The organism is Streptomyces sp. NPDC030143, assembly GCF_055573695.1.
In genome coordinates this window covers 172,571-227,954 of record NZ_JBVIAY010000003.1, presented here as the reverse complement: position 1 = coordinate 227,954, position 55,384 = coordinate 172,571, and the positions used below count along the sequence as shown (strand labels likewise).

The window sequence follows — 55,384 nt, the reverse complement described above, 5'->3', positions numbered from 1 at the left end:
GCCAAGTGGCGGGCCACCGCCCGCGAGGCCGGCAAGCAGTCCCGCCGGGTCCGTTTCCCCGAGGTGACCGAAGCGGCGACCAGCCGGCAGGTCGCGGACCTCCTCGCGGGGGCCGACTTCGCCGCCGTGCTCCACGAGGACCGCGCCTACGGCAGCGAGCCCCTGGCGACCGCCCAACTGCCCGCCGCCGGGGAGATCGTGCTCGTCGTCGGGCCCGAAGGGGGCGTGTCCCCCGAGGAGTTGGCGCTGTTCGAGGAGGCGGGTGCGCGCGCGTACCGGCTGGGGCGGAGCGTGCTGCGCACCTCGACCGCCGGGACGGCCGCCGCGGCCCTGCTCCTGGGCAGGACCGGCCGCTGGTCCTGAACCGTCCGCCGACCCTTGGTCCGGTCACCGACTTCGCCGCCCGCCACCCCTTCGCCGACGGGTTCTCAGGCCGCAGTCGGGCGCGGCACGGGCCGTACCGGAGGTGTTCGCCCGCGACCGGGTCGGCGGGGATCGCCGTCCAGGACCGGACGACGGTGGCGGGGGCGCCCGGCGAGCCGGGCGACGGATCGAGCGGGCACCGTTCGCTGGTGGCGTTGCGCGTCGACGACCCGGACGCCTCCTGCGTGCAGGTCACCGCCCGGGGCGCCACCCCGCCGCACGGGCCGGCGCCCCTGACGGAGCGGATGCGCGTCGCGCACCTCAAGAACCCGCAGGGCCATCCGGCGGGGCGTCGGGAGTGGTTGCTGCTGCGCGGCTGAGGGCGGCGGCCGGGAGCAGCTCCCAGCCGTCGATCTCCCCGTCGGGCAGCGGTCCGCGCCGCAGCGCCTCCTCGAGGAGGGCGCGCACGGTGCCCGGCTCGTGCAAATTCAGGTAGTGGCCGCCGGCGACCACGCCGCCCGTGTGCAGGGTGGCGCCGGCGAGCGCCCGGCCCGGACCCTCGGGGAACACGATCCGGGTGCGCACGCCGTCCCGGTGCAGGGTGAGGATCTCCCGGCAGTCCCTTCCGTCGCGGTGACGGTGACGGACCGTCCACAGATAGGTGGTGCTCTCGTCGACGGTGAGCTTCCTGGCACGGCGGGCGTTGCGCATGGGGTTCACGGTAGCGGCGCGCGACGCGTGGCGGTATGTGCTCTACCGCGCCGCCCGGGGCGGTGGCAGGCTGCCCCGCATGAAGGCGTTGAGACGCGTGCGGGGCGGGACGCTCGCGGCGGGGCTCGTCGTCCTGACCGTCGGCGGGGCCGTCGCCTGCGAGCCGGGCGGTCTGAGTGCGACATCCGTCGCGTACACCACCGACGAGGCGGCGACGGCCGAGCTCGCGCGCCGGGACGTGGACGTGCGGTGGCTGACCTGCACCGCCGACTACGGCGAGAACGGCTCCCCCGGTGACCGGGGGACCGTCGCCTCCGTCGACTGCGAGGGGCAGACCGGCGACGGCCGGGACATCACCGTCACCGGGCAGGTCACGCGCGCCGTCGACGGCTCGTGCGTGCGCGGCGACCTCAGGGCCGACGTGGGCGACAGACAGGCGTTCCGGGTCGCCGGACTCGGCGACTGCGCGTCGAGGACGCCCTCGCCCCTGGACCCGCCCCGCTCCGCCCGGCCGGCCGACCCCGCGCGGCCCACGGTCACGGTCACCGTCACCGTCACCCGGACCGTCCGGTGCCCGGCCGACGACACCCGCTGCGGGGCCGGCGAGGGCAAGTGAGCCGGGCGCGCAGCCCGAGGGGGGAACCGGTGAAACCCCTGCCCAGGAACCCCGTCCTTGCCTAGAGTGATCGGGTGACACAGTCCGCGACGCCTGCCGCATACCTCCGATTCCCCCATCTGCACGGCGAGTTGGTGACCTTCACCGCCGAGGACGACGTCTGGCTCGCACCCCTCGACGGGGGGCGCGCCTGGCGGGTCAGCGCCGACAACGTGCCGGTCACCCTGCCCCGTATCTCTCCCGACGGCACCACCGTCGCCTGGACCTCCACCCGCGACGGCGCCCCCGAGGTGCACATCGCGCCCGTCGAGGGGGGACCCGCCACCCGGCTGACCCACTGGGGCAGTCGGCAGACCCGGGTGCGCGGCTGGACCCCGGACGGCCACGTCCTCGCCCTGAGCACCCACGACCAGGCGTCCCTGCGCCGCACCTGGGCCCGCGCCGTGCCGGTCGACGGCGGACCGGCGACGACCCTGCCCTACGGGCCCGTCGGGGACGTCGCCCACGGCCCGCACACCGTGCTGCTGTCCGCGACCATGGGCCGGGAGGCCGCCCACTGGAAGCGCTACCGGGGCGGGACGGCGGGCAAGCTGTGGATCGACCGGGAGGGCACCGGGGAGTTCGTCCGGCTGCACGAGGACCTCGACGGCAACATCGAGCACCCGGTGTGGGCGGGGGACCGGATCGCCTTCCTCTCCGACCACGAGGGCACCGGCGCGCTCTACTCCTCCCTCGCCGACGGCTCCGACCTGCGCCGCCACACGCCGCACGGGGGAGGCTTCTACGCCCGGCACGCAGCCGGGGACGGCACCCGGGTCGTCTACGCGTGCGCCGGTGAACTGTGGCTGCTGGACGACCTGGACGGCGCCGAACCGCGCCGGATCGACGTCCGGCTCGGCGGGCAGCGCGTCGACCGCCGCCCCCGCCCCGTGGCCGCCGCCCGCTGGATGGGCTCCGCCACCCCCGACCACACCGCGCGCGGCAGTGCCGTCGAGGTGCGCGGCGCCGTCCACTGGCTCACCCACCGCTCCGGCCCCGCCCGCGCGCTGGCCGCCGCCCCCGGCGTCCGCGCCCGGCTGCCGCGCACCTTCCGCAGCGAGGGCGAGGAGTGGGTGGTGTGGGTGACCGACGCCGAGGGCGAGGACGCCCTGGAGTTCGCCCCCGCCACCGGCCCGGCCCCCGGCGCCACGCCGCGCCGCCTCGCCGCCGGACGCCTCGGCCGCGTCCTGGAGCTCGCCATGGCCCCCGACGGCAGCCGCGCCGCCGTCGCCGCGCACGACGGACGGCTCCTTCTCGTCGAGCGGGAGACCGGGGAGGTCCGCGAGGTCGACCGCAGCGAGGACGGCGACGTCGGCGACCTCGTCTTCTCGCCGGACTCCGGCTGGCTCGCCTGGTCCCACCCCGGGCCCCGCCCGCTCAGCCAGCTCAAGCTGGCCAACGTCACCGACCTGTCCGTCACCGAGGCGACCCCGCTGCGCTTCCGCGACTACGCGCCCGCCTTCACCCTCGACGGAAGGCACCTGGCGTTCCTGTCCACGCGCGCCTTCGACCCGGTCTACGACCAGCACGCCTTCGACCTGTCCTTCGTCGAGGGCGCCCGCCCGCACCTGATCCCGCTGGCCGCCACGACACCGTCCCCGTTCGGACCGCAGCGCCACGGCCGGCCCTTCGAGGCCCCCGACAAGGACGAGACGCCCGACAGCGAGGGCGCCCCCACCACCCGGATCGACCTCGAGGGTCTCGCCGACCGGATAGTGCCCTTCCCGGTCGAGGCCGGCCGCTACTCCGGGCTCGCCGCCGCGAAGGACGGCGTGCTGTGGCTGCGCCACCCGGTGCGCGGCGTCCTCGGCGCCTCCCGCGCCCACCCCGACGACCCCGACCCGCACACCGAGCTGGAGCGCTACGACCTCGCCCAGCAGCGCCTGGAGCACCTCGCCGTCGACGTCGACGACTTCGACGTCAGCGGTGACGGCAAGCGGCTGCTGCTGTGGACCGACGGCAAGCTCAAGGTCGTCCCCAGCGACCGGCGCGCCTCCGGCGACGAGGACAGCGACACCAACATCACCGTCGACCTCGGCCGGATCCGCCAGACGGTCGACCCGGCCGCCGAGTGGCGGCAGATGTATGACGAGACCGGCCGCATCATGCGGGACAACTTCTGGCGCGCCGACCTCGGCGGCGTCGACTGGGACGACGTCCTCGACCGCTACCGGCCCGTCCTGGACCGGATCGCCACCCATGACGACCTGGTCGACCTGTTGTGGGAGGTGCACGGCGAACTCGGCACCTCGCACGCCTACGTCGTCCCCGGCGGCGGCCACGGCCGCGGCCCCCGCCAGGGGCTGCTCGGCGCCGACATCACCCGGCACGAGGACGGCACCTGGCGCATCGACCGCGTGCTGCCCCCGGAGACCTCCGACCCCGACGCCCGCTCGCCACTGGCCGCCCCGGGTGTGGCGGTGCGCGCGGGGGACGCCGTCGTCGCCGTCGCCGGCCACCCCGTGGACCCGGTCACCGGACCCGGCCCGCTGCTCGTGGGTACGGCGGGCAGGGCCGTCGAGCTGACGATCTCGCCGTCCGGCGGAGGTGAGCCGCGGCACGCCGTCGTCGTGCCCGTCGCCGACGAGGAGGCGCTGCGCTACCACGCCTGGGTCGCGGACCGGCGGGCCTACGTCCACGAGGTGTCCGGCGGGCGCCTCGGCTATCTGCACGTGCCCGACATGCAGGCGCCCGGCTGGGCGCAGATCCACCGCGACCTGCGGGTGGAGGTGACCCGCGAGGGGCTCGTCGTCGATGTCCGGGAGAACCGGGGCGGGCACACCTCCCAGCTGGTCGTGGAGAAGCTCGCACGGCGGATCGTCGGCTGGGACGTGCCGCGCGGGTCACGGCCGTTCAGCTATCCGATGGACGCGCCGCGGGGGCCCGTCGTCGCCGTCGCCAACGAGTTCTCCGGGTCCGACGGGGACATCGTCAACGCGGCGATCAAGGCGCTCGGGATCGGGCCGGTGGTCGGTACGCGCACCTGGGGCGGGACGGTCGGTATCGACAGCCGGTACCGGCTGGTCGACGGGACGCTGGTCACCCAGCCGAAGTACGCGATCTGGCTGGAGGGGTACGAGTGGGGGGTGGAGAACCACGGGGTGGACCCGGACGTGGAGGTGGTGATCCGGCCGCAGGACGCCGCCGCCGGGCGGGACGTGCAGTTGGACGAGGCGGTGCGGCTGGCGTTGGCGGCGCTCGAGGAGACGCCGGCGAAGGTGCCGCCGGCCGTGCCGTAGACGCCGGCCGACGCCGACGGGGTGGGGCGCGCGGCCCGGCGCCGACGGGGGGGGCGTCCGCGCCGCCCGCGCCCGCCCGTGCCGCCCCGGGCGCCGCGCGTGCCCGTGGCGGAACCGGCGGCGGCGATAGCATGCCCCCGTAGGTGATCACCATCGAGAGGAGGCCGTATGGCAGGGGAGCCGCAGGACGACTGTCTGTTCTGCAGGATCGTCGCGGGGCACGTACCGGCGACCATCGTGCGCGAGACCGAGACGACCGTCGCCTTCCGCGACATCAACCCCCAGGCGCCCACCCACGTCCTGGTGATCCCCAAGGCGCACCACGTGGACGCCGCAGCTCTCGCCGCCGAGGCGCCGCAGCTCGCCGCGGACGTGCTGCGCGAGACGCAGGCGGTCGCCGACCAGGAGAAACTGGAGAGCTACCGCATCGTGTTCAACACGGGCAGCGGTGCGGGACAGACCGTCTGGCACGCCCACGCGCACGTCCTCGGCGGGCGCGGCCTGACCTGGCCCCCCGGGTGAGTGACCGTGTCCGTCCGTGAACTGGTGGTGCTCGGCACCGCCAGCCAGGTTCCCACCCGGCACCGCAACCACAACGGCTACCTCCTGCGCTGGGACGGCGAGGGTCTCCTCTTCGACCCCGGCGAGGGCACACAGCGTCAGATGCTGCGCGCCGGGGTCGCGGCGCACGACCTGAACCGGATCTGCGTCACCCACTTCCACGGGGACCACTCCCTCGGCCTCGCCGGGGTCATCCAGCGCGTCAACCTCGACAAGGTCCCGCACCCGGTCACCGCCCACTACCCGCGTTCCGGCCAGCGCTTCTTCGACCGGTTGCGGTACGCCACCGCCTACCGGGAGACCGTCGGCATCACCGAGGCGCCGGTCGACACGGACGGCCCGCTGGCCGCCACCGCCTCGTACACGCTGGAGGCGCGCAGGCTGTCCCACCCGGTCGAGTCCTACGGCTACCGGCTGGTGGAACCCGACGGCCGCCGCATGCTGCCCGAGCGGCTCGCCGCGCACGGCGTCCGGGGGCCGGACGTCGGCCGCATCCAGCGGGAGGGCGCGATCGGCGGGGTGTCCCTGGAGGACGTCAGCGAGGTGCGGCGCGGGCAGCGGTTCGCGTTCGTCATGGACACCCGGCTGTGCGAGGGCGTGCACGCGCTGGCCGCGGGCTGCGACATGCTCGTCATCGAGTCCACCTTCCTCGACGCGGACATCGAACTCGCCATCCAGCACGGCCATCTGACCGCTGGTCAGGCGGCGGGTGTCGCCCGGGACGCCGGTGTGCGGCACCTGGTGCTCACCCACTTCAGCCAGCGCTACTCGGACCCGGACGAGTTCGAGCGTCAGGCGCGGGCCGCGGGCTTCGAGGGGGAGCTGACGGTGGCGCACGACCTGCTGCGGGTCCCGGTTCCGAAACGGCGGTGAAACGGCCGTACGATGCCTTGATGCCCCTCCCCAAAGCTGAACTGCACCTGCACATCGAAGGCACCCTGGAGCCGGACCTGGCGTTCGAGCTGGCCGCCCGCAACAAGGTCGCGCTGCCGTACGCGGACGCCGACGCGCTGCGCACGGCGTACCGGTTCGAGGACCTCCAGTCCTTCCTGGACCTGTACTACGAGCTGATGGCGGTCCTGCGCACCGAGCGGGACTTCGAGGACCTCGCGAACGCCTATCTCGCCCGCGCCGCGGCGCAGGGCGTGCGGCACGCGGAGATCTTCTTCGACCCGCAGGCCCACCTCTCCCGGGGGGTCGCGATGGGGACGGTCGTCGAGGGGCTGTGGCGGGCTCTGGGCGCGAGCGAGACGAACCACGGTGTCTCCACCCGGCTCATCCTGTGCTTCCTGCGCGACGAGTCCGCCGGGTCGGCGCTGGAGACCCTGGAGGCGGCCCGGCCGTACCTCGACCGGATCACCGGCGTCGGGCTGGACTCGGCCGAGGTCGGCCATCCGCCGGTGAAGTTCCGCGAGGTGTACGAGGCCGCCGCCGCGCTCGGGCTGCGCCGGGTGGCGCACGCCGGGGAGGAGGGGCCGCCGGAGTACATCACGCAGGCCCTGGACGTGCTCGGTGTCGAGCGGGTCGACCACGGGCTGCGGTGTGTGGAGGACCCGGCGCTCGTCGAGCGGCTGGTGCGGGAGCGGATCCCGCTGACGCTGTGCCCGCTGTCCAACGTGCGGCTGCGGGCCGTCGACGTGCTCACCGAGCACCCGCTGCCCGCCATGCTCGACGCGGGGCTGTTGTGCACGGTCAACTCCGACGACCCGGCCTACTTCGGCGGGTACGTGGGCGACAACTTCGACGCCGTACGCCGTGAACTGGGCCTCGGCGAGGACCGGTTGCGGGAGCTCGCCCGCAACTCGTTCCTCGCCTCCTTCCTGGAGGACGACGAGGAGCGGCGGGCGCGGTGCCTCGCCGAGGTGGAGGCGTACGTCTTCTAGCCCGCCGCTGGTCCCGCGTCCCGTCCCCTCCGGTGGCTCCGGCCACCGCCGCGGTTCCCCCAGAAGGCTCGCTGCCGGCCTGCCCGCTGTCGGGACCGTGACCGGGGCGTCGCGGCCGGTCGGGCGGGAAACACCCCCTAGCCCGGGTGGGCGCCCGCCCGGCGCGGTCCTGCCGTCTCGTACGCGGTCCGCGGCGGGGCGGCGGGGGTGCCCAGCGGGATCTCGACGACCGGCTGCTCGGGGGCGCCGACCTGCGGGACGGGGCCGGTCGGGGTGCCGGTGGTCGCGGCGAGCACCGCGGCCGGGGTGCCGCCCCGGCGCCGGATGGTGCCGGGGAGCAAAGGGCGGCCGGAGGTGTGCACGGCGACGGCGGTCATCGGGACGGCGACGAGCAGCAGCGCGGCCCCCAGGATCCAGCCCATCGCCGGAAAGCCGGCCTCGGCGGACAGGACGCTGCCGGTCAGCGGGCCCGCCGCCGTCCCCAGCGAGGACGCCGAGCCGACCAGCACCGCCCACCGTCCGCGCGGGTCCAGGGACGCGGCCAGACCGATCAGGTAGGACAGGACGATCGGGTAGAGGGTGTTCCAGGCGATCTCCCCCGCGGCGAAGTGCGTGAGCCCGGTGGCGGAGGCGCTCACCACGACGCACCCGGCGATCAGCACGGTCCCGGCGCCGATCGGCACCGCCCGCCCGAGCCGTGAGCCCAGCGCCCCCGCGCCCAGGACGCCCAGCAGTCCCGCGCCCAGCGCCACCGCGAAGACCACGCCGACCGTGGCCTCGGTGAGGTGAGCCTGTGTCAGACCGATGCGCCCGCTCACCCCCCACAGGGAGTTCTGCACCATCGACCAGCACGGCATGGCGGCGGCCAGGTGGAGTCCGGAGCGCAGATGGGGGAGCGGGGCACGCTCCTCGCGCCGGGCCGCGACGGGCGCCGTGCGGGCCGGAAGCCGTCCGGTCAGCGGCCACACCACGAGCGCGGTCAGCGCGATCGCCGCCAGCGGCTGTCCGTGCCCGGCACCCAGGTGCGGCACCGTCAGATAGACGGCCCCCGCCAGCGCCGAGACCCCGAGCAGACCGAGCGTCGAGGCGCGGTGGGGGTCGGGCTCGGCGGCGATGCGGGTCGCGGCGACCGTCGTGGCCGTACCGGAGCCGAACCCGCCCAGGACGGCACCGGCGACCACGGCCGGGACGTCACCGGCGAGGGCGGCCCCGCCGTATCCGAGCACCGCGAGCGCCAGACCGGCCCGGGCGAGTGTCCGGGCGCCGATCCGCTCCACGCGGGAGGCGAGCAGGAAGCCCGCCGACGCCGAACTCAGCAGCAGCGCACTGCCGACGGCGCCCGCCTCGGTGGCGGTCAGGGGCAGTCCGGCGTCCAGGCGGCCGACGACCGTCGGCAGCAGGTACGGGGCGAGGTACCCGGCCGTGAACAGGGCGACGAGGGGCCAGGGCAGGGTGGTGCGTGGGGGGAGCACGGGCGTTCCAGGGCATGCGAAAGGAGCGGCACGGAAAAGGGGGTGGGGCGCAGGCCGTCGACGGACAGGAACGCGCGGGCAATTTGTATCAAGCACGCGGGGCGAGAAGAAGCGCGGGTCCGGTGATGTGGATCACTTTACGTTTGCGGTGGGGATGAGCGGGTAACCTCAAGCGCCCTGACGCCAGTTCGCGCCTCCGCCGGCACCCGGTGCGCTCGCCTCGATCTTCACCCGGACCTCGCGCATCACCGCGACGATCCGCTCCTCGTGCTCCGCCGTCAGCCGGGCCACCGGCACCGAACAACTGATGGCGTCCTGGGCGGGCTTGTCGTAGCGCAGCGCGAAACCGAAGCCCACGATGCCGGTGACGCCCTCCTCCCGGTCCACGGAGTACCCCCGCGCCCGCACTCCGGCGAGATCGGCGAGCAGGGGCGCGCGGTCGGTGTGGGAGTTCGGCGTCAGCGCCTCGTACGGCCCGGCGGGCAGGTCCTCGTCGGGCCGCTCGGCCAGCAGCGCCTTGCCGAGCGCGCCCACGTGCGCGGGCAGCCGGCGGCCGACCCGGCTGATCGTGCGCAGGTACTCGTGCGACTCGCGGGTGGCCAGGTAGGCGACGTCCCGCCCGTCCAGCCGGCCGAGGTGGATCGTCTCGCCCAGCGCCTCTGAGGCCTCGTCCAGATACGGCCGCACCAGCCGCACGCGCGGGTCGGAGTCGAGGTAGCTCGTGCCGGTGAGCAGGGCGTGGATGCCGATGCCGTAGAGCGAGCCGGTGACGTCCGTGCGCACCCAGCCCCGGCCGATCAGTGTTTGGAGCAGCGCGTACATCGAGCTGCGCGGCACGCCCAGCTCCTCCGCCAGCTCCTGCAGCCGCGCCGGGCGGTCCCCGCGCGCCGCGAGCAGCTCCAGCAGGTCGACCGTGCGCGCGGCCGACTTCACCTCGCGGACGCCGCTCCCGTCCCCTGTCTCCGCCATGCGCCGATCGTAAGCGGACCCGTCCGGCCCATTGACGGCTGTCGTTCGCCTACCTAACCTCCATCTCCATACGTAGATGACGTCTACAAGGGGAGATGGTGGAGCGTGAGCCCCGACACGGACACGACCGGGCGACTGGGGGAGGGCATGGCGCGGGGGGTGCTGTCGTTCCCGCTCACGAGCTTCTGCGAGGACGGCTCACTCGACCCCGACGGCTTCCGCGCCCACCTCGCCGCCCAGCTCGCCACCGCGCCCGGGGCGGTCTTCCCCGCCTGCGGCACGGGCGAGTTCTTCTCCCTCGACGAGGACGAGTACCGGCAGGTGGTGCGGATCGCCGTCGAGGAGGCGGCCGGCCGGATCCCCGTCGTCGCCGGCGTCGGCTACGGCTGGGCGCAGGCCGTCCGGTTCGCGCGGATCGCCGAGGAGGCGGGCGCCGACGCCCTCCTCGTCCTGCCGCACTACCTGGTCGCCGCCCCCCAGGACGGCCTCGTCGCCCAGCTGGAGCGGATCGCCGCCCGCACCCGGCTGCCGCTCATCGCCTACCAGCGCGGCCAGGTCGCCTTCACCGCAGCCTCGTTGCGGCGCGTCGCCGCGATCCCCAACGTCATCGGCCTCAAGGACGGCCACAGCGACCTCGACCGCCTCCAGCGGCTCACCCTCGCAGCCCCCGAGGGCTTCCTCTTCTTCAACGGCGCCGCCACCGCCGAGATCCAGGCCCGCGCCTACGCCGCCGTCGGCGTCCCCGCCTACTCCTCCGCCGTCCACGCCTTCGCCCCCGAGATCGCGAACGCCTTCTTCGTCGCGCTGAAGGCCGGCGACACCGGCACGGTCGACAAGCTGCTGCGCGACTTCTACGTACCGCTCGTCGAACTCCGCGACCGGGTGCCGGGATACGCCGTGTCGCTGGTGAAGGCCGCGGCGCGGCTGCGCGGCCGGCCGGTGGGCCCCGTGCGCGCCCCGCTCACCGACCCCTCGGCCGGCGACCTCGCCACCCTGAAGGCCCTGCTCACCGCCGGACTCGACCTCGTAGGAGCCGCCCTGTGAACCTCGCCGTCGCCGACGTCCGCCTGACGCCGATCCTCGTCGCCGACCCGCCCCTGCTCAACACGCAGGGCGTACACCAGCCGTACACCCCGCGCCTGATCGTGGAGGTCGTGACGGCCGACGGGATCACGGGCGTCGGCGAGACGTACGGCGACACCAAGTACCTGGAGCTGGCCCGGCCGTTCGCGCGCAAGCTGGTCGGCCGCCAGGTAGGCGACCTGAACGGCCTGTTCACCCTCGCCGACGAACTGGCCGTCGACCGGTCGAGGATCTCCGGCCAGGTCGACGTCGGGGGGCTGCGGGGCGTGCAGACCGCCGACAAGCTGCGGCTGTCCGTCGTCTCCGGCTTCGAGGTCGCCTGCCTCGACGCCCTCGGCAAGGCGCTCGGCCTGCCCGTGCACGCGCTGCTCGGCGGCAGGGTGCGCGACGCCGTCGAGTACAGCGGCTACCTCTTCTACAAGTGGGCCGACCACCCCGAGGGCGTGGCCTGCGAGAAGGACGACTGGGGCGCCGCCCTCGACCCGGCCGGCGTCGTCGAACAGGCGCGCCGCTTCAAGGAGCGGTACGGCTTCACCTCCTTCAAGCTCAAGGGCGGGGTCTTCCCTCCGGAGGAGGAGATCGCCGCGGTGCGGGCCCTCGCCGAGGCCTTCCCGGGGCACCCCCTGCGGCTGGACCCCAACGGGGCCTGGAGCGTGCCGACGTCGCTGGAGGTCGCCGCGGAGCTCGGGGACGTCCTCGAGTACCTGGAGGACCCGGCGCTCGGCACGCCCGCCATGGCGGAGGTGGCCGCCGCCGTCGACGTCCCGCTCGCCACCAACATGTGCGTCACGACGTTCGCCGAGATCCGGGAGGCCTTCACACAGGGCGCCGTGCAGGTCGTGCTCTCCGACCACCACTACTGGGGAGGGCTGCGCAACACCCAGCAGCTCGCGGCGGTCTGCCGGACGTTCGGCGTGGCGGTGTCCATGCACTCCAACACCCACCTGGGCATCTCGCTCGCGGCCATGACCCACGTGGCGTCCACCGTCCCCGACCTCCACCACGCCTGCGACTCCCACTACCCCTGGCAGTCGGAGGACGTCCTGACCGAACGGCTGACGTTCCAGGACGGCAGGGTCGCCGTCTCCGACGCGCCCGGCCTCGGCGTCGAACTCGACCGCGACCGGCTGGCGTTCCTGCACCGGCGCTGGCTCGACGACGACGGCGCCCTGCGCGAGCGCGACGACGCGGCCGCGATGCGCGTCGCCCACCCGGACTGGGTCACGCCCTCCGTCCCCCGTTGGTGAACCCCCTCCGACGCGCCCCCTGCCCGCGACCGGAGCCGCTCGCGGCAGCAGTACCCCCGGCACCCCCGTCCCCGCAGAGCACTCGCCCGCCGCCCGCCCGGCGATCCGCACACCCTTCCGCCTTCCGCCTTCCGCCTTCCGCCTTCCGCGGAACGTGACGGACGCGGCGCCCGGCCGCGGACCGCCCGGCCCGGGTGCCGCTCCGAGGGCTTGCGCCCGGTCGACCCGCTCCCCCGCACCGGGCGCGCCCGGCCGGGCCGTGCCCGCCTCCGGTCCGGCGGCGCCCGGCCGAACCGGGGCGCCCGCCCCCACCCCCGGACCCCGGCCGGCCGCGCCCGGGCTGAACCGGGGCCGACGCCGGCCCGGCCGAGGACCGGAACCCCGAGCCGGACGCCGCTCGTGCCGGATGTCCAGCCGTGCCGGACGCACCGGGCAGGGCCTGCGGCGTGTGGTCGGGGGGTGCGCCGGGGGCGGGTGACGCGCTCCCGCCGGCGCTCCCCGGCGCCCGCCCCGGGGCTCGTGTGACGGACGGCGTGTCGTCGGTGGTGTGGTGCACACTGGCCGCATCGGCACCACGTCAGGGAGCGCACCGTGATCGCGTCCACCGCGTCCACCGGAGAGGGACACCACCACCGACAGCCACGCCAGGCCCAGGTCGACCCGCTGGCCCGCCTGCGCGCGCCGGGCGACCCGCCCTGGGACGTGTACCTCACGGGCACCGTCTTCCTCGACATCATCTTCACCGGGCTCGACTCCGCCCCGGTGCGCGGGACCGAGTCCTGGGCCCGGGGGATGGGGTCGAGCCCCGGCGGCGTGGCGAACATGGCCACCGCCCTGGCCCGGCTGGGCCTGCGCACCTCGCTCGCCGCGGCCTTCGGCGACGACCACTACGGCGAGTACTGCTGGGACACGCTGGAGCAGGGCGAGGGCATCGACCTCACCCCGTCCCGCACGGTCCCCGGCTGGCACTCCTCGGTCACCGTCTCCATGGCCTACGAGGGCGAGCGCACGATGGTCTCCCACGGCCACGAGCCGCCCCCTGAGGAGCCCGCCCCCGACTCCCCGCCGCACGCCCGCGCCGCCGTGGCCTCCCTCACCCCCGGCCGGCGCGCCCCCTGGATCGCCCAGGCCGCGAGCCGGGGCACCCGCGTCTTCGCCGACGTCGGCTGGGACGACACCGGCGCGTGGGACCTGGCGGGACTGGCCGACCTGGAGCACTGCGAGGCCTTCCTGCCGAACGCGGAGGAGGCCATGCGCTACACCGGCGCCCCCTGCCCGCGCGCCGCCGCCCACGCCCTCACCGAGCACGTCCCGCTCGCCGTCGTCACCCTCGGCGCGGAGGGCGCCTACGCCGTCGACGGGTGCACCGGCGAGACCGCCGAGGTGCCCGCGATCGCCGTCGAGGCCCTCGACCCCACCGGCGCCGGCGACGTCTTCGTGGCCGGGTTCGTCACCGGCACCCTCGCCGACTGGCCCCTGGCCGACCGTCTCGCCTTCGCCGGCCTGACCGCCGCCCTGTCCGTGCAGGAGTTCGGCGGCTCCCTGTCCGCGCCCGGCTGGGCCGAGATCGCGGCCTGGTGGCGCCGCGTCCGGTCCGTCGAGGGACAGTCCCCCGAGGCCCTGCGCCGCTACGCCTTCCTCCGCGACCTCCTCCCGGCCCAGGTCACCCCCTGGCCCCGCCGCCGGGCGGTGCCGACGATCGGGTTCCGGCAGTCGGCCTGAGAGCTCCGAACAAGAGGGGAGGGCGAGCCGGGCGCCCCTTTCGTTCGCAGAGCTCCGCCCGCCCCGCGGCCCGCCGCGGGCGAAGCCCTCCTCGAAAAGTCCTACGGCGTTGTCAGTCCCCTGGCGTACTCTGGAACTCGCCAGGCCGCCCTTGTGGCAGGCGAGACGCATCCGGGAGGATCCAGAGGCCTTCGGGCCGGCCTATGACTGAGACACCCACCGCTCAGAACCCCGCGCAGGGGAAGGCGAGAGCACAGTTCACTGTCCCCGCCCAGCACCCCATGGTGACCGTACTGGGGTCCGGCGACTCGCTGCTGCGCGTGATCGAGACGGCATTCCCGGCGGCCGACATCCACGTCCGGGGCAACGAGATCAGCGCGACCGGCGACGCGCGGGAAGTCGCCCTCATCCAGCGCCTGTTCGACGAGATGATGCTGGTGCTCCGCACCGGACAGCCGATGACGGAGGACGCAGTGGAACGCTCGATCGCCATGCTCCGGGCGAGCGAGAACGGGACGAGCGACGGCCAGGAGACCCCGGCCGAGGTACTGACGCAGAACATCCTGTCCTCGCGCGGCCGCACCATCCGGCCCAAGACCCTCAACCAGAAGCGGTACGTCGACGCCATCGACAAGCACACGATCGTCTTCGGTATCGGCCCCGCCGGTACCGGAAAGACGTACCTCGCCATGGCCAAGGCGGTGCAGGCCCTGCAGTCCAAGCAGGTCAACCGCATCATCCTGACCCGGCCCGCGGTCGAGGCGGGCGAGCGGCTCGGCTTCCTGCCAGGCACGCTCTACGAGAAGATCGACCCCTACCTGCGCCCGCTGTACGACGCGCTGCACGACATGCTCGACCCCGACTCGATCCCGCGGCTGATGGCGGCGGGCACGATCGAGGTCGCGCCGCTGGCGTACATGCGCGGCCGCACGCTCAACGACGCGTTCATCATCCTCGACGAGGCCCAGAACACCTCGCCCGAGCAGATGAAGATGTTCCTCACCCGCCTCGGCTTCGACTCGAAGATCGTGATCACCGGTGACGTGACCCAGGTCGACCTGCCCAACGGCACGAAGTCCGGTCTGCGTCAGGTGCAGGACATCCTGGAGGGCCTCGAGGACGTCCACTTCTCCCGTCTGTCGTCCCAGGACGTCGTACGGCACAAGCTCGTCGGCCGTATCGTCGACGCGTACGAGAAGTACGACAGCACGCACGGCACGGAGAACGGCGCGCACAGGGGCGGCCGGGGGAAGTCCGGGCACAAGGGGAAGTAGACAGACACAGCACCATGTCGATCGACGTCAACAACGAGTCCGGAACCGAGGTCGACGAGCAGGCGATCCTCGACATCGCCCGCTACGCGCTCGCACGGATGCGCATCCACCCGCTCTCCGAGCTCTCGGTGATCGTCGTGGACGCCGATGCCATGGAGCAGCTGCACATCCAGTGGATGGACCTGCCCGGCCCGACCGATGTCATGTCCTTCCCCATGGACGAGCTGCGGCCGCCGTCCAAGGACGACGACGAACCGCCGCAGGGGCTGCTCGGCGACATCGTGCTGTGCCCCGAGGTCGCCGAGAGGCAGGGCAAGGAAGCGCCCACGCAGCACACCATGGACGAGGAGCTCCAGCTCCTCACCGTCCACGGCGTGCTGCACCTGCTCGGCTACGACCACGAGGAGCCCGACGAGAAGGCCGAGATGTTCGGCCTCCAGGCGGCCATCGTGGACGGCTGGAGGGAGGAGAAGGGGCTCACCGGCCCGTCTCCCGCTCCGACCGTGTCATGAGCCCCACTCTCGTCTCCGGCGCGATCGCCCTGGTCGTCGTCGCGTGGCTCGCCGCCTGCGCGGAGGCGGGCCTCGCGCGCGTCTCCAGCTTCCGCGCCGAGGAGGCCGTCCGCAGCGGCCGGCGCGGCAGTGCCAAGCTCGCCCAGATCGCCGCCGACCCCACCCGCTACCTCAACGTGGCGCTGCTGGTCCGCGTCGCCTGCGAGATGGCCGCCGCCGCGCTGGTCACCTACGCCTGCCTGCGGGAGATCGACGGCACCGCGCCGGCCTTGCTGGCCGCGATCGGCGTGATGGTGCTCGTGTCGTACGTCGCCGTCGGCGTCTCCCCGCGCACCATCGGCCGCCAGCACCCGCTGAACACGGCCACGGCGGCGGCGTACGTGCTGCTGCCGCTGGCGCGGATCATGGGCCCGATCCCGTCGCTGCTGATCCTCATCGGCAACGCCCTCACCCCCGGAAAGGGCTTCCGCCGCGGTCCCTTCGCCTCCGAGGCGGAGCTGCGCGCGCTGGTCGACCTCGCGGAGAAGGAGTCGCTGATCGAGGACGATGAGCGCCGCATGGTGCACTCCGTCTTCGAGCTGGGCGACACCCTCGTGCGGGAGGTGATGGTGCCGCGCACCGACCTCGTCGTCATCGAGCGCTACAAGACGATCCGCCAGGCCCTCACCCTTGCCCTGCGCTCCGGTTTCTCGCGCATCCCGGTCACCGGGGAGAGCGAGGACGACATAGTCGGGATCGTGTACCTGAAGGACCTGGTCCGCAGGACGCACATCAGCCGGGACGCGGAGAGCGACCTGGTGTCGACGGCGATGCGGCCCGCCGCCTTCGTCCCCGACACCAAGAACGCCGGCGACCTGCTGCGCGAGATGCAGCAGCAGCGCAACCACGTCGCCGTCGTCATCGACGAGTACGGCGGCACCGCCGGCATCGTCACCATCGAGGACATCCTCGAGGAGATCGTCGGCGAGATCACCGACGAGTACGACCGCGAGCTGCCCCCGGTGGAGGAACTCGGCGAGGACCGCCACCGCGTCACCGCCCGCCTGGACATCACCGACCTCGGCGAGCTGTACGGGCTGGAGGAGTTCGACGACGAGGACGTGGAGACCGTCGGCGGTCTGCTCGCCAAGGCGCTGGGCCGGGTGCCGATCGCCGGCGCGTCCAGCGTCGTCGACCTGCCCGACGGGCGCGGGCTGCGGCTGACCGCCGAGGCCGCCGCGGGCCGCCGGAACAAGATCGTGACGGTGCTGGTGGAGCCGGTGGAGCACGCAAAGGAGGAACAGCCCGAGTGACGCCCCAGGAGCTGCGCGCCCTGTGCCTGTCCTTCAACGCGGCGACGGAGGACTTCCCCTTCCGGCCGGAGATTTCCGTCTTCAAGGTCGGGGGCAGGCTCTTCGCGCTGACGACGCTCGACGCGCGGCCCCTGACCGTCAATCTCAAGTGCGACCCGGAGGACGCGGTCCGGCTGCGCGCCGAGCACCCCGGGCTGATCGTCCCCGGCTGGCACATGAACAAGCGGCACTGGAACACGGTGACCGTCGACGGCGACCTCCCGGACCGCCTGGTCCGGGAACTCGTCGAGGACTCGTACGACCTGGTCGTCGCCGGCCTACCGCGCGCCGAACGCCTCCGTCTCGACCGCCCCTGAGGCTGCCGTCCCGGCCGCAGCCGAGGCCGTCGTCGCAGCCGTCTACGAGGCCGCCCCCGCGGTCCTCCCCGTGGCCGGGTTCGCCCCGAGGCCCCGCAGACCGAGCCCGACCAGCACCGCCGCCGCCAGCACGATCGCCGTGTCCAGCGCGATGACCGTGCGGACGCCGGACAGCAGGCCGCCCGAGGTCGTGGCCGGCACGCCGAGCAGTCCTGGAGTCGACGGCGATGAAGGTGCCGGCCCGGCCGGACCCGACGATCGTGCTGCACACGCCGCTCGAGGAGGCGAACAGCGCGCCGAAGCTGGAGTGGCTGGCCTCGCCGGCGGGGCGCGCTGTACCCCGTGGCGGGGTGACGCCGGCACGGCTTTCGTATGCTCGGCTCATGACCGACAGCAACGCGCTTGACCCCGAGGACCGCAAGATCGTCACCCTGGCCCGTTCCGCGCGGGCCCGCAACGGTGTGCCCGAGGGGGCGGCCGTACGGGACGAGACGGGACGTACGTATGTCGCCGGGTCGGTGGACCTGTCGTCGCTGAAGCTGAGCGCCCTGCGGACGGCGGTGGCGATGGCGGTGGCGTCCGGGGCGACGTCGCTGGAGGCGGCGGCCGTGGTCTCCGAGGCGGAGGGCGTCGCGGACGAGGACCGGGCCGCTGTCGCGGACCTGGGGGGGTCGGCCACCCCCGTCCTGCTGGCCGGTCCCGACGGCACCGTCCGGCTGACCGTCTCCGCGGGCTGACGCACCTGAGTACCTGACGCGCCAGGGGGCTCCGCGCCGCCCCCCCGGCTCCGCCCCCGGACCCCGGCGCAGAGTTAGGCCGGATTTCAACCTTGCCGTCCTCCCCTGCCGACGGGTCAATGGAGCCATCCGACGGACCGTCAGTTCCACTCCCCACCGGGGCCGGTGCCCGCACCCGCCGTCCCGTCCGGCCGTCCGTCTTCGAAGATCCGTAAAGGAGCCGGAAATCCCCATGCGCAAGCGAATCGGATCAGGTGCGGCACTGCTGGCCGGGACCCTCGCGGTCACCGGTCTGGCCCTCGCGCCCTCTGCCGCCGCCGTCACCCCGACGACGGCGACCGTCACCGCGAACTGCGGTCTGTTCGGCGGCGGAGCCGCCACCCTCACCGCCACCCAGAACGGCACCTCGGCCACCCTCACCCTCTCGTCCACCGCGATCACCGCGCCGATCCCGATCGGCGCGAACAGCATCAACTCCACGCTCACGATGGCGAACTCGACCGGTGCCGCACGGGTCTTCAGCGGCACCGTGAACCCCGCCATGGCCACCGGCGCCCCGATCACGGTCGGTCCGCTCAACGGGACCGTGGCCTCCGGAGACCGCCTGGACCTCTACCGGGGCTCCCTGAGGATGGTCGTCTTCGGGATCACCGTCACGTGCACGGCGTCCGGGCCGCAGGCGCCGGGTCCTTTCGTGTTCGACTGAGAACCGCGCGACGGGCCGTCGGATTCCCCGGACAGGGGAATCTGACGGCTCATCAGTTCAGCGTGGCGTCTCCATTGACTTCTCACGCCGTCCCCCGCTCAATGCCCCCTGTCGGCGCAGAAGAGCCGCTGCGCCCGCATCCCTCAGGAGGGGGCACCCATGGGTCCGACACCCCAGAGTTCCCGACGACCCCGAAGACGACGCGGCAGCGCACTGCTCGGGGCCGCCGTCCTCGCGCTCGCCGCGGGCGGGGCACTGGCGGCGCCCGCCGCCGCCGCGTCCGTGGACGTGGACTTCCCCACGCACTGCGTCCCGCCGCCCATCGCGGGCATCCCGCCGATCGACGGCACCACCACCGGGAAGATCACGGTGGACAACGCCCGGCCCGAGGTCGGCGACACCGTCACCGTGACCTACACGGTGGTCAAGCCCGCCGCGAGCAACCCCACCGACCTGGCCCTGCCGGCCGACATCATGACGCCCACCGGCACGGTCGCCCTCGGCGGCGCGCAGACCGGCAGCGTCACCGTCGCGGGGCCGAAGAAGAACGCCCCGGTGCCCGGCAAGGGCCCCTTCCCGTCGTTCTCCATGACCGGCACCTTCACGGTCACCGCGCCCGGCGCGATCACCCTCTCGCCCGGCGACTACAACATCCACACCAGCTACATCCTGGAGCTGGACACCCCCTGCACGGTGACGAACCCGCCCGCCCCCGTGTCGGAGACGGTCACGGCGGGCGACAACCCGCCGGCCAACACCCGGGCCATCAGCCTGGGTTCGGCCTCCGGCGGGCCGGGTGACGCGGTCACCGTCACCGGCAGCGACTTCACGCCGGGCGCGACCGTCACCCTCGCCGGACGCGCCGGCACCGCCCAGACCGCCGACGCGGCGACCGTCACCGCGAACGCGCAGGGCGGCTTCAGCGGCTCCCTCGTCGTCACCGACCGCACCACGACCGGCGTCGTGGCGTACGAGGGCGCCGCGTGGAGCGCGGAGAAGGGGGCCGGGCCCGTCGCCTACGTCGTCGTCGACGACACGCCCGTACCGGAGGGCGGTCAGAAGCTGACGACGGCCGTGAGGGCGGGCACGCTGTCGATGTCCCAGGCCGGGGACACCGTCCAGCTCTCCGCGGTCGACTTCGGCACCGGCGGGGCCTCGACCGGGGCGCTGCGGACGGTGACCGTCAAGGACTTCCGCGGCGGACCCGCGGGCTGGTCCCTGACCGGCAAGGTCACCGACTTCACCGGTCCCGGCGCCAAGATCGCGGCCGGCAAGCTGAGCTGGACGCCCGCGTGCGCCACCGAGGCGGGCAGCCCGAGCACCTGCCGGGCCGGTTCCGCGGGCGTGGTGGGCAGCGCGGGGGCGACCCTGGCCTCCGCCCCCGACGCCGCGCTCACCGGCGGCGAGTTCACCGCCGACGCCCGACTCTCCCTCGACGTACCGGCGTTCACGCCCCCGGGCGGCTACTCCGGCGTCCTGACCCTCACCCTCACCTGACCCACCCGTCCACCGGTGGCCGGGCGGCCTCCCGCACGGGTCCGCACCCGCCCGACCACCCCGACGCCCGTGGGGGCCGCACCCATGCGCAAGCCGTACGCCCTCCTCCTGCCGTTCCTCCTGACCCTGCTGTCGCCGCTGCTGTCGGCCACCCCCGCCCGCGCCGCCGACAACGGCAGCTGGTCCGTGCACCCCGACTCCTCGGCCGTCGCCGCACGGCCGTACTTCTATGTCACCGCCGACCCCGGGCAGACGATCACCGACAAGGTCGTCGTCGCCAACAGGACGGACGCGCCGCTCACCTTCCGGCTGTACGCGGCCGACGCCTACAACACCCCCCGCGACGGCGGGTTCGCCGTACGGACGGCGGGGGAGCGGATGCGGGGCGTGGGCGCGTGGGCGAAGCCCGCGCGGGACCGGGTGACCGTGCCGGGCCGCGCCTCCGTCACCGTGCCGTTCACGGTCCGGGTGCCCGAGGGCGCCGAGCCCGGCGACCACCCGGGGGCGATCGTGGCGCTCGACGAGCGGGTCGACAAGGGCGACGGCGCCGTCGCGCTCGGCATCCGGCGGGCCGTCGGCGCCCGCGTCTACCTCCAGGTCAGCGGGCCCGCCCTGCCCGCGCTCGCCGTCGAGGACGTCCGCCTCCACCACGACCGGCCGCTCGTCCCCGGCCTCGGCGACAGCACCGCCACGGTCTCCTACACCCTGCACAACACCGGCAACGTCACCCTGAACCCGACGGTGGAACTGCGCGCGACGGGCCTCTTCGGCCGTACGCTCCTCGCCCGAGACCTGTCGAAGGTCCCCGCCGAACTGCTGCCCGGCCAGCGGGTGCGCCTGAGCGAGCCCTGGCGCGGAGCACCCCAACTCGACTGGGGCAGGGTGACGTTGACGGCGAGCGCGAAGGACACCCGTGAGTCGGCGAGCGCGTCCTTCCTCGCGCTGCCGTGGCTGGTGGCGGGCGTGCTGGGGACGGCGACGGCCCTGGGCGCGGCGCTGTGGACCAGGGCGCGGAGGGCGGCCGGCCGGCCCGCCCGCCGTGCCGTCACCGCCGTGCCGGGGGAGCGGCGGGAGGCGGCTCGCAGGCCGTGACGGTCGGAGCTTCCAGAGGTCCCGCCCGCTCACCGACCACCGGGGATCGGTGTGGCCGCCGTGTTCCTCGAGGAGCGCGTACCACTCACCCGAGGCTCCCCCGTTCTCACCGTCGTCTCAGAGCGCGTCGGGGCCGCGTTCGCCCGTCCGGACGCGGACGACCGTCTCGACCGGCAGGGCCCACACCTTGCCGTCGCCGATCTTCCCCGTCTGCGCGGCCCCGACGATCGCGTCGATCACGGCGTCCGACTCCGCGTCCTCGACCACGACCTCGATCCGTACCTTCGGCACGAGGTCGACCTGGTACTCGGCGCCCCGGTACACCTCGGTGTGCCCGCGCTGGCGGCCGTAGCCGCTGGCCTCGGTGACGGTCAGCCCGTGCACGCCGAGCTCCTGGAGGGCGGTCTTCACCTCGTCGAGGCGGTACGGCTTGACGATCGCGGTGATGAGCTTCATGCCTGGGTCTTTGCCTTCTGGCCGGAGGGGACGGAGGAGGAACTGACCGGGGCGCCGTGGCCCAGGACGCCGTGATCGTATGCGGTCTCGGCGTGCACCGTAAGGTCCAGGCCGGTGTGCTCGTGCTCCTCGTCCGCCCGGAAGCCGATGGTCCGGTCCAGCAGCCCGGCGATGCCGTACGTCACCAGGAACGCGTACGCGGCGACGGCGACGACGGCCACGAGCTGCTTGCCGAGCTGGGCGAGACCGCCGCCGTACAGCAGGCCCTCGGTGCCGCCGGTCATGGACTCGACAGCGAACACGCCGATGAGCAGGGTGCCGATGACACCGCCCACCAGGTGGACACCGACGACGTCGAGCGAGTCGTCGTAGTTCAGCCTGAACTTCCAGCTCACCGCGTAGGAGCAGACGACACCGGCGGCGAGGCCGACGACCAGCGCGCCGAGCAGGGAGACCGAACCGCAGGAGGGGGTGATGGCGACCAGGCCCGCGACCGCGCCGGACGCCGCGCCGAGGGTCGTGGGGTGGCCGTCGCGCCTTTGCTCGACGAGCAGCCAGCCGAGCAGCCCGGTGCAGCCGGCGGCGAGGGTGTTGAGGAAGGCGGCGGCCGCGAGGCCGTTCGCGCCGAGGGCCGAGCCCGCGTTGAAGCCGAACCAGCCGAACCAGAGCAGACCCGCGCCCAGCATCACCATGGGCAGGTTGTGCGGACGCATCGCGTCCTTCTTGAAGCCCAGGCGCGGGCCCAGGACCAGGCAGAGCGCCAGGCCGGAGGCCCCGGAGGTGATCTCGACCGGCAGGCCGCCGGCGAAGTCGAGCGCGCCGAGGCGGGTCAGGATCCAGCCGCCCGGCCCCCACACCCAGTGCGCGACGGGAACGTATACGAGCAGCGCCCAGACGGGGACGAACACCAGCCAGGCCGTGAACTTCGCACGGTCCGCGATCGCACCGCTGACCAGGGCCGCCGTGATGATCGCGAAGGTGAGCTGGAAGGTCGCGAAGAGGAGGGTGGGAACGGTGCCCTGGACGCTGTCCGGGCCCAGTCCGGCCATCCCTGCGTGCTTCAGCCCGCCGATCAGTCCGCCACCGACGTCGTCACCGAACGCGAGGGAATAGCCGGCCGCCAGCCACACCACCGTGACCAGGGCGATCGACACGAAACTCATCATCAGCATGTTGAGGACGCTCTTCGTGCGGACCATGCCGCCGTAGAAGAGGGCCAGGCCCGGGGTCATCAGCAGGACGAGGGCGGTGGCGGCGAGCAGCCAGGCGGTGTCGCCGGTGTCCACCTGCGCGGCGGCAAGGATCACGGTCGTCTCCAACGGGTGGGGGCTCGTCAGAGGGTCACCGCACCGCGTTACCGGTCGCGTACGGGTGTGTTTCCGTCACGTTTCGTTGCGTGCGGGTTTCCGGAAGCTCACCGAAGGGGGCGGCTTCGGGCGGTTGTACGGCGGGGCCCCGGGGATCAGGGACAATGGGCGCCATGAGCGTTCGTACCCAGTCATCCGAACAGTCGGCCGAGGCCGCGCACCGGGCAGGTTTCGCCTGCTTCGTGGGCCGCCCCAACGCCGGCAAGTCCACCCTCACGAACGCTCTGGTCGGGAAGAAGGTGGCGATCACCTCCAACCGTCCGCAGACGACGCGGCACACGGTACGGGGCATCGTCCACCGGCCCGAGGCGCAGCTGATCCTGGTGGACACCCCGGGTCTGCACAAGCCGCGCACACTCCTCGGCGAGCGGCTCAACGACGTCGTCCGCGCGACCTGGGCCGAGGTCGACGTCATCGGCTTCTGCCTGCCCGCCGACCAGAAGATCGGCCCCGGCGACCGCTTCATCGCCAAGGAGCTGGCCGGGATCAAGCGGACGCCGAAGGTCGCGGTCGTGACGAAGACCGACCTCGTCGAGCCCAAGGCGCTCGCCGAGCAGCTCATCGCCATCGACCAGCTCGGCAGGGAGCTGGGCATCGAGTGGGCGGAGATCGTCCCGGTCTCCGCGGTCGGCGACAAGCAGGTGAACCTGCTGGCCGACCTGCTGATCCCGATGCTGCCGGAGGGGCCCGCGCTGTACCCGGAGGGCGACCTCACGGACGAGCCCGAGCAGGTGATGGTCGCCGAGCTGATCCGCGAGGCGGCCCTGGAGGGCGTCCGCGACGAGCTGCCGCACTCCATCGCCGTCGTCGTGGAGGAGATGCTGCCCCGCGAGGACCGGCCCGCCGACAAGCCGCTCCTCGACATCCACGCGAACATCTACATCGAGCGCCCCAGCCAGAAGGGCATCATCATCGGCCCCAAGGGCCGCCGTCTGAAGGACGTCGGCATCAAGTCCCGCAAGCAGATCGAGGCGCTGCTGGGCACCCCCGTCTTCCTCGACCTGCACGTGAAGGTCGCCAAGGACTGGCAGCGGGACCCCAAGCAGCTGCGCAGGCTGGGCTTCTGAGAGCAAGCCCGGCCGGGGCGTCCCGCCCGGGCTTGCGAGAGCAGGCCGGCCGGGGCGTCCCGCCGCGGCGCTCACCCCTGGGCCCGCAGGACCTCCCGCAGCCAGGCGTAGGACGTCTTGGGGGTCCTCTCCAGCGTGTCGAAGTCGACGTGGACCAGGCCGAAGCGGCGCTCGTAGCCCTCCGCCCACTCGAAGTTGTCCAGCAGCGACCACACGAAGTAGCCGCGCACGTCCACGCCCGCCTGGATCGCCCCGTGCAGGGCGCGGAGGTGGCCGTCGAGGTAGGCGATGCGGTCCTGGTCGTCCAGGCCCGGGTAGCTGCACCCGTTCTCGGTGATCACGACCGGGGGCAGCCGGTCGCCGTAGCGGTCCCGGAAGCCGGTCAGCAGCTCCGTGAGGCCCTCGGGCACCACCGGCCAGCCGAAGTCCGTCACCGGGACGCCCTCGATCTCCCGTACGGAGAAGGGCAGTTCGGCCGGCATCCGCACCCCGCCGAAGTCGATCTCGGTGCCCTGCGGGGCGCCCACCCGCGTCGGCGCGTAGTAGTTGACGCCGTAGAAGTCGAGGGGTTCCGAGATCACCTTCAGGTCGGCCTCCACGTCCCCGGGCATCAGCTCGCCGATGCCCTCCGGGTAGGCGCCCAGCAGGAGGGGCTCGGCGAACAGCCGGTTCAGCAGCAGGTCGTAGAAGGCCGCCGCCTCCAGGTCGGCCGGTTCGCGGGACGCCGGCCAGGTCGGTCCGTGGGAGTTGGCGACGCCGATGTCCGTGGCGCCGGCCGCGCGGAGCGTCCGGACCGCCAGGCCGTGGGCCAGGAGCTGGTGGTGGGCGACGGGGAGCGCGTCGAACAGCAGTCGCCGACCGGGGGCGTGGGTGCCCAGCGCGTGGCCGAGCAGGGTGTGCTCGGCGGGCTCGTTGAGGGTGATCCACTTGTTCACCCGGTCGCCGAGCCGTTCGGCGACCGCGGCGACGTACTCGGCGAAGAGGTGCGCGGTGTCGCGTTCCAGCCAGTCCAGCCCCTCCGGCAGGTCCCAGTGGAAGAGGGTGGGGACGGGCCGTACGCCGGCCGCGCACAGTTCGTCCACCAGACGGTCGTAGAAGTCGAGGCCGCGCCGCTCGTCGAACAGGATCCTCGGCCACGACACCGAGAAGCGGTAGGCGTTCACGCCGAGCCCGGACAGCAGCGCCACGTCCTCCGGGTAGCGGTGGTAGTGGTCGCAGGCCACCGCCGCCGTCGAGCCGTCCTTCACCCGGCCCGGCTCGGCCGTGAAGGTGTCCCACACGGACGGCTGGCGTGCGTCGACCGCGCCCTCGATCTGGTGGGCGGAGGTGGAGACGCCCCACAGGAAGCCGGCCGGGAACCGGGGGATCGGGTTCGTCGCAGTGTGCTGCTCGTCGCTCGCCATGCGCCGGATCATCCGTACCGGGGGTAAGGGAAGTCAACGGGCTCGTGTGAAGAACGCGTCACGCCCCTTCCTTCAACACCCGGGAGATCAGCTTGCGTTGGTCGTCCGTGAGCCGGGGGTCGGCCGCGTAGACCGTCGTGCCGTCCACGGTGATCTGGTAGCTGAAGCCGTCGGGCACGCCGACCGGCGGCACGCCCCGGCCGGACGCGAGCGCGCTCTCGGCCAGGGCGTGCCACTCGGGGGCGTCGGGCCGTTCCGAGGTGTCCACCTCGGCGTGCCGCTCGATGCCCGCGAACCCGCCCGTGCGTCTCACCTGAATCCGCATGGGTCCTGTCTAGTACGTCGTCACAGGATCCGCACCCCGACCCGCTCCCAGGCCTTCTCCACCGCCTGGAACTCCTCGCCGCCGTCGCCGAAGCGCTCGCGCGCCGCCCGCACCGTCAGCTTGGCGAAGTCGGTGAAGAACGCCCTCTCCCTCAGCTCGCCGCCGGTCAGCACGTCGTACCAGATCTGACCGGCCTTCTCCCAGGCGAAGCCGCCGATGGCGGTGGCGGCCAGGTAGAACGCGTGGTTGGGGATGCCCGAGTTGATGTGGACGCCGCCGTTGTCCCGGCCGGTGCGGACGTAGTCGTCCATCGTCGCGGGCTGCGGGTCCTTGCCGAGGACGTCGTCGTCGTACGCGGTGCCCGGGGCCTTCATGGAGCGCAGGGCCCGGCCGGTGACGCCCGGGGCGAGCAGCTCGGCGCCGATGAGCCAGTCGGCCTCGGCGGCGGTCTGGCCGAGCGTGTACTGCTTGATGAGCGCGCCGAAGACGTCGGACATCGACTCGTTGAGGGCGCCAGGCTGGCCGTAGTAGGTGAGGTTCGCCGTGTACTGGGTGACGCCGTGGGCCAGCTCGTGGCCGATGACGTCGACGGAGTTCGTGAAGTCGACGAAGATCTCGCCGTCGCCGTCGCCGAACACCATCTGCTCGCCGTTCCAGAAGGCGTTGTTGTAGTCCCGGTCGTAGTGGACCGTGGCGTCCAGGGGCAGGCCGTCGCCGTCGATGGAGTGGCGGCCGTAGGCCTTCAGGAAGAGCTCGAAGGTGGCGCCGAGGCCCGCGTAGGCCCGGTTGACCGTGGCGTCCCGGCCGGGCTCCTCGCCCTCGCCGCGGACCTTGGTGCCGGGCAGGCCGGTGCCGTGCTCGGCGTCGTAGACGGTGCGCAGCGGCCGGTCCGACGGTGCCTTCGCCGTCGGGGCGGCCGCCAGGCGGAACTCGGTGGTCACGCGGCGCCGGGAGCGCAGCTCGCTGTCGCGCAGCAGGGTGCGCCGGGCGGGACCGGAGAGTGCGGGGTCGTCGTGGCGCGCCAGTCGGTCGAGGACGTGGGGCGGCACGACGGTGCAGAAGACGGGCTCGAAGCCCCCGTGAGTCGTCATTGCGGCACCCTCGCACCGTGTGACGCCGCTGTCACCGGCCGCAACCATGATTGGTGAAAAACGGTGACAAAAGGCTCTGAGCTGCCGATGCGAGTGGTATGCGGCACGTTTTGCCCGTTTCGTCCGGGCGGTCCCGCATACTGGAACAGGCCCGCCCGCCCGATGCGGCTCGGCTAAAGTGCGGAGCACTATGCGTTTCGGGCTGCTTCTCCTTAGCTGCCGCGGCGAGGGCCTGTAGTCGAGGCCGACCCCCTCCCCGCGGAGCTTGGCGTTGCGTCGTCGGCCGTCCTTCCGGACATCCTGAGGAGCCACCGCACCATGGCGAACCGCCAGCAGCCCAGCCAGATGCCGATCCACAAGTACGGCCGCTACGAGCAGGTCGACATCCCCGGCCGCACCTGGCCGAACAACCGGATCACCGCCGCCCCCCGCTGGCTCTCCACCGACCTGCGCGACGGCAACCAGGCCCTGATCGACCCGATGTCGCCCGAGCGCAAGCGCCGGATGTTCGACCAGCTGGTCAAGATGGGCTACAAGGAGATCGAGGTGGGCTTCCCCGCCTCCGGCCAGACCGACTTCGACTTCGTGCGCTCCATCGTCGAGGAAGAGGGCGCGATCCCGGACGACGTGACGATCTCCGTCCTGACCCAGGCCCGCGAGGACCTGATCGAGCGGACGGTGGAGTCCCTCAAGGGCGCCCGCCGCGCCACCGTCCACCTGTACAACGCCACGGCCCCCGTGTTCCGCCGGGTCGTCTTCCGCGGCTCCAAGGACGACATCAAGCAGATCGCCGTCGACGGCACGCGGCTGGTGATGGAGTACGCCGAGAAGCTGCTGGGCCCCGAGACCGAGTTCGGCTACCAGTACAGCCCCGAGATCTTCACCGACACCGAACTGGACTTCGCGCTGGAGGTCTGCGAGGCGGTCATGGACGTCTGGCAGCCCGGCCCGGGCCGCGAGATCATCCTCAACCTGCCGGCGACCGTCGAGCGCTCCACGCCCTCCACCCACGCCGACCGCTTCGAGTGGATGGGCCGCAACCTCTCCCGGCGCGAGCACGTCTGCCTGTCCGTCCACCCGCACAACGACCGCGGCACCGCCGTCGCCGCCGCCGAGCTGGCGCTGATGGCCGGGGCGGACCGCGTCGAGGGCTGCCTGTTCGGACAGGGCGAGCGCACCGGCAACGTCGACCTGGTCACCCTGGGCATGAACCTCTTCTCCCAGGGCGTCGACCCGCAGATCGACTTCTCCGACATCGACGAGATCCGTCGCGTGTGGGAGTACTGCAACCAGATGGAGGTCCACCCGCGCCACCCGTACGTGGGTGACCTGGTCTACACGTCCTTCTCCGGCTCCCACCAGGACGCCATCAAGAAGGGCTTCGACGCCATGGAGGCCGACGCGGCAGCGAAGGGCGTCACCGTCGACGACATCGAGTGGGCCGTCCCCTACCTGCCCATCGACCCCAAGGACGTCGGCCGCTCCTACGAGGCCGTCATCCGGGTCAACTCGCAGTCCGGCAAGGGCGGTATCGCGTACGTCCTGAAGAACGACCACAAGCTGGACCTGCCGCGCCGGATGCAGATCGAGTTCTCGAAGATCATCCAGGCGAAGACGGACGCCGAGGGCGGCGAGGTCACCGGCGGCGACATCTGGGCGGTCTTCCAGGACGAGTACCTGCCGAACCCGGACAACCCCTGGGGCCGCATCCAGGTCCGCACCGGCCAGTCCACCACCGACACCGACGGCGTCGACACCCTCACCGTCGAGGCGACCGTCGACGGCGAGGACACCGTCCTGTCCGGCTCGGGCAACGGTCCGATCTCGGCCTTCTTCAACGCCCTGGAGTCCATCGGCGTCGACGTACGTCTGCTGGACTACCAGGAGCACACGATGAGCGAGGGCGCCTCCGCGCAGGCCGCCTCGTACATCGAGTGCGCGATCGGCGACAAGGTCCTGTGGGGCATCGGCATCGACGCGAACACGACGCGTGCGTCGTTGAAGGCGGTCGTCTCCGCCGTCAACCGCGCGACGCGCTGATCACCCTGACCGGGAGTTTCGGGCCCCGGCCGCCGCATCCGGCGGCCGGGGCCCCGTCGGTTATCGGCCATCCGGCCGTGGAGGTCACGGAAAGGTCTCGTCCAGGGTGCTGACTCCGCCTCATCCATGTGGCTAACATCACGCAGACGTGGCGATGTTGCCGCGGGGTTACGGAGGTGCGACGTGCTGCCAGAACGGGGACGAGACGGCCGTGCCACCGGGCGTGCCCGCATCCTGGGCACCCGCACCGCGTGGACACCCGTCGGGGACGGCGAGTTCTTCTGCCCCGGCTGCGGCGGCGACCGCAACTACCAGCGGCTGACCGGCCGGCGCCGGCTCTGTCTGCTCGGCCTGCCCGTGCTGCCGCGCGGCGCCGGCGCACCGGTCGTCGAGTGCGCGGCCTGCCACCGCCACTTCGGCACCGACGTCCTGGACCACCCCACCACCACCCGCTTCTCCGCGATGCTCCGCGACGCCGTGCACACCGTCGCCCTCGCCGTCCTGTCCGCCGGCGGCACCTGCGCCCGGACGTCCCTGGAGACGGCGGCCACGGCGGTCCGCGCGGCCGGCTTCCCGGACTGCACCCGCGAACAGCTCGCCGCCCTCGTCGACGCCCTCGCCGCCGACACCGGCCGCGTCCACGGCGAACCCTGCGGCGGCGCCGGTCTGGCCATAGAGCTCCACGAGGCCCTCGACCCGCTCGCCCCGCACCTCGCCCCCGTGGGCCGCGAGTCGATCCTCCTCCAGGGAGCCCGCATCGCCCTCGCCGACGGCCCCTACACCCCCGCCGAGCGGGAGGTCCTGGCGACGGTGGGCGCGGCACTGACGATCCGCGCGGAGGACGTGACCCGGCTGCTGGCGACGGCGCGGACGCCGTCCTGACCCGGACCCGCCCGCTACTCCCCCGGGAGTAGTCCCCCCTCCCGGCCGCCCGCCGGAGTACCCCCGAACTCGCCCTCCCGCGCGACGACCGGCCCCGCGCCGGGCGGAAGTCTGGAAGCCGCAACCGCCGCTTCCAGGCATTCGACCGGAGGGAGGCCCGACTCATGGGGGCCGGGACAACGAAGGGCAAGCGCGCCATCCCCTGGGTGGTGCTCGCGCTGTGGGTGGGCGTGCTGGCGCTCGCCTCACCGTTCGCCGCGAAACTCGCCGACGTCCAGCGCGACCGGATCACCGACTACCTGCCGGCGAGCGCCGACTCCACGCAGGCCGCGAAGATCCAGGAACAACTGCCGGGGGGTGAGACCACCGAGCTGGTGCTCGTCTACCACCGCGACGGCGGGCTGACCGCCGCCGACCGGGACACGGCGCGGGAACAGGTCACGCGGGTCGCGGGGGAGCACGCGCTGACCGCACCGCCGCGGGGGGTCCCGTCCGAGGACGGCACCACCGTCATGTACCCGGTCGCCACCAACGAGCCCGGCACCGACGAGGAGAAGCGCGACGCCTTCGTCGACGCCGTGCGCGAGGTCGCCCACAGCACGGGCGGGCTGACCGTCGAGGTGGGCGGCACGGGCGCGTACGCCACCGACGCGGGCAAGGTCTACGACGCCCTCGGCGGACCGCTGCTCTACACCACCGTCGGCGTCGTCGCGGTCCTGCTGATCCTCATCTACCGCAGCCCGGTGCTGTGGCTGGTGCCGCTCGTCGTGGCCGGCATCGCCGACTTCCTGTCGATGGGCGTCGCCTACGGCCTCCACCAGGCCTTCGGGACGACGGTGTCCGGACAGAGCTCGGGCATCATGACGATCCTGGTCTTCGGCGCCGGCACCGACTACGCCCTGCTGCTCGTCTCCCGCTACCGCGAGGAACTGCGGCGCATCGAGCACCCGTACGACGCCATGGTGGCCGCGCTGCGCGGCTGCGGGCCCGCCGTGCTCGCCTCCTCCGGGACCGTCGCCGCCGGACTGCTGTGCCTGCTCGCCGCCGACCTCAACTCCACCCGCGGGATGGGCCCGCTCGGCACCGTCGGCGTGCTGTGCGCGCTGGTCGCGATGCTGACCCTGCTGCCCGCGCTGCTGGTCCTGCTGGGCCGCCGGGTGTTCTGGCCGCTGGTGCCGGTCCACGGCGGCACGCCCAAGGCCCGCCGGTCGCTGTTCGCGGTGATGGGCAGCTCCGCCGGCCGGCGCCCGCGGACCGTCCTCGCGGCCGGCGCGGTGCTGCTCGGCGCGCTCGCCCTGGGCTCGCTGAACCTGCCCGGCACCCTCAAGCAGGAGGACTCCTTCGTCGACCGGCCCGAGTCGGTCGCCGCCCTGCGGACCCTCGCCGAGGCCTACCCGGGGGGCTCCGCACAGCCCATCGACGTGCTCACCCCGGCCGGCCGCGCCGACGCCGCCCTCGCGGCCGTCCGGGACGTCGAAGGCGTCGCCGACGCCCGCAAGGGGCGCACCGGGGGAGGCTGGACGGAGATCTCCGTGACCGCGTCCGCACCTCCGCAGACGGCGGCCGAGACCGCGACCATCGAGCGGCTGCGGGACGTCCTCGACGGCTCCTACGTCGGCGGGGCCAGCGCCCAGCAGATCGACCTGGAGGACACCAACGCCCGCGACCGGATGATCGTCGTGCCGCTGGTGCTGGTCTCCGTCCTGCTGATCCTGGTCGCCCTGCTGCGGTCGCTGGTCGCCCCGCTGCTGCTGGTGGCCGCCGTGGTCGCCGTGTGGGGCGCCTCGCTGGGCCTCGGCGGGCTGCTGTTCGGGCCGGTGTTCGGCTTCGAGGGCACCGATCCGGGGCTGGGGCTGCTGTCCTTCGTGTTCCTGGTCGCCCTCGGCGTGGACTACGGCATCTTCCTGATGCACCGCATGCGCGAGGAGTCGCTGCGCGGCGCCGAACCGGCCGCCGCCGCCCTGACCGCGCTGCGCACCACCGGCGGGGTCATCGCCTCCGCCGGGCTGGTCCTCGCCGCGACCTTCGCCGTGCTGACGAACATGGGCCTCGTGCCGCTCGTCGAGCTGGGCTTCGTGATCGCCGTCGGGGTGCTGCTGGACACCTTCCTCGTCCGCACCTACCTGGTGACCAGCGCGAGCGTGGCCCTGGGACGCAGGGTGTGGTGGCCGGGGCGGCTGTCGCGGGAGCCGGAGTCGCAGCCGGGACACACGCGTGAGCGCGAGCCGGTCACCGGCTGACCCCCGGGCGCCCCTCCCTCCCGGAGGGGCGCCCCCTCGGGCAGGATGGTGCGCGGGGAGAGGGGGAGCGGTGCAGCGCTGGGTGACGCACCCGTGGGCGGACGCCTGGCTGGCGGCGGGCATGGCCGTCACCGACTCCGTGATCGCCGTGCTGTTCGTCGACGGCCGGGCCCCGGACGTGCTCGGCTGGAGCCTGCTGCTCGGCGCGCACGTGCCGCTCGCGTGGCGCCGCAGGCGTCCCGTGCTCGTGCTCTGCGCGATGGCGGTCCTGCTCGTGCCATACCACGCCCTCGACTACAACCACATCGCGGCCGTCGAACCGGCCATGGCCGCGCTGTACACCGTCGCCGTGACCGGCACGGCCCGCCGCACCCTGGTCATCGGCCTGTTCGTGGTCTCCATGACGCTGACCGTCAACGCGCTGACCAACCTCGACGGGACGGTGGAGTTCCTGCGCATCTCCGGCTGGATCGTCGCCGTCATGATGTTCGGCGGGTACATCCGCGTCCACCGCGAGAACGTCACCGCCGCCCTGGAACGCGCCGAACGCGCCGAACGCACCCGCGAGGAGGAGGCCCGCCGCCGCGTCGCCGAGGAACGCCTGCGCGTCGCCCGCGACCTGCACGACCTGCTCGCCCACAGCATCACCCTGATCGGTGTGCAGACCGCCGTCGCCGCGCACGTGCTGGCCGCCGACCCCGACCGTCTCGACCGCGCTGCCGTCGCCCGGGCCCTCGACGACATCGCCGAGACCTGCCGCACCGCCCGCGGCGAACTCCGCACGACCCTGGAGGTGCTGCGCGACCACGGACCGCCCGAGACCCGCGGCCCACTGCCCGACCTGCGCGGACTGTCCGGCCTGGTCGAGACGGCCCGGGCGGCGGGCGCCCGCGTCGACCTGTCGCTGCGGCACACGGAGGTGCCGCCCGCGGTCGGCGCCGCCGCCTACCGCATCGTCCAGGAGGCCCTCACCAACGCCGTGCGCCACGGCGGCCGCGACGACCTGAGCGTCCGGGTGCGGGTGTACGACGAGGGGGCCGCCCTGCGGGTGACGGTCACCGACGACGGGGCCGGGGCCGGGGCCGGGGCACCCGGCTTCGGGCTCGTGGGCATGCGCGAACGGGTGCGGAGCGTGGGCGGCACGCTGGCGGCGGGGCCGCGGGAGGGGAAGGGCTTCGAGGTGAGCGCCGTACTGCCGAGAGGGGAGACGTGATGAGCGTGATCCGGGTGCTGCTGGCCGACGACCAGACGCTGGTGCGGGCCGCGTTCGCGCTGCTGGTGGCGTCGGCGCCGGACATGGAGGTCGTCGGGGAGGCCGCCACGGGGCGGGAGGCGGTGGAACGGGCCCGCAGCGAGCGCGCCGACCTCGTCGTCATGGACGTCCGCATGCCCGACCTCGACGGCATCGAGGCCACCCGGCTGATCGCCGCCGACGAGGACCTCGCCGGGGTGAAGGTGCTGGTGCTGACCACCTACGACACCGACGAGAACATCGTCGAGGCGCTGCGCGCGGGCGCCTCGGGGTTCCTGGTGAAGGACACCCGGCCCGCCGACCTGCTCGACGGCATCCGCACGGTGGCGTCCGGCGAGGCGCTGCTGTCCCCGGGCCCGACGGCCCGGCTGATCGCCCGTTTCCTGCGCAGCCCCGCGGCGCCGCCCCCGACCGGCGGGCCGGAGGGCCTGTCCGGGCGGGAGCGCGGGGTGCTCGCCCTGGTGGCGCGCGGCCTCACCAACACCGAGATCGCCGAGACCCTCGGTCTCAGCCCGCTCACCGCGAAGACCCACGTCAGCCGCATCATGGGCAAGCTGGGCGCGCGGGACCGGGCCCAACTCGTCATCGTGGCCTACGAGTCGGGCCTGGTGACACCGGGGGCGACGGGAGGACGCCGCTAGGGGCGGCGGCGGACAGGCCCTGGGGGCGTGCCCTGCCGTCCCGCCCCGTCCCGCCCCGTCCCGCCCCGTCCTGTCCCGTCCCGTGCCGTCCCGCCCCGTCTCGCCCCGTCCCGTCCTGGCCGTGGCCTACAGCAGCCCCGCCTCGATCAGGTGGCCCTCCACCCGCTCCACCTCCTGCGGCGACAGCGGCACCTGGGGCTCGGCCGTCGCCGGGCAGGCGATCACGCCCAACAGGTGCAGGGCCGCCTTGAACGCGCCGAGCGCCGACGAACTCCCGCCCATCCGGGCCGGATCACCGGCGCGCACCATGCCGTAGAGGCCGCACAGCCGCTCCTGTTCGTCCCGCGCCGCCGACCGCTCGTCGGAACGCCACAGACGGTCCAGGCGGACGTAGCCCCGCGGGTCGACGTTGGCGAGGCCGGGCACCGCCCCGTGGGCGCCCACGGCGAGCGCCGCGTCGACGATCAGCTCGGAGCCGGTCAGGACGCTGAACCCGGGGCGAGCCCGGGTGCCGGCCACGACCTCGCGGAAGCCCGCCAGGTCACCACTGGAGTCCTTCAGACCGGCCAGCACACCGTCGGCGGCCAGCTCCAGCACGACGTCGGCGGGGAGCTTGGTGTGCACGGCGGCCGGCAGGTCGTAGGCCAGGACGGGGACCGGGCTCGCGGCGGCGACCAGACGGTAGTGGCGGGCGACCTCCGCCGGATGGGTGGCCGTGTAGAACGGGGAGATCACCACCACCGCGTCCGCGCCCGCCTCCGCGGCGGACGCGACCCGGTCCAGCACCCGGGGCGTCGTCATGTCGATCGCCCCGGCCAGCACCGGCAGCTGCCCGCCGACGTGCGCCACGGCCGTCTCGACGACCAGCCGGCGCTGCCGGTCCGTCAGATACGCCGCCTCCGACGTCGTCCCGAGCACGAACAGGCCGTGCACCCCGCCCGCCACGAGGTGGTCGACCAGCCGGAGCAGCGAGGGCACGTCCACCTCCCGCTCCGGTGTCAGGGGCGTGCAGAGCGGGGGGACGACACCGGTGAGCGGGGCGGGGAACGGCATGGGGACTCCCTGGCGCTGGACGTACGGGCGACCAGGGCAGTGTCCCCCGCCCCGGCCGCCCTCCCGCGTCCCGGCTCCTCAGAGCTCCGAACAAAAAGGGAGCCCGGCTCGCGACGCCTGGCACGCACGCTCGCCGCGTTGCCGAAAGCCCCTGGTGGCTCCGCTACGAGGAGCTTCCGGCGCCTTGCGATCGCACGTACCGGACGCCGCGAGCTGAACGGCCTCCCCTTCTGTTCGGAGCTCTTAGGGGAGGGTCTTCTCGTACGTCTCGTCCCGGTCGGAGTCGTAGACCAGCTTGCCGCCGGCGTCGTAGCCCTTGATGTGCGGGGCGAGCGTCACCTGCTCGCCGAGGAGGCCGGCGGCGACGAACCAGCGTCCGTCGAGGGTGGCCGTGGTCTCGCTGTCGCCGTAGGAGACGGTCACCTTGGCCACGGACGGTTCGACCGTGCCGATGACACCCCAGCGGAACGGCAGCTTCCAGTTGCCCTTGTCCAGGACCGACTGCTGGTACAGCTTCCCGGCGTTGATGTCGGCCACCACCGCGCCGGTGGGACCGGACTCGGGCGAGCTGATGTTGATGCCGGTCACCTCGCCGCCCTTGACGTTGCAGATCAGCCGGACGTCGGTCTTCTCCTTGACGGCGACGACGTAGTGGCCGTCACCCGGCGCGTTGCTGTCGCCGGTGCTGCGCATCGCCAGCAGGATCCGGTAGTCGCCGGCCTCGCCCAGGTAGTCCTTCTCGAGGCCGCCCGACGGCTGGGCGTCGTCGTAGGCGATGCACTTGCGCAGCCCGTCCGCGGCCTGCTCGGCGGTCACCCCGTCCAGCAACTGACCACCGGCGGCCGCCTGTCCGGAGGCCGTCGCGGCGGGGCTGCGCGGGGCGCTGACCGACGACATGGGTGTCGTCGCGTCAGCGCCCCGTCCCCCGTTCCCCCCGGCCACGGCGTACGCCCCCGCCGGCACCGCGGCCAGCACGACCACCGCCGCCCCCGCCACCGCGAGCCGCCGCCGCCGCTCGATCACGCCCCGCCGGCGGATCGCCGGGTAGGGCGCGGGAGAAGGCTGGATGGTGTACGCGTCGTCCGTCATCAGTTCCCTCACCAGTTCCTCGAAGTCCCGCTCGTCGTCTGCCTCGTGGTTCACTTTCCGCCTCCCCGCCCGGACACGGCGCGGCCCTGGGCCAGCCCCGGGTACGTGCGAAGCTTCGCCAGCCCCTTCGAGGCCTGGCTCTTGACCGTGCCGGGCGAACAGCCGAGCACCTCGGCCACCTCCGCCTCGGAGAGGTCCTCCCAGTACCGCAGGACCACCACCGCCCGCTGCTTGGCGGGCAGCAGGGCCAGCCCGGCGAGCAGGGAGCCGCGCTCCTCCACCTGCCCGACCGCCTCGTCGCGCCCCGGCGTCTCGGGCGGCGCCGCGGTCAACGCCTCGGCGACCCGCCGCTTGCGGAACCGGTCGCTGTTGCAGCTGACCAGCATGCGGCGGACATAGGCCTCGGGACTGTCGCTGCGCGCGATCCGCCGCCACGACCGGTACGCCTTCGCCAGCGCCGTCTGCGTCAGGTCCTCCGCGTGGTGGGCGTCGCCCGTGAGCAGATACGCGGTCCGTACCAGCCGCGACCACCGTGCCCTGACGAACTCCTGGAACTGGGCCTCAAGTTCGGCCTGCATCAAGCTCCCTCCTCGCCCCTCAGACCACCGGTCCGGCGGAATCGGTTGCCCGGGATTCGCGGACGGGTTCGAATGAGGGAATGGAGAGGAAGCCGCAGGACGACCGACGGGACGAGCGGGACACGGGGGGCCGGGGGCCGGAGCGGGCCGCGGGCGACCGGGGGCCGACGGGGGCGCGGGAGGAGCGGGGCCGGGGGCCGGAGCCGGTGCGGGACGCGTCGGCCTGGCGGCCCGACGAGCCCGGGGTCCTCGCCCTGCCGTCCGGACGACTGGTCCGCGGACGCGGTCTGCGCCGCCCGCTGGACCCGACGGCGCCCGCCCCCTCGTACGGCCTGTACCTCCTCGGTTCCCCGCCCCCGCGGACCCCCTGGGAGGCGCGCTGGCTGCGCTGGCCCGACTTCCGGCTGCCCGCGGACCGCGCGGACGCCCGCGCGGCGCTCGCCGAGGCCTGGCGGCGTGCGGCGGACGAACGCGTGGAGATCGCCTGCGGCGGCGGACGCGGCAGGACCGGCACGGCGCTGGCGTGCCTGGCGGTCCTGGACGGCGTGCCGGCCGGGGAGGCGGTCGCCTTCGTGCGGCGCCACTACGAACGGCATGCGGTGGAGACGCCTTGGCAGCGGCGTTACGTGCGGGGGTTCACGCGGCAGGGCGTCCCCGGCCTCACAGACTGAGCGTCATCAGCAGCCGGTGGGCGCCGGGGCCGAAGTAGTCCTTGCGGGGACCGTCGGGGTCCTGGACGAAGCCCAGGTTCTGGTAGAGCGAGACGGCCGTGCCGTTGCCGGGTTCCACGGAGAGGGACACCGAGCGGACGCCCTCCGCGCGCAGATGCTCCAGGATCCTCGTCATCAGTTGCCGGCCGAGGCCCTGTCCGCGCAGCCCTGGGGCGATGCCCAGGCTCAGGATCCAGCTGCGTGCCGCGTTCGGCGGTGTCGAGAGCACGTACCCGGCCAGGTCCTCGCCGTCGTCCACGACGAAGACGTAGTCGGGGAACGAGGCCAGTAGTTGGCGCACGACGAAGTAGGGGTACGGATCGGACGGGAAGGCCTCCGCGTCGAGGCGGACGACATGGGGGAGATCTTCCTCCGTGGCCGCTCTGATCCGTAAGCGCCTTTCTCCGGACACCTGGCTCACCGTCGAACCGGCGGCCGACGTGAAACGATCTCCGGGAAGAGGAGTCATACCGTCCCCTTGTGAAGGATCGACAAAGCGAATGGCTCTTGCCTTCGCCCTTGTGTGATATGCATACCCGATCGTCCATCATTGCCCCCTGCATGCGCTCCTTCAAGAGCGCTGCGTGCTGCTAGGCTGAACCAATGACCTCGGGACCGCCCACCGCCGACCAGAAGCTGAATGCCGATGCGCCGTGGGACGCTTTCGATCCCTATGAGTACATCAAGCGCAATTACCTCGAGATCCAGGCGGTGGACGAGGAGATCCTCTCCCTCGTGCGCGATCATTTCAGTGATCATTTCCGGAGGAGCGGTGGTCGCGCGGCATCCGGAATCGACGTCGGCGCGGGACCCAATCTCTACCCCGCCCTCGCCATGCTCCCCTGGTGCGACCGGATCACCCTCCTGGAGCGGTCCGCGAAGAACCTGGACTACCTCCGCGGCCAGCTCCCCCACTACGACGCCCACTGGGACCAGTTCTGGGAGGTCCTGTGCAAGGACGAGGCGTACGCCACGCTGAGGACGGCCCCCAGGGTGCGGTTCGGGGAAGCCGTGGGGCAGCCCGAGGGCGGCAGCCTCTTCGACCTCTGCGGCGGTGCCCGGCGCTGGGACCTCGGCACCATGTTCTTCGTCGCCGAATCCATCACCACATCCCTCCACGAATTCCGTCGAGGGGTCGGCTGCTTCATGAGCGCACTGAATCCCGGCGCGCCTTTCGCCGCCGCATTCATGGAGCATTCCGAGGGGTATCGGGTGGGTGTTCACGAATTCCCTGCCCGGGACATCGACGAGTCCGACGTGCAGTCTGTTCTCGATGGATACGCGGAAGACGTCAAGATGTACCGCATGGCCAATCCGAAGCAACTGGTGCGCACCGGATACACGGGAATGATCCTGGCCTGCGGGCACCGGAAAGACTGACTTCCGATCCGTTCTTTTCCGTGGTGACGGGCCTGTGCGAGGGGAATGGGCATGCAGATCAAGCCGAGACAGAATCTGCTCGAAGTGTGGCAGGCCATCGCCCGCCATTCCTTCGACGACGGCACATGGAACTGGGGTGAATGGGGAGGCCGCAGCAGCGTCGCCGACGCGGAGCGCCTGCTCTGCCTCATGTACCCCGCGACGGAAATCACCGCGTTACGGCTCGACGACCCCGACACCACACAACGGGACGTCGAAAGAACGCTGCGGACCGCGGGCGACTCCAGCGAGATTCCCGACCGTCTCGTGAAGGTCCTCTCCGACTTCATGGAGCAGCACCGCGGTGAGGAACACCCCACGTTCTCCGGCGGCCACTACTTCGCCGCCGAGGATCCGGAACAGGAACTCTCCCGAGAACAGCGGGAGTTGGGCGTCGTCGACGCCTACTCCATGTCGGTCACCCTCTGCCTGGCCACCCTCGGCTTCCTCAAGGTCTACCGGGGCAAGACCCAGCGCGCGAGCACCCTCGCCCGGATCGACCGGCTCCGCGAGGCCACCAGCGCCCGACTGACCGCCGCCATGGTCAGCCTGCTGCGCTCCTTCACCGTCAACGTCGTCGACGTCTCCTCCGACCAGGGCCAGTCCCTGACCCGACTGCTCGGCCAGGGCCGTCTCTCCGAACGCCAGGTCCTGCAGCGCTTCCAGGAGCGCTTCAAGGCTCTGCGCGCCGTCATCGGCGAGAGCGTCACCCTCGGCCTCGACGCGGACGTCACCGACGAACTGCGCAACGAGAACCGCCTGTTCGAGTGCGGCTGGGCGTGGAGCCTGGTCAAGGGCGCCCCCGAGGTCGAGGTGGAACCGCAGACCGCCCAGGCGATCGGCAAGCAGCCCGCGGGCGTCGCCCGCCCCGTCCCCTACCTCTACTTCACCGTCGTCGCCCTCGACGGCATCCCCGACCTGTTCTCCGAGCGCACCCTCGTCCTCGGTCTGCTCACCCCCGAACAGCAGAAACTGGCCGACGCGCTGCGACTGCGCTGGGAGATCACCCAGCAGTACTGGTCGGCCATCGCCCGCTTCGGTGAGGGCGCCTGGCCGCTGGAACAGATCCCCTGGCGCACCACCCTCCAGCAACTGGAATCCGAGTACTTCTCCCTCTGCGTCGCCTCCATCCTCGTCCACGACCTGGTACGCCGCCGCGCCACCGACGACGACCTCACCCGCACCGTCACCGTCATGGAACGCCTCGCCGAACGCGGCAGGATCACCAGCGGCATGACCCGGGACGACCCGGCGATCGGCCTGCACTCCCCGGGCGTCACCCTGCCCCTGCTGGGCAGCGAGGCCATCGGCCCCGCCATGAAGTGGACGATGACCGACTTCTCCGCGCAGCTGCTCAAACGGACCATCCAGCTCTGCTCGCTGTCCCGGAACATCGCCTCCCAGGACCGTCTGCTGCGCCTCGCCGAGGACGTCCTCGACCATCTCTGGCAGCGCCGCATCAGCGACGGCGACGGCGTCGGCCTGTGGGACGACGTGCACGCCGTCTACCCCGAAACGCCCTTGAAGAAGGGGCCGTTGTCGTGGTCGGTCACCGAGCGCGTCACCGAGTGCATGGTCGCCGCGCACACCCTCTACGACCAGCCCCCGATCCGCAGCGCCGAACTGTCCCAACTGGCCAGGGCGTTGATCAGCGAGTCGGCCCACCTCTTCGGCAAGGAGCAGATGCAGCAGCCCGCGCCCGCCCCCAAGTCCCCGCAGGGCGAAGAGATGAAGAGCATCGAGGCCGACCTGAGCCGGGCCCGCCGGCTGGTCGACGAACAGCCCGGCACCGCCTACGCCCTGGCCCTCGGCGTCCTCACCCGGCTGGACTCGCTGGTGCGCGCCCGGGGCGGCGGCTCCGCGTACCAGGGGGTGTGAAGCGTGCTCGTCTTCGCCGCCTCCGACAAGGGGGGCACCGGGCGTTCCGTCACCAGCGCCAACGTCGCCTACCACCGCGCCCTGGACGGCGACGACGTCTGCTACCTGGACTTCGACTTCGGCTCGCCCACCGCGGCCGCCGTCTTCGACCTGCCCGACGTCCTCACGGAGGCCGAGGGGCGCGGCCTGCACTCGTACCTGAAGGGCAAGACCGGCGAACCCCTGCGCGTCGACGTCTGGTCCCGCACCGAACACCGCGTGCTGCGCCGCCGGCCCGGCGGCTCGGGACGGCTGGTGCTGCTGCCCGGGGACCGCACCGGCGGCGAATTCGTCACCGACGAGGAGAACCTGCACCGGTGCGTCGACCTCGTGCTGCGCCTCAAGCGCGAATTCGACGTGATCATCGTGGACCTGAGCGCCGGACGCAGTTACGCGATGGATCTCGCACTCGCCGCCACCTCGCCCCGGGGCGGACTCGGACGCCTGAAAACCCGCTGGCTCGTCTATCACCGCTGGACCCGGCAGCACGTCATGGCGGCCGCCGAACTCGTGTACGGCAAACAGGGAATTGTGCAGGCCGGCGTCGCCATGGGCCACCAGCAGGACGCGCTCAACGCCTCGATCCGCTTCGTCCGGGCCGCCGTCCCCGATCTCGAGTCACCGTTGTGGTCGCAGGTCTCCACCGCCCAGTACGCGTGGATGGAGCAGTGCGACAGAGAACTCGAGGAAATCGCGGCGGCCGGCGGCATCGGCAAGACCAGGGTCCTCTCGTCCATTCCACTGGAGCCCGTCCTCCAGTGGCAGGAACGCCTCATCACCGACGACGACGTGCACGACCGGCGGATCGCCAATGTCGCGACCTGGAAGAAGATGGGTGAACTCGCACAGCGCCTGACCGACGACAAGTACTGGGGGCAGCTGTGAGCCGGCCGGGCGGCGTCTTCCGGGAGACCAGCGCCCAGCCGCGCACCGAATCCGTTCCCTTTTCCCATCTCTCCCTGGAATTGGGCCACTTGTACATGGAGGACTTCGCCGAAGGGCCCGAACGGCTGCGTCGGCACTTCACCTCCGTACGGCCCTGGGTGGAGGCCGCCCGGGCCGGCGTCGGCCCGCTGCCGGCCGGCACACGGCCCCGGATCAGCACCTGCTTCCTCGTCGACGACTACTTCAGCCGGCTGTCCACACCCGCCGACCTGATACCGCCCCTGCTCCGGGCGGCCGCCGACGCCGGCCTGACGATCGACTACCTGGCCCGCGAGTCGGCCTGCGCCGGGCCTGCCTCCACCCCCGGCGAACCGCCCCGCCGCGACCGCGCCGAACTCGCCGAGTCCGTGCTGCACCGGCTCGTGGAGTCCCCGCCGCCCGGCAGCAACGGCTTCCGCCCGCCGGTCAGCCGCACCGGCTGGCTCGCCAACGGCCGGCGCACCCCCGCCCGCCGCATCTCCGCCGCCCTGGACCACACCGGGGCCGCCTGGCAACCGCCGGGCGAGACCGGAGCGCGCGGCCACTCCGTCTTCGTGGACGTCGAACTGTGGAACGGCCCCGAGGAGGAACGCACCTGGTCCTGCGCCTTCCTCGCCTCCGTCTGGCAGCTGGTCCGGCTCGGCCTGCTGCGCGACAAGGGCGCCGCGGTCCTGACCCCCGCCGACTGGGACCCCGGGACGTTCCCCGCCGACTGGGACGCGCTGCCGGCCGTCGTACGCCTCAACCCGCTGGCGGCGCCCTTCACCGCGTACGCCACGTGCAGCATCCTCCCGGCGCGGTTCCTGCCCGTCGAGCACGCCGTCCGCGTCATCCTCGACCAGGTCCACGTCGAGCCCGACGCGTTGCGCCAGGTCGCCGACCGTTCCGCCGCCGAGGGCGTCACCGTGCCCACGGGTGTCGTGGACCGCGCCTCCTACGTCTTCCCGCCGGGGCTGTGACATGAGCGGCCTGGGCACCACCGACGCGGTCCTCGTCTGCGGCGAGGTGCGCACCTGCCTGCTGCCCACCCGGGACGCCGTCGACGAGCGGGCCGCCGAGGAGCTGCTGCGGCTGCGCGCCGACGAACGCGTCCGCATCTCCCGGCGCCCCAACCTGCACGCCGTCTCCCCGGACGTCCTCACCGGCGTCGACTGCCGACTGCCCACCGCGGGCGGCCCCAAGGTCCGCGCGGTGGGGACGGTGACCGCCCGCGCCGCGCTCGTCGAAGGCCGTGTGCTCCAGGCGACGGCCCACTTCTGCGCCCCGGCCTCGGGCCCCGACCGGCGCCGGCCCTGGGGGTACTACCTGGTCCGGCCCGGCGTGCTGGTACCGGTGGGCCGGCTCCCGCGGAAGGCCGTCGTCGAAGGGTTCCTGGCCGGGCACCAGACCGACGAGCTGGACGTCGGCTCGATCGCCGAGAGCCTGCTCGCGCGCATCTCCCGAGGGCACCCGCTGGACCACGACACCCCGCTCACCACGGTCGACACCAGCCTGCGCTTCACCGCCGTACCGGTCGCCGACGGCGAGGAACCGTCCGTGTACTTCACCGAGGCCGCCGAGGGGCGGCGCTCCGCCGAACTGCGGCTGCCCCGCGGCACCGCGCCCGCCGCCGTCGCCGGCCTCTGCGAGGACCTGGCCCTGCACAACTGGCTGCTGACGACCGTCGGGGGGAAACTCGACGGCCTGCGCCTCGGCTCCGGGGACGACGGCGCCGCCCTGAAGGTGCTGCGCCCGCTCGTCGACCACCTGCTGCACCTGTGGATGCCGCAGGCCCGCGTCGACCGCGCGCTGAGCGGGCCCTGGGAGGAACTGGAGCGGACGCCCGGGTTCAGCAGGCAGTGGAACAGCATGGCGCAGCGCGTCCGCGACCAACTGGTGCTGCAGAACCTCGTCCGGGGCACGCCCGCGGCGACGCGCTGACGGCACCACCACTTCAGTCCGCGCACGATCCCAACGGGGGGAGAAAGAGAGATGGATGCACCGACGAACTCGTACGGCCGAGGTGACGGGCAGAGAGGCACCGGCGGCGACAGCGCACGCCAGCTGACGCTCAAACTGCTGGTCACCGTGGTGGTGGGCGGTGTGGTCTACGTCCTCACCAACGTCCTGCTGCCCAAGGAGGAGGGGCCCTGGCAGCTCGTGCTGTCCGTGCTGTGCGGCGGCACCGTACTGATCGTGCAGTTCATGGCGTCGTTCGTGAACCAGCTGAGCGAGCTGAAGGACGTCGTGGAGAAGCGGTTCGCCGACATAGGCGAGGCGACCAAGCTCTTCAACGAGGTGGAGAAGCTGCGCGGCGACGGGGTGCCCCGGCTCGCCGAGCACGCCACCAAGGTCGTCTCCATGGGGCCGGCCATCCTGCACGACTTCGCCCACGAGGAGATCAACCGCCTCGCCGGGCAGATGGAGGACCTCACCAACCTCACCGCGGAATCCCCGGGCGAGAACCACGACTGGCTCATGACGCTGACCAAGTGCACCAGGATCGGCATCGACGCCATCAGCACCAGCGTGGTCGACGACGGCTTCTGGTCCACCGAGCCCGCGAACCGCTACCTGACCGCGCAGCGCGAGGCGATCCTCGAGCGGGAGATCACGGTCCGGCGCCTGTTCATCGTCAAGGAACACCAGGAGCGCGCCGCGCTGACCCCGATCTGCGAGGAGCAGCGGGAGATGGGCATCCACGTCCGGGTGGTGGCCCTGGACCGGCTCCCGGCCCACCTCCGTCGCGGCAAGATGATCGACTTCATCATCTTCGACAGAGCGCTCTCCTACGAGATCCACCCCGACCAGTTGGGACTGAACTCCTCGACCGGGGTGAACGCCCGGCCGGAACTGGTCCAGCCCTTACAGCGCCGCTTCGAGCAACTGTGGGAGGCCGCCCGGGAACCACACCCGTCCCCGAACGGCCGTCCCGATCCGGACGGCATCCGTTCGCTGACCGGCCCGGGCGCCGGCGACGATCCCGCCGGAGCGTGACGCGGGGGCCTCGGCCGAGCGACCAGGCCGGCACCCCCGCCGTCGACGAGATCGTGGTGGGGGCGCGTCCCGGTCCGGTTCGCGAGGAACGTGCGGCGGGCCGTGGGGGTGTGGCGCGGGAAGCCTAGGACCGCTCTCCCCCCGGTTCGGTGATCTCCGGGGTCCTCCGCGTCACGGACGCCCGGCCCCGGCCATCGGGCGCGGACAGCAACAGCGGCGTAGCCAGCAGCAGCACCCCCGCGGCCGCGAGGGCGGTGCGCGGGCCGGAGAGGCTCGCGAGGGCGCCCCCCAGGGCGGTCAGCGTCGCGATGCCCGCCCTGGTGCCGACCGACCACGCCGACAACGTACGGGCCACCCGGTCCGTCGGGGTCAGCTCCAGCCGGGACGTGGCGAGGACCGGGTTGAAGACGGCGCAGCAGGTGATCAGCCCCAGCTCGACGGCCATCACGAGCGCCAGTCCGCCCGGGCCGGGCCGGACGAAGGCCAGCCCGAGCGGCCAGAGCGCCCGCAGCGTCCCCGACGTGAGCAGCACCCGGCGCCGCCCGTACCGGGCGACCAGCCGCGGGGCCAGCCGGGAGCCCACCAGACCGCCGACGCACGGCACGGCGAAGGCGAGCGTGTACTGCCAGGGCGCGAAGCCGAGCGGGCCCAGCATCAGCACGGCCAGCGGGGGCGCACCTGCCATGATCAGACCGTTGACCAGGGCCGCGTTGAGGAACAGCGGGCGCAGAGTGCGGTGGGAGAGGAGATGCCGCCAGCCCGCGAGGAGGTCTCCGGCGGTCATCCGGTCCGAGGGCGTCTCCCGGGCGGGTCGCGGCTCGCGCCCGCCGATCGCCCGCAGCCCCGCCGCGGAGAGCAGGTAGCTGACCGCGTCCGCCGCGACCGTCACCACCGGTCCGAACAGGGACATCGCCAGCGCGCCGAGCGGTGGCCCGACCATGGTGGCCGTCCAGGTCGTCGACTCGAACCGCCCGTTCGCGACGAGCAGGTCCTCGGGCGGCACGAGCGCCTTCAGGAAGGCACCGCCGGCCGCCGTGAACGAGATGTCGGCCGCGGCGACGACCGCCGACACCAGCAGCAGCTGTCCCAGGCCGAGGCCGCCCAGCGCGAAGGCCGCCGGCACGCTCAGCAGGGCCCCGCACCGCACGAGGTCCGCCGCGACCATCACCGGCCGCTTGCGCCGGAACTCCACCCACGGCCCGAGCGGCACCGCGAGCACCGCCCCCACCGCGGGGCCCACGGCCGCCAGCGCCGCCACCTCGGCCGGCCCGGCGTGCAGTTCCACCACGGCGATCAGGGGAAACGCGTTGAACGCCAGCCAGGTCCCGAAGCTGCTGACGGCATACGCCCCCCACAGCCACCCGAACGCCCGCCCCAGCGCACGTCTCGCCACCGCTCCTCCTCGGTCCCGGAACCCGGGCGATCGTAGTGGGCGGCGCACACGACCTCCTCCGCGTGGGCGAGAATGGGCCGCATGAGTCTGTTCCGCGACGACGGCATCGTGCTGCGCACCCAGAAGCTGGGTGAGGCGGACCGGATCATCACGCTGCTCACCCGCGGTCACGGCCGTGTGCGGGCCGTGGCCCGGGGCGTGCGGCGCACGAAGTCGAAGTTCGGGGCCCGCCTGGAGCCGTTCTCCCACGTCGACGTGCAGTTCTTCGCGCGCGGCAGCGAGCTGGTCGGGCGCGGGCTGCCGCTGTGCACGCAGAGCGAGACCATCGCACCCTACGGCGGCGGGATCGTCAGCGACTACGCCCGGTACACCGCCGGGACGGCCATGCTGGAGACCGCCGAGCGGTTCACCGACCACGAGGGCGAGCCGGCCGTGCAGCAGTACCTGCTGCTCGTCGGGGCGCTCCGCACGCTCGCCCGGGGCGAACACGCGCCGCACCTGGTCCTCGACGCCTTCCTGCTGCGCTCCCTCGCCGTCAACGGCTACGCGCCCAGCTTCGGCGACTGCGCCAAGTGCGGCATGCCGGGACCCAACCGGTTCTTCTCCGTGGCGTCCGGCGGCTCCGTCTGCGCCGACTGCCGGGTGCCCGGCAGTGTCGTACCGTCGCCGCAGACCCTGGAACTCCTGGGAGCGCTGCTCACGGGAGACTGGGGGACGGCGGACGCGTGCGAGGCGCGCCACGTCCGCGAGGGCAGCGGGCTGGTGTCCGCCTACCTGCACTGGCATCTGGAGCGCGGCCTGCGCTCCCTTCGGTACGTCGAGAAATAAGCACCAGAGGAGACGAGAAGCACATGGTCGTACGCGGGTTCCTGGGCCGCCAGCGCCGCGAGTACCGGAAGCCGGAGCCGCATCCGTCCGGCGCCCGCGCGCCGAAGCTGCCCGGCGAGCTGGTCCCCGAGCACGTCGCGATCGTCATGGACGGCAACGGACGCTGGGCCAAGGAGCGCGGGCTGCCGCGCACCGAGGGCCACAAGGTCGGCGCCGAGCGCGTCCTGGACGTCCTGCAGGGTGCCGTCGAGATCGGTGTGCGCAACATCTCCCTGTACGCGTTCTCCACCGAGAACTGGAAGCGCTCGCCCGACGAGGTGCGCTTCCTGATGAACTTCAACCGCGACTTCATCCGCAAGACCCGCGACCAGCTCGACGAGCTGGGCATCCGGGTGCGCTGGGTGGGCCGGATGCCCAAGCTGTGGAAGTCGGTCGCCAAGGAGCTCCAGATCGCCCAGGAGCAGACCAAGGGCAACGACCGGCTCACCCTGTACTTCTGCATGAACTACGGCGGCCGTGCGGAGATCGCCGACGCGGCGATGGCCATCGCCGAGGACGTGAAGGCCGGGCGCCTCGACCCGTCGAAGGTGACGGAGAAGACCTTCGCGAAGTACCTGTACTACCCGGACATGCCGGACGTCGATCTGTTCCTGCGGCCCAGCGGCGAGCAGCGCACCTCCAACTACCTGCTCTGGCAGAGCGCGTACGCCGAGATGGTCTTCCAGGACGTCCTGTGGCCGGACTTCGACCGCCGTGACCTGTGGCGGGCCTGCCTCGAGTTCGCCTCCCGCGACCGCCGCTTCGGCGGTGCGATCCCCAACGAGGAGCTCCTGGCCATGGAAGGGGGCTCTCCGGACCAGCGGTCCACCTCGTAGCCGCCGCGCGTTCCCCCGGTTCCGTCGACGCCGCGGGGGACCGCCCACGGCCTCCCGCAGCGTCGCGACGGCCAGGACGGCTCGCTCTCGGGGGTCCTCGCGCTGGGAGCGCGAGGACCCCTCAGAGCGCCGAACAGTCCGCGCAGGTGCCGAAGATCTCCACCGTGTGCGCCACGTTCACGAAGCCGTGCTCCGCGGCGATGGCCTCCGCCCACCTCTCGACGGCGGGACCCTCGACCTCGACCGCCTTGCCGCAGGCGCGGCAGACGAGGTGGTGGTGGTGCTCGCCGGTGGAGCAGCGGCGGTAGACGGACTCGCCGTCGGAGGTGCGCAGGACGTCGACCTCGCCGGCGTCGGCGAGGGACTGCAGCGTGCGGTAGACCGTGGTCAGCCCGACGGAGTCACCCTTGTGCTTGAGCATGTCGTGGAGCTCCTGCGCGCTGCGGAACTCCTCGACCTCGTCGAGCGCCGCCGCCACGGCGGCACGCTGCCGGGTGGCGCGGCCCTTCACGGGCGATCCAGCGGTCGTCACCGATGCCTCCTTCGATGGCTCGTTGGCCTGCGAGGCGCTGCGGCCCTTACGCGGTTCACCTGTGCGCCTGCCGGGCCATTGTGCCAGTCCGGGTTGTGCGCGGTCAGGCGCCGACCCCGTCGCCGGCACCTCGGGTGGCCGGAATAGCACACTCCGTGGGATCGCCGGCGGGCTGCGCGGCGGCGAGCGCCCGGGCGCGGCGGCGGGCCAGCGGTGCGGCCAGCGCGGTCAGCGCGACGAACGCGGCGATGGTCAGCAGCACGATCGTCGCGCCGGGCGGGACGTCCTGGTAGTACGAGGTCACCGTGCCGCCGATGGTCACGCTCACGCCGATCGCGACGGCGACGGCGAAGGTCGCCGCGAAACTGCGGCTGAGCTGCTGGGCCGCCGCGACCGGAACCACCATCAGGGCCGAGACCAGCAGCAGGCCGACCACCCGCATGGCGACCGTCACCGTCACGGCCGCGGTGACCGCGGTGAGCAGGTTCAGCGCGCGCACGGGCAGGCCCGTCACCCGGGCGAACTCCTCGTCCTGGCTGACGGCGAACAACTGCCGGCGCAGACCGAGGGTGACGAGGACCACGAAGGCCGCGAGGACGCAGATCGCCGTCACGTCCGACTCGGACACCGTCGACAGCGAGCCGAACAGGTACGACGTCAGGTTGGCGTTGGAGCCGGTCGGCGCCAGGTTGATGAACATCACGCCGCCGGCCATGCCGCCGTAGAAGAGCATGGCGAGGGCGATGTCGCCGCGGGTCCTGCCGTACCAGCGGATCAGTTCCATCAGGACCGCGCCGAGGACGGAGACGAGGGTCGCCATCCACACCGGCGACCAGGACAACAGGAAGCCGAGGCCGACGCCGGTCATCGCGACGTGACCGATGCCGTCGCCCATGAGGGCCTGGCGGCGCTGGACGAGGTAGATGCCGACGGCGGGGGCGGTGATGCCGACCAGGACGGCGGCGAGCAGCGCCCGCTGCATGAAGGCGTAGTCGAGGAAGTCCATCAGCTCAGCAGTCCCGTGCGGATCGGTTCGGCGCCCGCCGGTGCGTGCGGGTGTACGTGGTCGTGGCCGGGGAGGGCGTGCTGGCCGACGGCCTTCGGAGGCGGACCGTCGTGCGTGACGCAGCCGTCGCGCAGGACGACCGCCCGGTCGATGAGGGGCTCCAGGGGGCCCAGTTCGTGCAGCACGAGCAGGACCGTCGTGCCCTGCGCCACCTGCCCGCGCAGCGTCTGGGCCAGCACCTCCTGGCTGGCCAGGTCGACGCCCGCCATCGGCTCGTCCATGATCAGCAACTCGGGTTCCGGGGCGAGCGCGCGGGCGATGAGGACCCGCTGGTGCTGGCCGCCGGAGAGGGCGTCGACGGAGTCCTTGGCGCGGTCGGCCATCCCGACGAGGTCCAGCGCGTGCCGTACGGCCGCGTGGTCGGCCCTGCGCAGGATCCCGAAGCGGGCCCGGGACAGACGCCCGGAGGAGACGACCTCGGTCACGGTCGCGGGGACGCCGCCCGAGGCGGTGGTGCGCTGCGGGACGTACCCGACGCGCGCCCAGTCCCGGAAGCGCGCACGGGGCGTGCCGAAGAGCTCGATCTCCCCGGCGCTGACCGGGACTTGGCCGATGACGCTGCGCACGGCCGTCGACTTGCCGGAGCCGTTGGCGCCGAGCAGGGCGACGACCTCACCCCGGTGCACGGTGAGGTCGATGCCGCGCAGGACGGGGCGCGAGCCCAGTTCGGCGCGGACGCCGCGCAGGGAGATGACGCGCTGGTCCGTGGGGTCCATGACGCCCTCCGTAAGAATCACTTGGTTCCCAGGGCCGTCTGCAGGGCCTTGAGGTTCGCCTCCTGGACCGAGAAGTAGTCCGTGCCCCGGGACTTGGAGGTGATGCCCTCGATCGGGTCGAGGACGTCCGTTTTCAGGTTCGCGTCCCGGGCGATGGTCTTCGCGGTCTTGTCGCTGACGAGCGTCTCGTAGAACACGGTCGTGACGCCGTCCGCCTTGGCCATCTTCTCAAGCTCCTTGACGCGTGCGGCGCTCGGCTCCGACTCGGGGTCGAGGCCGTTGATGGCCTCCTCGGTCAGGCCGTAGCGCTCGGCGAGGTAGCCGAAGGCGGCGTGGGTGGTGATGAAGACCTTGGTCCTGGTGTTCTTCAGCCCGGTCTCGAACCGGGTGTTCAGGGCGTCGAGCTTCGTCACCAGGGCGGCGGTGTTCTTCCGGTAGTCGGCCGCGTGGTCCGGGTCGGCCTTCTCGAAGGCCTTGCCGACGCCCTGGGCGACCTGCGAGTAGCGCACCGGGTCGAGCCAGATGTGGGGGTCGAGGCCGGCCATCTCCTCGTTCTCGTGCTCGTCGTGCTCGGCCGCGTGGCCGCCGACCTCGTTGCCGTGCTTCTCCATCGTGGTCAGGGAGCCGGCGTCGATCTTCGTCTTGACCTCGGACTGGGCCACCGCGTCGTCGACGGAGGGCTGGAGGTTCTTCAGGTAGAGCACCGCGTCGGACTTCTGGAGCTGCGCGGTCTGCTTGGCGCTGATCTCCAGGTCGTGCGGTTCCTGGCCGGGCTGGGTGAGGCTGGTGACCTGAACATGGTCGCCGCCTATCTGCTCGGCGAGGAAGGCCATCGGGTAGAACGACGCGACGACGTCGAACTTGTCCGTGTTGCCGGCGGCGGCGCTCTCACCGGAGCAGGCCGAGAGGGTCCCGAGACCGAGGACGGCGGCGGCCGCAACGGCTATCCCGGATATGTGCTGTCGTCGTACGTTCATGACAGTCATTTTCAACAAATATGGAAACCGTTGTCAACAAACATCCTGGTAAGGCCTGAGTCAAGATCGGGAGGCGGGGGACCGATTTGGTCGAGGGGGATCCCCCGCCGGTACGCTGAAGCATTCGCTGGAAGCATCTCGCTTCGTCGCCCGTCGTCGTTATGAAGAGAGCACCGTGGCCGCCGACAAGATCGACACCATCGTCAGCCTGAGCAAGCGCCGTGGCTTCGTATTCCCCTGTAGTGAGATCTACGGCGGCCAGCGCGCCGCTTGGGACTACGGACCGCTGGGTGTCGAGCTCAAGGAGAACCTGAAGCGCCAGTGGTGGCGCTACATGGTGACGTCGCGCGAGGACGTGGTCGGTATCGACTCGTCCGTCATCCTGGCCTCCGAGGTCTGGGTCGCCTCCGGTCACGTCGCCACCTTCACCGACCCGCTCACCGAGTGCACCTCCTGCCACAAGCGGTTCCGCGCGGACCACCTGGAGGAGGCCTACGAGGCCAAGCACAACCGCCTCCCGGAGAACGGCCTGGCCGACGTCAACTGCCCCAACTGCGGCAACAAGGGCCAGTTCACCGAGCCCAAGCAGTTCTCGGGCCTGCTGTCGACGCACCTCGGCCCGACCCAGGACTCCGGCTCCGTCGCCTACCTGCGCCCCGAGACCGCCCAGGGCATCTTCACCAACTTCGCCCAGGTGCAGACCACTTCGCGCCGCAAGCCGCCGTTCGGCATTGCGCAGATGGGCAAGTCCTTCCGCAACGAGATCACGCCCGGCAACTTCATCTTCCGCACCCGCGAGTTCGAGCAGATGGAGATGGAGTTCTTCGTCAAGCCGGGCGAGGACGAGAAGTGGCAGGAGTACTGGATGGAGCAGCGCTGGAACTGGTACACCGGTCTCGGCCTGCGTGAAGAGAACATGCGCTGGTACGAGCACCCCAAGGAGAAGCTCTCCCACTACTCCAAGCGCACCGCCGACATCGAGTACCGCTTCCAGTTCGGCGGCAACGAATGGGGCGAGCTGGAGGGCGTGGCCAACCGCACCGACTACGACCTCGGCGCCCACGCCAAGGCCTCCGGCCAGGACCTCTCCTACTTCGACCAGGAGGCCGGCGAGCGCTGGACGCCGTACGTCATCGAGCCCGCGGCCGGTGTCGGCCGCGCGATGCTGGCGTTCCTGCTCGACGCCTACGTCGAGGACGAGGCGCCGAACGCCAAGGGCAAGCTGGAGAAGCGCACGGTGCTGCGCCTGGACCACCGCCTCGCCCCGGTGAAGGTGGCCGTCCTGCCGCTGTCCCGCAACCCCGAGCTGTCCCCGAAGGCCAAGGGGCTCGCCCAGGCGCTGCGCCAGCACTGGAACATCGAGTTCGACGACGCCGGCGCGATCGGCCGCCGCTACCGCCGCCAGGACGAGATCGGCACGCCGTACTGCGTCACCGTCGACTTCGACACCCTCGAGGACAACGCGGTGACCGTGCGCGAGCGTGACTCGATGAAGCAGGAGCGCGTGTCGCTGGACCAGATCGAGGGCTACCTGGCCGGGCGCCTCATCGGCTGCTGAGGCCCCTGCGGGCGACATCGGGTGCCGGGTCCCTCCCCGAGGGGCCCGGCACTCGTCGTTCGCCTACAGGTCCAGGTCCACGTAGAGGGCGGCGTGGTCGGAGGCCGCGGTGAGCTTCGACGTGACCTCGTCGAAGGATTTGATGCCGTCCGCGAAGATGCCCCGGGTCTCCAGACCGACGTGCTGCACCTCGTCCCACAGCGACGGCGCGAGCATCAGGTAGTCGAGCTTGTCCCGCTCGGTTCTGCACGTCCCGTGGGTGCCGGGCAGTCCGCGGTAGGAGCGGTGCGTCATCGCGTCGCGCGCTCCGGTGTCCCGCACCGCCGCGGCCGGCGCGCTCTCCGGGGTGTCGTTGAGGTCCCCGGCGACGATGACGTGCGGGGTGCGCTCCAGGGCGGACCGGTAGATCTCCGCGACCCGCCTCGCCTGGGCCAGCCGCAGGGCGGGGTTGTCCTGGAACTTGCTCTTGAGGTGGTTGCCGAGGATCACCAGGGGGGTGCCGTTCACCTGGATCTCGTACTCGGGGCAGTCCCGGCTGAAGAGACGCTCGGCGGGACGTTCCGGCTGGGTCTCGAAGAGGTGGGACCGGACGGACGTGACCGGATGGCGGCTGAGGATCCCGATGTCGATGCCCCGGGGGTCGTTGCCGTCGACCAGCAGGTTGTAGGGGTACGGCCGCCTGCCGAACGCCCCGGCCAGGACCTGTGTGGTGAAGCGCTCCAGGGTGAGCCGGTCCTCGACCTCCACGGCGAGCAGGATGTCGGCGTCGACCTCCGAGACCACCCGGCCGGTGTTCCGCACGGCGTCCGGGTCGAGGTCGTCCCGTCCCAGTTCGGCCCAACCCGCCCACGAGTCGCGGCCCCCGGCGATGACCTCGACCGTCGTTGCGCTGCCCGACCCCGAGGTCGTGAACAGTCCGCCCGCCCTGCCCGGACGGGACTGGTTGACGAAGATCGGCGGCGGGTCGTCGGGGTCGACCACGTACGCCCGGTGCTTCTTGACGAGCCGGGCGATCTCCGCCCTGTCCTCGTCCCGGTAGGTCTGCAGGTCGAGCAGGGAGACCAGCGCGGCGAAGTCGCCGAGGACCTCCGCGCGCCCCGCCGGCTCCGGCAGGCGGAAGGCCGTGGGCCGACGGAACACGTTCTCCATGTTGAAGGTGCCGATCCGAACGCTCATGACGCGCCTCCCACGGCGGCGCGGAGACCGCGGGGCGCCGACGGCAGGCGCCGCCGGGATGACTGCACGCCGACATCTCCCATTGTCCTCGGGCCCGCGGTCCCCTTCGACCGGACACATGACAGATGACAGATATTGAAATGTGTGAGGGGAGAGCTGGCCGGTCAGGTCGGCGAGCACCTCGCCGACCTGACCGGCCAGCTCACCCGGATCATCGAGGCGGGCGTTGCCTCCGGCGTCTTCGCCGCCCCCGCCCCGGCCGTCGCGGCCCGCACCGTCTTCCACGCCTCCGGCCGCTTCCACGACCCCGGTTACTTCACGCTGTGGGAGCGCCCGGAGGCCGACGCCGACTTCGCGGCACTGGTGGAACTGCTGCTCAGGGGCTTGCGGGCGGGCTGAGGGCGCCTTGCCCCATGAGCGCCGATCAGTCCGCGTGGCCTGGTGCCGTGCGGCGCGGGGCGCCGGGGAGCCCTCGTGGCGGCGGAGTCCCCGGTGCCGTGCGGCAACGCGGCGAGGTGCGGCCGGTCCGCGCGGCCCGGGCGGGCACAGTGCAGGGATCCTCGAAGGTCCGGCGGGCTAGAGTGTGCGGCCGGCCGCGAGGCAACGCGACGAACCGAGAGAGAACCCGGAGAGACCAGATGTCCCCGACGATCCGCAGGGCCGTGATCCCCGCCGCCGGACTCGGCTCCCGCCTGCTGCCCCTGACCAAGGCGACGCCCAAGGAGATGCTGCCGGTCGGCGACAAGCCGGTGATCGAGCACACCGTGCGCGAGCTGGTGGACTCCGGCATCACCGACATCACCATCGTCGTCTCGGGCGGCAAGTCCCTGATCCAGGACCACTTCCGCCCCAACCCCGCCCTGGTCGAGCAATTGCACGCCGACGGCAAGACGGCCTACGCGGAGGCGGTGGAGGAGGTCGCCGAGCTGGCCCGTCAGGGCCACATCACCTACCTCGACCAGCACGGCCCGTACGGCAACGGCACGCCTGTCCTGAACGCCGCCCGCGCCTTCGGCGACGAACCCGTGCTGGTGCTCTGGCCCGACGACGTCTTCGTCGCCGAGGTGCCCCGCGCCCAGCAGCTGATCCGCGCCTACGAGCAGACCGGCTGCCCCGTCCTCGCCCTCATGCCGATGGCACCGGCCGACTCCCGCCGCTACGGCGTGCCCGTCGTCAAGGAGGACCTCGGCGGCGGCACGCTCCGCATCACCGGCCTGATCGAGAAGCCGGAGCCCAGCGCCGCGCCGTCGTCGTACGCGGCCATCGGCGGGTACGCCATCACTCCGGGCATCGTCGACGAACTGCGCGAGCAGACCCGACGCTGGTACGAGCACCGGACCGGAGAGATCTACCTCACCGACGCCATCAACGCCTACGCCTCCACCCGTGCCGTCTACGGCCAGGTCATCCAGGGCCGCTGGTACGACACCGGCAACCCCTCCGACTACCTCGTCGCCCAGAT

General features: G+C 72.6%; 55 protein-coding genes (2 of these 55 cut by a window edge). 36 read left to right on the top strand and 19 right to left on the bottom strand.

The window, feature by feature from the left end; genetic code table 11:
• Together ACZ4YY_RS07180 and ACZ4YY_RS07175 are read left to right on the top strand one after the other, a co-directional pair.
• Positions 1–363 carry the end of a 16S rRNA (uracil(1498)-N(3))-methyltransferase gene (locus ACZ4YY_RS07180; protein ID WP_468284704.1) on the top strand. The gene continues 384 nt to the left of window position 1, outside the view, so 363 of the gene's 747 nt are visible here — the last part of the coding sequence; its start codon lies off the left edge, out of view; the stop codon is at positions 361–363.
• Positions 360–743 (top strand): VOC family protein, encoded by a 384-nt coding sequence (locus tag ACZ4YY_RS07175; RefSeq protein WP_468285274.1) that lies wholly within the window; start codon positions 360–362, stop codon positions 741–743. Before ACZ4YY_RS07180 ends, ACZ4YY_RS07175 begins: the two co-directional genes overlap by 4 nt.
• On the opposite strand, the gene ACZ4YY_RS07170 is transcribed toward ACZ4YY_RS07175, so the two are convergent.
• A complete protein-coding gene (locus tag ACZ4YY_RS07170; protein WP_468284702.1) occupies positions 685–1,074 on the bottom strand; it encodes a hypothetical protein in 390 nt (129 codons plus the stop codon). The two genes, ACZ4YY_RS07175 and ACZ4YY_RS07170, sit on opposite strands and share 59 nt — an antisense overlap.
• Positions 1,075–1,153: 79 nt before the next feature.
• On the opposite strand from ACZ4YY_RS07170, the gene ACZ4YY_RS07165 reads away from it, so the two are divergent.
• The 5 genes from ACZ4YY_RS07165 to ACZ4YY_RS07145 all read left to right on the top strand — a co-directional run bounded on the left by ACZ4YY_RS07165 (position 1,154) and on the right by ACZ4YY_RS07145 (position 7,412).
• Positions 1,154–1,690 (top strand): hypothetical protein, encoded by a 537-nt coding sequence (locus ACZ4YY_RS07165; protein WP_468285271.1) that lies wholly within the window; start codon positions 1,154–1,156, stop codon positions 1,688–1,690.
• A gap of 74 nt (positions 1,691–1,764) precedes the next feature.
• Positions 1,765–4,968: a S41 family peptidase gene (locus ACZ4YY_RS07160; RefSeq protein ID WP_468284700.1), complete on the top strand. Its 3,204-nt coding sequence runs from the start codon at positions 1,765–1,767 to the stop codon at positions 4,966–4,968.
• Between the two features lie 168 nt (positions 4,969–5,136).
• Positions 5,137–5,490 (top strand): histidine triad nucleotide-binding protein, encoded by a 354-nt coding sequence (locus tag ACZ4YY_RS07155; protein ID WP_468284698.1) that lies wholly within the window; start codon positions 5,137–5,139, stop codon positions 5,488–5,490.
• A gap of 6 nt (positions 5,491–5,496) precedes the next feature.
• Positions 5,497–6,402 (top strand): ribonuclease Z, encoded by a 906-nt coding sequence (locus tag ACZ4YY_RS07150; protein WP_468284696.1) that lies wholly within the window; start codon positions 5,497–5,499, stop codon positions 6,400–6,402.
• Between the two features lie 20 nt (positions 6,403–6,422).
• Positions 6,423–7,412, top strand: coding sequence for an adenosine deaminase (locus ACZ4YY_RS07145; RefSeq protein ID WP_468284694.1), 990 nt, complete (start codon positions 6,423–6,425; stop codon positions 7,410–7,412).
• A gap of 137 nt (positions 7,413–7,549) precedes the next feature.
• Here ACZ4YY_RS07145 and ACZ4YY_RS07140 read toward each other — a convergent pair whose 3' ends face one another.
• Positions 7,550–8,884 carry an MFS transporter gene (locus tag ACZ4YY_RS07140; protein WP_468284692.1) on the bottom strand — a complete coding sequence of 445 codons (1,335 nt, stop codon included), beginning with the start codon at positions 8,882–8,884 and terminating at the stop codon, positions 7,550–7,552.
• 168 nt (positions 8,885–9,052) lie between these two features.
• Positions 9,053–9,853 (bottom strand): IclR family transcriptional regulator, encoded by an 801-nt coding sequence (locus tag ACZ4YY_RS07135; protein WP_468284690.1) that lies wholly within the window; start codon positions 9,851–9,853, stop codon positions 9,053–9,055.
• A 147-nt stretch (positions 9,854–10,000) separates the two neighbouring features.
• On the opposite strand from ACZ4YY_RS07135, the gene ACZ4YY_RS07130 reads away from it, so the two are divergent.
• The 7 genes from ACZ4YY_RS07130 to ACZ4YY_RS07100 all read left to right on the top strand — a co-directional run bounded on the left by ACZ4YY_RS07130 (position 10,001) and on the right by ACZ4YY_RS07100 (position 17,339).
• Complete coding sequence (locus tag ACZ4YY_RS07130; RefSeq protein ID WP_468285268.1) at positions 10,001–10,897, top strand: 5-dehydro-4-deoxyglucarate dehydratase; 897 nt, start codon at positions 10,001–10,003, stop codon at positions 10,895–10,897.
• A complete protein-coding gene (locus ACZ4YY_RS07125) occupies positions 10,894–12,183 on the top strand; it encodes a glucarate dehydratase family protein (protein WP_468284688.1) in 1,290 nt (429 codons plus the stop codon). Before ACZ4YY_RS07130 ends, ACZ4YY_RS07125 begins: the two co-directional genes overlap by 4 nt.
• Positions 12,184–12,774: 591 nt before the next feature.
• Positions 12,775–13,905, top strand: coding sequence for a carbohydrate kinase family protein (locus ACZ4YY_RS07120; protein ID WP_468284686.1), 1,131 nt, complete (start codon positions 12,775–12,777; stop codon positions 13,903–13,905).
• A 203-nt stretch (positions 13,906–14,108) separates the two neighbouring features.
• Entirely contained in the window at positions 14,109–15,179 is a 1,071-nt protein-coding gene (locus ACZ4YY_RS07115) for a PhoH family protein (RefSeq protein ID WP_468284684.1), read from the top strand.
• Positions 15,180–15,193: 14 nt separating this feature from the next.
• A complete protein-coding gene (ybeY, locus tag ACZ4YY_RS07110; RefSeq protein WP_468284682.1) occupies positions 15,194–15,691 on the top strand; it encodes an rRNA maturation RNase YbeY in 498 nt (165 codons plus the stop codon).
• Positions 15,688–16,983, top strand: a complete 1,296-nt coding sequence (locus ACZ4YY_RS07105; RefSeq protein WP_468284680.1) for a hemolysin family protein — start codon at positions 15,688–15,690, stop codon at positions 16,981–16,983. Before ybeY ends, ACZ4YY_RS07105 begins: the two co-directional genes overlap by 4 nt.
• Positions 16,980–17,339 carry an MmcQ/YjbR family DNA-binding protein gene (locus ACZ4YY_RS07100; protein WP_468284678.1) on the top strand — a complete coding sequence of 120 codons (360 nt, stop codon included), beginning with the start codon at positions 16,980–16,982 and terminating at the stop codon, positions 17,337–17,339. Before ACZ4YY_RS07105 ends, ACZ4YY_RS07100 begins: the two co-directional genes overlap by 4 nt.
• 42 nt (positions 17,340–17,381) lie before the next feature.
• Here ACZ4YY_RS07100 and ACZ4YY_RS07095 read toward each other — a convergent pair whose 3' ends face one another.
• On the bottom strand, positions 17,382–17,540 hold the full coding sequence (locus ACZ4YY_RS07095) for a hypothetical protein (protein WP_468284676.1): 159 nt from the start codon (positions 17,538–17,540) through the stop codon (positions 17,382–17,384).
• A gap of 182 nt (positions 17,541–17,722) precedes the next feature.
• Between ACZ4YY_RS07095 and ACZ4YY_RS07090 the strand changes: the two genes are divergently transcribed.
• The 4 genes from ACZ4YY_RS07090 to ACZ4YY_RS07075 all read left to right on the top strand — a co-directional run bounded on the left by ACZ4YY_RS07090 (position 17,723) and on the right by ACZ4YY_RS07075 (position 21,371).
• Complete coding sequence (locus ACZ4YY_RS07090; protein ID WP_468284674.1) at positions 17,723–18,076, top strand: cytidine deaminase; 354 nt, start codon at positions 17,723–17,725, stop codon at positions 18,074–18,076.
• Between the two features lie 232 nt (positions 18,077–18,308).
• Positions 18,309–18,782 (top strand): hypothetical protein, encoded by a 474-nt coding sequence (locus ACZ4YY_RS07085; RefSeq protein WP_468284672.1) that lies wholly within the window; start codon positions 18,309–18,311, stop codon positions 18,780–18,782.
• 159 nt (positions 18,783–18,941) lie between these two features.
• Positions 18,942–20,279 (top strand): beta-xylosidase, encoded by a 1,338-nt coding sequence (locus ACZ4YY_RS07080; RefSeq protein WP_468284670.1) that lies wholly within the window; start codon positions 18,942–18,944, stop codon positions 20,277–20,279.
• An 84-nt stretch (positions 20,280–20,363) separates the two neighbouring features.
• Positions 20,364–21,371: a DUF916 domain-containing protein gene (locus ACZ4YY_RS07075; RefSeq protein WP_468285266.1), complete on the top strand. Its 1,008-nt coding sequence runs from the start codon at positions 20,364–20,366 to the stop codon at positions 21,369–21,371.
• 117 nt (positions 21,372–21,488) lie between these two features.
• Here ACZ4YY_RS07075 and ACZ4YY_RS07070 read toward each other — a convergent pair whose 3' ends face one another.
• Together ACZ4YY_RS07070 and ACZ4YY_RS07065 are read right to left on the bottom strand one after the other, a co-directional pair.
• A complete protein-coding gene (locus ACZ4YY_RS07070; protein ID WP_468284668.1) occupies positions 21,489–21,827 on the bottom strand; it encodes a P-II family nitrogen regulator in 339 nt (112 codons plus the stop codon).
• Positions 21,824–23,134: an ammonium transporter gene (locus ACZ4YY_RS07065; protein ID WP_468284666.1), complete on the bottom strand. Its 1,311-nt coding sequence runs from the start codon at positions 23,132–23,134 to the stop codon at positions 21,824–21,826. Before ACZ4YY_RS07065 ends, ACZ4YY_RS07070 begins: the two co-directional genes overlap by 4 nt.
• A gap of 173 nt (positions 23,135–23,307) precedes the next feature.
• Between ACZ4YY_RS07065 and era the strand changes: the two genes are divergently transcribed.
• Entirely contained in the window at positions 23,308–24,261 is a 954-nt protein-coding gene (era, locus tag ACZ4YY_RS07060; RefSeq protein WP_468284664.1) for a GTPase Era, read from the top strand.
• A gap of 71 nt (positions 24,262–24,332) precedes the next feature.
• On the opposite strand, the gene ACZ4YY_RS07055 is transcribed toward era, so the two are convergent.
• From ACZ4YY_RS07055 to ACZ4YY_RS07045, 3 genes are read right to left on the bottom strand one after another with little or no spacing between them, the layout of a single operon-like run.
• A complete protein-coding gene (locus ACZ4YY_RS07055) occupies positions 24,333–25,676 on the bottom strand; it encodes a GH1 family beta-glucosidase (protein ID WP_468284663.1) in 1,344 nt (447 codons plus the stop codon).
• A 46-nt stretch (positions 25,677–25,722) separates the two neighbouring features.
• Positions 25,723–25,989, bottom strand: a complete 267-nt coding sequence (locus ACZ4YY_RS07050; RefSeq protein ID WP_468284661.1) for a protealysin inhibitor emfourin — start codon at positions 25,987–25,989, stop codon at positions 25,723–25,725.
• Positions 25,990–26,009: 20 nt separating this feature from the next.
• Positions 26,010–27,080 carry a M4 family metallopeptidase gene (locus ACZ4YY_RS07045; protein WP_468284659.1) on the bottom strand — a complete coding sequence of 357 codons (1,071 nt, stop codon included), beginning with the start codon at positions 27,078–27,080 and terminating at the stop codon, positions 26,010–26,012.
• Between the two features lie 318 nt (positions 27,081–27,398).
• Between ACZ4YY_RS07045 and leuA the strand changes: the two genes are divergently transcribed.
• The 5 genes from leuA (at position 27,399) to ACZ4YY_RS07020 (ending at position 34,135) form a co-directional block, all read left to right on the top strand.
• A complete protein-coding gene (gene leuA, locus ACZ4YY_RS07040; protein ID WP_468284657.1) occupies positions 27,399–29,120 on the top strand; it encodes a 2-isopropylmalate synthase in 1,722 nt (573 codons plus the stop codon).
• A 183-nt stretch (positions 29,121–29,303) separates the two neighbouring features.
• The gene (locus ACZ4YY_RS07035; RefSeq protein ID WP_468284655.1) at positions 29,304–30,002 is read left to right on the top strand and encodes a TerB family tellurite resistance protein; all 699 of its coding nucleotides are present in this window, start codon (positions 29,304–29,306) and stop codon (positions 30,000–30,002) included.
• Between the two features lie 164 nt (positions 30,003–30,166).
• On the top strand, positions 30,167–32,242 hold the full coding sequence (locus ACZ4YY_RS07030; protein WP_468284653.1) for an MMPL family transporter: 2,076 nt from the start codon (positions 30,167–30,169) through the stop codon (positions 32,240–32,242).
• 121 nt (positions 32,243–32,363) lie between these two features.
• Positions 32,364–33,455, top strand: a complete 1,092-nt coding sequence (locus tag ACZ4YY_RS07025; protein WP_468285264.1) for a sensor histidine kinase — start codon at positions 32,364–32,366, stop codon at positions 33,453–33,455.
• Positions 33,455–34,135, top strand: a complete 681-nt coding sequence (locus ACZ4YY_RS07020) for a response regulator transcription factor (RefSeq protein ID WP_468284651.1) — start codon at positions 33,455–33,457, stop codon at positions 34,133–34,135. Before ACZ4YY_RS07025 ends, ACZ4YY_RS07020 begins: the two co-directional genes overlap by 1 nt.
• Before the next feature lie 126 nt (positions 34,136–34,261).
• On the opposite strand, the gene ACZ4YY_RS07015 is transcribed toward ACZ4YY_RS07020, so the two are convergent.
• The 3 genes from ACZ4YY_RS07015 to ACZ4YY_RS07005 form a co-directional block, all read right to left on the bottom strand.
• Positions 34,262–35,188 (bottom strand): dihydrodipicolinate synthase family protein, encoded by a 927-nt coding sequence (locus ACZ4YY_RS07015; protein WP_468284649.1) that lies wholly within the window; start codon positions 35,186–35,188, stop codon positions 34,262–34,264.
• A 243-nt stretch (positions 35,189–35,431) separates the two neighbouring features.
• Positions 35,432–36,331: a hypothetical protein gene (locus ACZ4YY_RS07010; RefSeq protein ID WP_468284647.1), complete on the bottom strand. Its 900-nt coding sequence runs from the start codon at positions 36,329–36,331 to the stop codon at positions 35,432–35,434.
• A complete protein-coding gene (locus ACZ4YY_RS07005) occupies positions 36,328–36,855 on the bottom strand; it encodes a SigE family RNA polymerase sigma factor (protein ID WP_468284645.1) in 528 nt (175 codons plus the stop codon). Before ACZ4YY_RS07005 ends, ACZ4YY_RS07010 begins: the two co-directional genes overlap by 4 nt.
• Positions 36,856–37,061: 206 nt before the next feature.
• Between ACZ4YY_RS07005 and ACZ4YY_RS07000 the strand changes: the two genes are divergently transcribed.
• Positions 37,062–37,526, top strand: a complete 465-nt coding sequence (locus tag ACZ4YY_RS07000; RefSeq protein WP_468285261.1) for a phosphatase domain-containing protein — start codon at positions 37,062–37,064, stop codon at positions 37,524–37,526.
• Here ACZ4YY_RS07000 and ACZ4YY_RS06995 read toward each other — a convergent pair.
• On the bottom strand, positions 37,516–38,034 hold the full coding sequence (locus ACZ4YY_RS06995; RefSeq protein WP_468284643.1) for a GNAT family N-acetyltransferase: 519 nt from the start codon (positions 38,032–38,034) through the stop codon (positions 37,516–37,518). The two genes, ACZ4YY_RS07000 and ACZ4YY_RS06995, sit on opposite strands and share 11 nt — an antisense overlap.
• Positions 38,035–38,168: 134 nt before the next feature.
• On the opposite strand from ACZ4YY_RS06995, the gene ACZ4YY_RS06990 reads away from it, so the two are divergent.
• Genes ACZ4YY_RS06990 through ACZ4YY_RS06965 form a run of 6 tightly spaced genes read left to right on the top strand, consistent with a single transcriptional unit; the run spans position 38,169 to position 44,801 of the window.
• Positions 38,169–38,945, top strand: coding sequence for an SCO2525 family SAM-dependent methyltransferase (locus ACZ4YY_RS06990; RefSeq protein ID WP_468284642.1), 777 nt, complete (start codon positions 38,169–38,171; stop codon positions 38,943–38,945).
• Positions 38,946–38,996: 51 nt separating this feature from the next.
• Positions 38,997–40,862 (top strand): SCO2524 family protein, encoded by a 1,866-nt coding sequence (locus tag ACZ4YY_RS06985; protein ID WP_468284640.1) that lies wholly within the window; start codon positions 38,997–38,999, stop codon positions 40,860–40,862.
• Positions 40,863–40,865: 3 nt separating this feature from the next.
• Positions 40,866–41,786: an SCO2523 family variant P-loop protein gene (locus ACZ4YY_RS06980; protein ID WP_468284638.1), complete on the top strand. Its 921-nt coding sequence runs from the start codon at positions 40,866–40,868 to the stop codon at positions 41,784–41,786.
• On the top strand, positions 41,783–42,784 hold the full coding sequence (locus tag ACZ4YY_RS06975; protein WP_468284636.1) for an SCO2522 family protein: 1,002 nt from the start codon (positions 41,783–41,785) through the stop codon (positions 42,782–42,784). The genes ACZ4YY_RS06980 and ACZ4YY_RS06975 overlap by 4 nt, the downstream gene beginning before the upstream one ends.
• A gap of 1 nt (position 42,785) precedes the next feature.
• Positions 42,786–43,745: an SCO2521 family protein gene (locus ACZ4YY_RS06970; RefSeq protein WP_468284634.1), complete on the top strand. Its 960-nt coding sequence runs from the start codon at positions 42,786–42,788 to the stop codon at positions 43,743–43,745.
• A 51-nt stretch (positions 43,746–43,796) separates the two neighbouring features.
• Positions 43,797–44,801, top strand: coding sequence for a hypothetical protein (locus ACZ4YY_RS06965; RefSeq protein ID WP_468284633.1), 1,005 nt, complete (start codon positions 43,797–43,799; stop codon positions 44,799–44,801).
• A gap of 124 nt (positions 44,802–44,925) precedes the next feature.
• Here ACZ4YY_RS06965 and ACZ4YY_RS06960 read toward each other — a convergent pair whose 3' ends face one another.
• The gene (locus ACZ4YY_RS06960; protein ID WP_468284631.1) at positions 44,926–46,194 is read right to left on the bottom strand and encodes an MFS transporter; all 1,269 of its coding nucleotides are present in this window, start codon (positions 46,192–46,194) and stop codon (positions 44,926–44,928) included.
• A gap of 81 nt (positions 46,195–46,275) precedes the next feature.
• Here ACZ4YY_RS06960 and recO point away from each other — a divergent pair, with 81 nt between their 5' ends.
• Both recO and ACZ4YY_RS06950 read left to right on the top strand, forming a co-directional pair.
• On the top strand, positions 46,276–47,022 hold the full coding sequence (gene recO / locus ACZ4YY_RS06955; protein WP_468284629.1) for a DNA repair protein RecO: 747 nt from the start codon (positions 46,276–46,278) through the stop codon (positions 47,020–47,022).
• A 23-nt stretch (positions 47,023–47,045) separates the two neighbouring features.
• Positions 47,046–47,897, top strand: a complete 852-nt coding sequence (locus ACZ4YY_RS06950; protein WP_468284627.1) for an isoprenyl transferase — start codon at positions 47,046–47,048, stop codon at positions 47,895–47,897.
• Positions 47,898–48,018: 121 nt separating this feature from the next.
• Here ACZ4YY_RS06950 and ACZ4YY_RS06945 read toward each other — a convergent pair whose 3' ends face one another.
• The 4 genes from ACZ4YY_RS06945 to ACZ4YY_RS06930 all read right to left on the bottom strand — a co-directional run bounded on the left by ACZ4YY_RS06945 (position 48,019) and on the right by ACZ4YY_RS06930 (position 51,188).
• Positions 48,019–48,429 carry a Fur family transcriptional regulator gene (locus tag ACZ4YY_RS06945; RefSeq protein ID WP_468284625.1) on the bottom strand — a complete coding sequence of 137 codons (411 nt, stop codon included), beginning with the start codon at positions 48,427–48,429 and terminating at the stop codon, positions 48,019–48,021.
• 103 nt (positions 48,430–48,532) lie between these two features.
• Complete coding sequence (locus ACZ4YY_RS06940; protein ID WP_468284623.1) at positions 48,533–49,435, bottom strand: metal ABC transporter permease; 903 nt, start codon at positions 49,433–49,435, stop codon at positions 48,533–48,535.
• Entirely contained in the window at positions 49,435–50,211 is a 777-nt protein-coding gene (locus ACZ4YY_RS06935) for a metal ABC transporter ATP-binding protein (protein WP_468284621.1), read from the bottom strand. The genes ACZ4YY_RS06940 and ACZ4YY_RS06935 overlap by 1 nt, the downstream gene beginning before the upstream one ends.
• A 17-nt stretch (positions 50,212–50,228) precedes the next feature.
• Positions 50,229–51,188 (bottom strand): metal ABC transporter substrate-binding protein, encoded by a 960-nt coding sequence (locus ACZ4YY_RS06930; protein ID WP_468284619.1) that lies wholly within the window; start codon positions 51,186–51,188, stop codon positions 50,229–50,231.
• 175 nt (positions 51,189–51,363) lie between these two features.
• Between ACZ4YY_RS06930 and ACZ4YY_RS06925 the strand changes: the two genes are divergently transcribed.
• Positions 51,364–52,746 carry a glycine--tRNA ligase gene (locus ACZ4YY_RS06925; RefSeq protein ID WP_468284617.1) on the top strand — a complete coding sequence of 461 codons (1,383 nt, stop codon included), beginning with the start codon at positions 51,364–51,366 and terminating at the stop codon, positions 52,744–52,746.
• 63 nt (positions 52,747–52,809) lie between these two features.
• On the opposite strand, the gene ACZ4YY_RS06920 is transcribed toward ACZ4YY_RS06925, so the two are convergent.
• The gene (locus ACZ4YY_RS06920; RefSeq protein ID WP_468284616.1) at positions 52,810–53,922 is read right to left on the bottom strand and encodes an endonuclease/exonuclease/phosphatase family protein; all 1,113 of its coding nucleotides are present in this window, start codon (positions 53,920–53,922) and stop codon (positions 52,810–52,812) included.
• Between the two features lie 144 nt (positions 53,923–54,066).
• Between ACZ4YY_RS06920 and ACZ4YY_RS06915 the strand changes: the two genes are divergently transcribed.
• Both ACZ4YY_RS06915 and ACZ4YY_RS06910 read left to right on the top strand, forming a co-directional pair.
• Positions 54,067–54,321 carry a hypothetical protein gene (locus tag ACZ4YY_RS06915; protein WP_468284614.1) on the top strand — a complete coding sequence of 85 codons (255 nt, stop codon included), beginning with the start codon at positions 54,067–54,069 and terminating at the stop codon, positions 54,319–54,321.
• 239 nt (positions 54,322–54,560) lie between these two features.
• Positions 54,561–55,384, top strand: partial view of a UTP--glucose-1-phosphate uridylyltransferase gene (locus tag ACZ4YY_RS06910; protein ID WP_468284612.1) — the 5' portion only. It continues 97 nt past the right edge of the window; 824 of the gene's 921 nt are visible here — the first part of the coding sequence; it begins with the start codon at positions 54,561–54,563; its stop codon lies beyond the right edge, outside the window.

Coding starts and splice junctions, on each gene's coding strand:
- ACZ4YY_RS07170 (WP_468284702.1), bottom strand. CDS start 1,074: ATGCGCAACGCCCGCCGTGCCAGGAAGCTCACCGTCGACGAGAGCACC.
- ACZ4YY_RS07165 (WP_468285271.1), top strand. CDS start 1,154: ATGAAGGCGTTGAGACGCGTGCGGGGCGGGACGCTCGCGGCGGGGCTC.
- ACZ4YY_RS07155 (WP_468284698.1), top strand. CDS start 5,137: ATGGCAGGGGAGCCGCAGGACGACTGTCTGTTCTGCAGGATCGTCGCG.
- ACZ4YY_RS07145 (WP_468284694.1), top strand. CDS start 6,423: ATGCCCCTCCCCAAAGCTGAACTGCACCTGCACATCGAAGGCACCCTG.
- ACZ4YY_RS07135 (WP_468284690.1), bottom strand. CDS start 9,853: ATGGCGGAGACAGGGGACGGGAGCGGCGTCCGCGAGGTGAAGTCGGCC.
- ACZ4YY_RS07130 (WP_468285268.1), top strand. CDS start 10,001: ATGGCGCGGGGGGTGCTGTCGTTCCCGCTCACGAGCTTCTGCGAGGAC.
- ACZ4YY_RS07115 (WP_468284684.1), top strand. CDS start 14,109: ATGACTGAGACACCCACCGCTCAGAACCCCGCGCAGGGGAAGGCGAGA.
- ybeY (WP_468284682.1), top strand. CDS start 15,194: ATGTCGATCGACGTCAACAACGAGTCCGGAACCGAGGTCGACGAGCAG.
- ACZ4YY_RS07105 (WP_468284680.1), top strand. CDS start 15,688: ATGAGCCCCACTCTCGTCTCCGGCGCGATCGCCCTGGTCGTCGTCGCG.
- ACZ4YY_RS07090 (WP_468284674.1), top strand. CDS start 17,723: ATGACCGACAGCAACGCGCTTGACCCCGAGGACCGCAAGATCGTCACC.
- ACZ4YY_RS07085 (WP_468284672.1), top strand. CDS start 18,309: ATGCGCAAGCGAATCGGATCAGGTGCGGCACTGCTGGCCGGGACCCTC.
- ACZ4YY_RS07080 (WP_468284670.1), top strand. CDS start 18,942: ATGGGTCCGACACCCCAGAGTTCCCGACGACCCCGAAGACGACGCGGC.
- ACZ4YY_RS07075 (WP_468285266.1), top strand. CDS start 20,364: ATGCGCAAGCCGTACGCCCTCCTCCTGCCGTTCCTCCTGACCCTGCTG.
- ACZ4YY_RS07070 (WP_468284668.1), bottom strand. CDS start 21,827: ATGAAGCTCATCACCGCGATCGTCAAGCCGTACCGCCTCGACGAGGTG.
- era (WP_468284664.1), top strand. CDS start 23,308: ATGAGCGTTCGTACCCAGTCATCCGAACAGTCGGCCGAGGCCGCGCAC.
- ACZ4YY_RS07055 (WP_468284663.1), bottom strand. CDS start 25,676: ATGATCCGGCGCATGGCGAGCGACGAGCAGCACACTGCGACGAACCCG.
- ACZ4YY_RS07050 (WP_468284661.1), bottom strand. CDS start 25,989: ATGCGGATTCAGGTGAGACGCACGGGCGGGTTCGCGGGCATCGAGCGG.
- ACZ4YY_RS07045 (WP_468284659.1), bottom strand. CDS start 27,080: ATGACGACTCACGGGGGCTTCGAGCCCGTCTTCTGCACCGTCGTGCCG.
- leuA (WP_468284657.1), top strand. CDS start 27,399: ATGGCGAACCGCCAGCAGCCCAGCCAGATGCCGATCCACAAGTACGGC.
- ACZ4YY_RS07030 (WP_468284653.1), top strand. CDS start 30,167: ATGGGGGCCGGGACAACGAAGGGCAAGCGCGCCATCCCCTGGGTGGTG.
- ACZ4YY_RS07025 (WP_468285264.1), top strand. CDS start 32,364: ATGGCCGTCACCGACTCCGTGATCGCCGTGCTGTTCGTCGACGGCCGG.
- ACZ4YY_RS07020 (WP_468284651.1), top strand. CDS start 33,455: ATGAGCGTGATCCGGGTGCTGCTGGCCGACGACCAGACGCTGGTGCGG.
- ACZ4YY_RS07015 (WP_468284649.1), bottom strand. CDS start 35,188: ATGCCGTTCCCCGCCCCGCTCACCGGTGTCGTCCCCCCGCTCTGCACG.
- ACZ4YY_RS07005 (WP_468284645.1), bottom strand. CDS start 36,855: ATGCAGGCCGAACTTGAGGCCCAGTTCCAGGAGTTCGTCAGGGCACGG.
- ACZ4YY_RS06995 (WP_468284643.1), bottom strand. CDS start 38,034: ATGACTCCTCTTCCCGGAGATCGTTTCACGTCGGCCGCCGGTTCGACG.
- ACZ4YY_RS06990 (WP_468284642.1), top strand. CDS start 38,169: ATGACCTCGGGACCGCCCACCGCCGACCAGAAGCTGAATGCCGATGCG.
- ACZ4YY_RS06985 (WP_468284640.1), top strand. CDS start 38,997: ATGCAGATCAAGCCGAGACAGAATCTGCTCGAAGTGTGGCAGGCCATC.
- ACZ4YY_RS06970 (WP_468284634.1), top strand. CDS start 42,786: ATGAGCGGCCTGGGCACCACCGACGCGGTCCTCGTCTGCGGCGAGGTG.
- ACZ4YY_RS06965 (WP_468284633.1), top strand. CDS start 43,797: ATGGATGCACCGACGAACTCGTACGGCCGAGGTGACGGGCAGAGAGGC.
- recO (WP_468284629.1), top strand. CDS start 46,276: ATGAGTCTGTTCCGCGACGACGGCATCGTGCTGCGCACCCAGAAGCTG.
- ACZ4YY_RS06950 (WP_468284627.1), top strand. CDS start 47,046: ATGGTCGTACGCGGGTTCCTGGGCCGCCAGCGCCGCGAGTACCGGAAG.
- ACZ4YY_RS06940 (WP_468284623.1), bottom strand. CDS start 49,435: ATGGACTTCCTCGACTACGCCTTCATGCAGCGGGCGCTGCTCGCCGCC.
- ACZ4YY_RS06935 (WP_468284621.1), bottom strand. CDS start 50,211: ATGGACCCCACGGACCAGCGCGTCATCTCCCTGCGCGGCGTCCGCGCC.
- ACZ4YY_RS06930 (WP_468284619.1), bottom strand. CDS start 51,188: ATGAACGTACGACGACAGCACATATCCGGGATAGCCGTTGCGGCCGCC.
- ACZ4YY_RS06920 (WP_468284616.1), bottom strand. CDS start 53,922: ATGAGCGTTCGGATCGGCACCTTCAACATGGAGAACGTGTTCCGTCGG.